The sequence below is a fragment of the Nostoc sp. TCL26-01 genome, from assembly GCF_013393945.1.
Classification (GTDB): Bacteria; Cyanobacteriota; Cyanobacteriia; order Cyanobacteriales; family Nostocaceae; genus Trichormus.
In genome coordinates this window covers 1-57671 of record NZ_CP040299.1, presented here as the reverse complement: position 1 = coordinate 57671, position 57671 = coordinate 1, and the positions used below count along the sequence as shown (strand labels likewise).

Sequence of the window (57671 nt, the reverse complement as noted above, 5' to 3'; positions counted from 1 at the left end):
CAGCGAAGCCTTCTTTATTACTACCAGAGATTGTGCGTTTACGCTGTTGTTCGTCGGTTGCAAAAGCAATATCAACAATGCCCACATTTGCACCTACAGCATTAATCGGATTAGGAAATTGAGAAAAAGGTACATCAGCTAATCCTGGTATCTCATTAATATACACACCTTGCCATTTCTCAAATGCACCAATCGGCGTTTCTACTAAGCCAGGGATAGAATCTAAGCTGTAAGATGTCAAGTTTAAAGATGCAAACTGTAATTTTCCTAAATGGGGAGATTGTTGGAGTAAGGTTTCTATTGTTTGATTGGAATCAAAGGATGTTCCTAATTTTTGAGCTAATAAATCCAAAATAGGTTTAACTTCAGAAATTGGTGTGTTTTTTAAATCAGGAATAGCATCACTCAAACTTTCCAAAGTTTGAAACTTCATTGCGCCAAATTTATCTAAATCAACTTCACTTAAATCCAAATTAACAGTTTGGGCAATATCATTGAGTGAGAAATTTTGGAGTTTGAAAGAATCCTGAAAGTCACCTAGCATCATGTAAGAATCAGGTGTCTGACCAGCATCCCAACTCCGCGAAGGATCATATCCTAACTTTTCTACTACACCAGCAGGTGCTTGAAAAGAACCAGATTCGGCAATTGCTGGCATATTTGCAAAGGTCATTTGATTCCAATTAGGCAGACGAGTATTTTGCCAATTAATTGTAGGAATTTCAGTTGATTTTAACTGAGAGTTTGATACTCCTGACTGCGGTGATGCAACTAAAACTGCACCAGAAATCAAGATAGTCAAACTTAATCCTGAGACGAAACTAAAAGTATTCAGTAATTTCATTGTCTTAATCTCAAATACTATTGGAAGAATTGGATTGATTTACTAAACCCTGCCTTGAACTATTCATTGGAGTAGTTTTTCCCAGTTCTATCAGTCGATTAACTAACTGCAAACTAATACCAGCTTTACGAGCAGCACTGGATACTGATTCTCCTGATTTCACACTTATTAAAAAATTCGCAATTCGCTGGTACAAGCGAGATTTAGGTAAAATTAAACGTTTTTGTTGGGCAATCTCTAGCCCTCGACTCATAACCTGTAAATTTTGATATTGCGGTACTAGTTCTCTAATTTCAGGTTCTTCTGGGGTGTTAGGCGTGACCTCGATTGTGTGATATTTAGGTCGTGTATTAGCTGTAGCAACCCGAAATAAATACACTCGTCGCCCAGAGTTACCTTTTGCTACTACTGTCAGCAGGCTACTATTCATTTTCGGCAACTGCGGCATATCTATTGGGTTGATTCGTCGCAGATGTAATACTGTTGCCCCTAGAGAGTTACACTCACGTCCTAAGCCTGACAAACAACCATCAACATCAAGAGAAGCGATCGCTGGGTTATCTAACCAAACTTTCTCTACTATCTCTCCACTGGAAATAAAGGAAATATTAACTCCATACCCTGGTGACAATTCAATTAGAGGTATTTCACTTCCACTATGACCAGTGGCGGTATCTACTGAAATACGTCGCAGTCCTTGAGGAGTTTGACTGAAATCGGGGGTTTCATTAGCAACTACTGGTAGAAAGGAAGTAGCAAAAGTTAACACGGTAGAGATGGAAGCGGTTACAGTCAAATTTTGCAGAAAAACTTTCATAGGAATCATACTGAATCAGTGTTCAAAGTTGAAAAGATTGGTTGACAAATACTTGAATGTCTGAGCCTGCTCGGACGTGCCAAACTTCTTTTCGTTGTTGGATTTCTGAGAGCGATCGCTTATTGCGTTCTAAAATTTGTTCGGTAAGGGGTTCAAATCCTCCTGACAAAACTGCACCCAAGATATTGGGGCTACCTCGTCTAGTGGAAGAATAAGTTGTTGTACCACCAAAACCAGTGGAAGTTGAATATTGTTCTTCTTGAGGTTGATTGAGTACCTTTCCCACTTTAGCCAGCGAACCAACTACAAATGTTTCTGCATCGTGTGAAGCAATTTCAGCACTTTTATCATTCCACTTTGATGCCATTAATGGTCGGCCAGAATTACCGCGAATAGTAATTGTCCCCGGCGGTAACACATACTCCTTACCATCAATTACAATCTGAGTTGCTTCCAGTTGCACCAGCCCTGATTCATCAATGTTTTGTACATGAACAACAACTTGAGTACCTGTTGGTAAACTAACAAAACCATCATCTTCAGTTAGCGGTTCAACAAGCTGGACAATAAACTTGTCTGCTTGAGTTGGAGTTCCTGATTTTGCATCAGTATTATTAGTTGAATTTTGACCCCAAATTAACGGAGTAATTAACTTTCCAGATGCAGTTGCACCTACTGTTAGCTGCCTCACAGGTACATTTGTAATAATTGCATTTTCTTCTGCGTAAAGTGGTTCTGGAGAATTGGCAGTTTCAACAATTGTGTTAGCAACAGCTAAAACTGGAGTGGCACGAGGGATTGTGATTGGTGAATTTACTTGTTCATTAGTTACAGTATTTACAACACTATTATTTGGTTGTTCAGGAGTTTGGGTTGCCAATACGGTATTAGTCGCAATTTCACTACTGCCATAACTTCCCAATTGGTTGATTCTTGCCCATTGTTGTATCGGGTCAATTTGCTCTGTGCGAGGAAGTGATTCTGCCCTATTTATAGGCGGTGCTACAGGAGGGGCTACAACTCTATTAACAGAAGGTGCTGATATAGTGTTTATAGCTGGTCGAGGCCGAGAAACTGTAGCAAAACGAGGTACATAAGATTCTCTTGGTATTCCTTGACGAGGGACATAAGCAACCTGAACGGGACGAGAAACTGCTGCTGGAGGTACATCAGGCGGAGTCTGGTTGAAAGTAGCTTGTTTATTCAACTCATCCCTAGTTTGGTGATTAGGTTTGACTACAGAAGTTTTGGGACTTTTAGAACTTTCTAAAGATTTAATTTTTTCTACTTGACTTCCTATCGCCAATTCAGCTTTTAGTTTTCCTGTTTCTGCTTCTGAGGGTTTTAGATTATCTGCAAGTTCTACTTTGGGTTGAGCAGCATTTTGATCAACAATTTTGGGTGTAGCTTTTGGTCTACCGGAGATAATACTATTTAAAAAAGTAGCTCCCACACCAAAAACCACCAACAATCCTAAGCCTACTGCACCAAATTTAGAAAATGGATTACTGGCAAAGTTTTGTTGTGTTTTACCCAGTTGAGGATCATCAAATAAATCATGAGGTGCTATGACATTTTGCGGAGATATTTGAGCTTTATTTTCGATATTTTCTACATCAGAAGTTGTTTCATTTCCCGTTTCATGTACTTCTGATTGATTGGTTGAATTCATCTCAGGATACACATAACCCAGTAATCGCGCTAGACTTTCTTCATTCCAAGCATCATCAATTTGTTCATCAGATTGTTGCTCTGATTTTGGGTAAGTCGTGTTACCGTTTTCTTCCCACTCAAGAATATTTGTAGATGTTTTCCCATTTTGATACTCAGGCATTACAGATTCTCCTGTGGCAAATCTCTTATTGCATAAATTTCTAAACCGCTTGCTCTTACCTGATAAATTGCTGCTGCTAATCCATCAATTGTTGTGGGGAGTTCAGGAGCTTCAACGGCTTGTACAAAGATTTCTTTATTAAAGGGAATTACTTCTCCCAAATTATTTCGTTGGTCAAATATAGTCAGGTTAGCAATCATTTTGACTTTCCACTTACCCTCAGCGATTTTGATGGGAGGTTGGATAGAAAGCGGAACTAAAACTACTTGTGTTGTTCCCTTAAAAACTCCAGGAGGCGTGATTTCAGCTACTATTTGCAAAAATTCTTTGCGGAAGTCTTCCGATAAAGCATGAGATGCCTGCCATGCTGAAAAAGTTACTTTACCGCGTCCGTTATTTAAAGAGCGAACATCTATTCCAGGGTCAGGTTTAGGTTTGGTAGCTTCTTCTACTGTAGTTGGTGGTAGTGTTCCTGACCAATTCATCATCAAAGTCATCGTATCAGAAACAAAATGTAAAATAACTTGAGGAGTACGTTCTAAACTACCTATTGGGGCTACTTTAATTGATTTTCCTGTCTCTAATTGCACTAATGATGGCGGTGCTTTTTTACTCAATTGTGAGTAGGAACTATAGAGGAGGAATAATACAAAAAAGGTAATAAGATGTAGCCCGAAAGTACCTACAGTAAATAAGGCTAAAGTGTCACCAGTCGAAAATCTTGTGGATGCAGAATTTAAAAATCGTAATCGTTTTCTTTCTACATTTCGTGAATTTAGATGTTTATCAGAAATAGTCATAAGCTATCCCTCTATTTAATAAGTACAAGAAATAGGCAATCATGATTCAAGTTTGGAAGAACGGATATATCATTTGATTTGCCGGGATTTTTACGTGCATAAACACACGTTGGAGTATTGGTGCTTGCACAATGCGACTGATGAAGAGGAAGATAGTGATAATCCTGAGTGGGTATTTGCAGTAACGCCTATCATGCGTAAAATTTGGAATTCATGCCAACAAAGTTAGTTGATTAAAACTTTTTAACCATCCTCGTAACTACAGAAGAAAGCCCCAAACTGGCAACACTGGAGAAACTTCTAAAAATCGCCACACCGCCACCCGCAGCTAAAACAACAGATAAAATTGGCGCGAGAATACCAATAGCAAAAGCAAAAATCATGGGGTCGTTATTATCAGCATTCAGCACCATTGTGGCGACTAACCCAGAAATAATATTGAAACAAAGTTTGATCATGCCCACGGAGAAGAAGCCAGTTAACCATGCAAAAATGGCTTTTTGACCAACGGGAAGTAATGAACCTCCTACGGCTAAAGGCCCTAACAGTGCAGTCAGCAGCATGGAAACTTCAACTATCCATTGAAAAGCGATGCCAAATGCCAGTAACCAACCGCGCAAGGTTAACTGAAAAATATTGGTGTTAAAAATTTCGCCAATACCTTTTAACCAACCAGGGCGATTATCAGTTTGAGCTTCAATTTCTTGGGCTTGCCGAGAAGCATTTTGCAAACACTCAGCTTGTTGAGTCGGATCGGCGATCGCATCACACTGAACCATTAATGCTTGTATTGCATCTGCGTTACCAGTCTTGAGCATGACTTTTTGATATGCTTCTTGTAGCTGGATGGAGGAAGAAGTGGTTGTTAGTAGAGTGTTGTTGGTGTCATTAATGATGGCTCTCAATCCTTTGGTGGCGATCGCCAGGGGTTGAGCATTGTTGGCCAGCAAGACTATCACTACTATGGGCCAAATCATTTCGGAGAAGGCTTTTGAGTCATCACCATCCACCATTTCCCGCGTCCATTGGACGATAAAAATCAGCAACGTGCCAACCGCAAAGAAAACTCCGAGATTGGCGATCGCACTGTACAACCCACCGCCCAGTACGTCATCCCAAAGTTTCTCCATTGCTTGCGCGACTGCTTCACTGGCGGCTGCACCATCTTGAGTAATGGTCGAAGCTGCTTGTCCTGGATTAGCAGTTTGGGTTTGAGCTAAAGTTAATCCCCATTTCCACAATTGGAATGACATAGCGGAGTTCTCCTTGTACTAAAACAGTCGTGCTTGCGCCGCTATCCGTAAGTTGTTAAAACCTTGATCTACCGTTTGTTTTTGATGCGCTTGTTTTTGACCGTCTAAAGAACGGGAAATATTAGTCAAGTTGAGGTTAGCCAAATTTTGAGACTGCTGTAACTTGAATCCATCAGTTCGCATTGCTCCTAAAATCCCTGCGGTTTGGGTATTTTGTTGGGCAATTCGCTTCATGACATTTTGAGTGACAACTTCATCTTGAGCAGCCGTAGCATCTGTGTAAACTTGTGCAACTGAATTGTGGGTTGTTTCTACTTGCTCTTTCGTGTGTTGTTGACCTAGTTTACTGAGAGTGGTGTCCGCTTCCACACGGGTAATTTGCCGATCAATTTCATTTGTGGTTCGTTCAGCTACATTGATGGCACTATCTGAAACAGCTGCGCTATCCTCAACTTCTTCTCTGGCTTCGTTAGCATCTGGTAAGCCCAATACACCAATTGCTGTAGTAATCGCAGTTTGTAAATCTCTCCCTAAGAACTTTGTCAAAGGTTTCAGTTTTTGAGCAAGGCTGGAAGTATCTTGAGTAAAAGGATTTGATTGCTGTTGCCATTGTTCAAAGAATTTTAACGAAGCATTATCTTTGAAAATTGAAAATGCTTGAGCGTTAGTAAATCCGATTGTAGAGATGGCGATCGCTCCAATAACGGTAACTGTAGTTCGCTTAATTTTGTTCATTATCACTCCTACTTGTTTTGAGTGCTGAGTGCTGAGTCCTGAGTTTTGAGTGCTGAGTGCTGAGTCCTGAGTTTTGAGTGCTGAGTTTTGAGTGCTGAGTGCTGAGTTTTGAGTGCTGAGTCTTGAGTTTTGAGTCCTGAATTCTGAGTCTTGAGTTCGGTACTCACGACTTTTCATTTAATTTCGACCAATTGCTTGGATAACTCTGTCAAAGCCACAAATTTATCGGGATACTGAGATAAAGCCGCAGTTCTTTGCTGTTGTTCTTCAGGATTATTGGCGACTGCTGCCAATAAATTAAAAGCAGGATAGTAACGGCAGAAAGTAAAAATTCCGTTATCATCCAACAGCCATTGAGAATAAACACCTTCCTTTTTAGGGAAAAAACTTTCTGTAGCGTTGCGAGAAATGATTTCTGGCGGGTATTTCAAAATGTTCGCAAAACTATCAACAGCCGTAGGTTGGATGCGTCCAATCAGGCGAGTGGTGAGGTTTTGGAAAATCTTCGCCCCAGAAGGAGATTGAGCTATAGTATCAGGGTCTTGAGCAGATAAAATTACTCGGATTCCGGCTTTTGCTCCGTTGGCACACAGTCTACCCACTAGTGCAGCGATTGAATCGTATTCAAACAGGATAGGACTTTCATCAATAAAAAACACGCTTGCCGGGGCTGCTAATGCTCGACGCAAAGCTGCACTATATGCACTTAAGCTTAAAATTGCAGCATCGTCGTCATTGGATAAGTTACGCAGGGCAAAGATTAATAGATGTGCATCACTGCGAAAGGTGGAAGGTTTAGCTAGAGCTTGTCCTACCCTACTAGAAAGCCAAAATCGCAACCTTAACTTTATGGTTTCCAGGGCTGTTTTGATATCGCCTGTTAAAGAATCTAACTGCAACCGTTCATGAGAACAAAAACTTAAGAAGTCTTGCAGGGTAGGCATCGCCAGCCATTCTTGTGAGCCAAAACCATGAATGTAAGCGGCAGCATAGCGATCGCGTATTAATTCATCGCTGAAAAAAGCCTTTAATGCTAAAGCAATGATGGAACGTATAGCGTCGGTGAGTGTTTGCGAGACATTGGTTACACCCCGGCGCGTACCTACGACCATTGCCAGTATTGCAGTCGCCAGAAAATCTTTGTAATCCTCAAATCGTTCTTGCTGCAACTTGGTTGGTAGAGAACGTAAATTAGGCAACTCAAATAAATTACTGGATTCTTTACCAATATCGAAGTAAGCTCCATCGTTACCCATAAATTGGGTGTAATCAGTAAAGGTGCTGCGCCCATCTGGTTTGGGATAGTCCATTGCTACTACGGGCATTCCGTGCGCTAAAGCTTGGGTGATGATGCCTGATGCTAAGACGCTTTTACCTGCACGGGTGGTAGCGAATAGCCCCAAGTTCTTGTGTTGGGTGTACAAATTGAGAAATACTGGCGTTCCTCCTTCTTCCGCAATTAATTCCAAACCCTGATCATCTTTAGCTTGAGTTCGTACTAATGGCATGAACCCAGGTACTTCACCACTCAGGTAAACTAGCCTTCGGTTAAAAGGAACAGTCATCAGGCGTTCCCAAGTGATGGGAATAGTCTGCAACCACATACGCCACGGATATTCAGTTTCGCGGACTACCCAGGCTGGACGCAAAAAACAAGACTGCAAATACCGACAAGCTTCATCTAATTGTTCACGGGATGACCGATGTACCAAAAACACGACCGCAGTGTGAATAGGAACAGCACCTTCATACAGTTCTTCTTGAGCAGCAATTGACTTTTTGATATTGACTAAAGACTTAACATCAACAGAATTTTTTTCATTTGCCAAAACCGCATTTGTATTCGCCTGTTTGGTTAGACGTTGCATATTGGTTTTGACTAAAGTTTCGTTAGCCCGCATCAATTGGCAGTAAATTTCGGTGTCATACACCCGTTCTCTGGATAAAATTTCCCAGAGATAGCGCATCTGGTGTTCCTTATCTGTCCAACCACCGGGTTTATCGACAAAGGTTAGCGCGCCGATGTATTTGCCCAGTAAGTGTACCCAACGCCGATCTGCAATGGGAATTGATGATTCAGATTCCATTAACATGGAAGTAGGCGCAACTTCTGAGTAAATTTCTTCGCGTAGTCCCTCCTCATCTAAAATCAAAAGTTGGGGAATTGGTCGCGGTGGAGTTGAGTTGAAACGCTGCCAGAGAATTGCCCAAAGTTCGTCTGCATCGTAAGGGCGGATATTTAACCCCATTTTGTTGGCAAGCAATTGTTCCCAAAGTTGAAAGCCATCAGTAAAAGATGCGTGCAACAGGCGTTCAATGCGAAGAAACTGCAATTCGTTGATTTCGCCGGTGAAAGATTTCCATGAACGTTCTAGTTTTGAGAGCAATTTTTCTATGACATCGCTAGTGCCAGTGGTATCTGATTCTACTGTATAGGTACAGTACAAGCGCAGGGTCTTGGGTTTACGGATACCTAGTTTCGTTAACTCTTGGGTACGACAACGCTCTCCCATCAGAAGATATTGTAGTTCTTTGTTGGGTGAGCGATCGCTCAAGTTCTTGAGTTGTTGCTGTCGTAAACTATCGTCAGTAAACGAACTTAAATGTATGGTCAGTCGTTCACCCTCTGGCAAATCTTTCAAACCTGACTCAATAGCATCAAAAACTGGGTCAACTTGTTCAGTACGCAACGTCGAGTGAATTCCGGCGCATTCAAACCCGAAGTGAATCATAAAGTTGTTAGTACCTTTACGCAGTACGTAAGCACCAACCGAGCGTCCTTGAAGGTTAATCTGCAACATTGTGCAGAGTGCCAAAGCATCTTCTAGAGGTGTTAACCGAACTTTGCGTTCTCCATTATCAACAATGCGTTTACCAACTTTTGACTTCACTGAAATATCACCTCCTTAACCAAGAGCAGAAGCTCAAATTTCTATCCTGACTATTTTCTAAATTTCAAAACCTGAAATGGTATTCCAATTTGCGGTAGTTTGAACCTGCTTTATGAAGTAAAAAATCGTCCGAGACAGAATTTATAAAAGATAAACTCAGCTTCTCTTTTCTATTTATCAGAAGATAAAAAGGTAAAACAAGCGTGGAATTGTCGGCGTACTCCTTTGAGGAAGCAAGCTACGCTGTCTTCGTCTCGTAGAGAAATAATCCTTGTTTGTGTTATTGGGAAGGTAAAACAAGCGTGGAATGGTGGGTTAACTTCCGACTTCCGATTTCATTTATTATGTTCTGCTTCTGTCTTTCTGCTTTCTACCTTTTTTTCTAGTATTGGGCTGCAAAATTGGTTGATACAGCGTACGTACTCGCGTCCAATTAGGAGTAGCTAAAAACTTCGATAAAATTCTCCAAGCTCCGTTAGCAGTCAGCACCCACCAAGTTGACATTCCCCAAATTGCCAGAGCTAGAGTCCAAACCCAGTTAAGTCTTAAAAATCCATGAAACAAGTAATAGGAAAGTCCAGAAATTACTACCCAAGGAATTAATTGGTCTGCTGGGAATGGCCCAATGTTGGGCTGCTTACCAATAGTCGCGTTAACAGTGCGTGCTTTGGATTTAGTATCATTCATTTTCGACCTCAAGTAGTCGTACCACCACTGCCAATAATTAAATTCGCCAATATATCACCCACAGTCACCGCGATGAGAATAATCATTGGTGTTCGGGCTAAATTCTGCCAATCTTCGTCTTGGCGAGCTGATTGTATGACTCTTACTAAAGAAATTCCCAAGTAAATCAAAAACAAGCCCCGCAGTACGTTAAATACTAGAGGAATAGCTTCACCAGCACCCGAAAAGTTGGATGTCATCCAAGTTTGTGCATTTTGAAAGAACTGTGCTTTTGCGGGAGTTGATAAAGCATCTAACAATGAAAAAGTTCCGAGCGTTATCAATGCAGGCGTAGTGAATTTATAGCGTCGATTTAACTTAGTAACAAAATTCAGCAGCCCATTTAATTCACGCCGCCAAATAATTACTGCTGTCCCTAATGTTGTCAAAGCGAATGTTAAACAACTTAAGGGACTGTGGTTGATGATGATATCCACAACCATTACTACATTTGTAGTAATTACTAAGGGATATAGATTAGAGGAATGCTTATGATTGTAGAGTTCTGGATACAGCTTGATTGAAGACATAGAAAATTACAACAACTAAGTTTCCTATATCTTTAATAACTTGTAGACATCTTAATGCTAATCGACCAAGTGTAAGAAACTAATCTCTTGTTACTTTACAGAAATTTCTTTATATTTCCAGAAAATTTTATTACTAGATTTAATTTTTAATTGTGTAAGCATACATAAAATATATGATTCTATGTATTCCTAAGATTAGGCTTAATCAGCAATAAATGTAATTATACTTAAATCTATATTTTTAAATAATACAGAGTTTTTGCGTAGTCTACACAAAAACGTAACTCTACCAATAGATAGAGAACATCCATAAGACTATCCAGTTGAGCTAACGGGACTTAAACATTTTTGAGGCATAAACAAGTCTCAAACCCATGCAGAGCAAAGAAAATACACCAAACATTCAAAAATGATTGAAGCCTAACTTTCTATAAATTGGCAAAATTACTACCTGCACATGAGCAAAAGCCAACTTTAGGAACACCAAAAGCTAGTGCAAGTTTCTTGCACGCCAAGATTTAACAGAGATGTGTATGAGGTAATACCTAACATCGACTTTACCTAATTCTTTATTGTCTGGTTATTGGCTATTGCAAAAAACATCTGTTGTCATCCTGTAAAAGAATGACCATTGGGATAAAATTTCACTCCTGAGCAAGAAGCTCTTCAATTTGAGCTAAGAGTGCTTCTAGATGATTCCACTTGTGGTGGTCTTCCCAAACTCGTGTTTGCTTAACTCGGCGGATTGTTCCCTCTAAACGCTCTTTTCGCTCGTTAGTATCAGAGGTTGGAAGTTGAGCTTTGAGCCGCGATTGAATTTGAGTTAGAGAAAGATTTTCACTAATGGCAGCTTTCAGTAGTTCCTGACGTAGAGTTTCATCTTTGAGGCGAGCAATTACTTTGGCTTTTGTATAAGCGATCTTTCCTTGACGCAACTCTGCCAACACATCATCAGGCAGGTTGAGTAACGGTAAACGATTTTTCACAAAGGATTCCCATGTCATTAGCCCCAAACTGGTGAAGGTTTCTTCAACTAATTGAGCTTCTGGGTTAGGCATAACGTTATGCCTAAATTCATCATTTTTATCTGCTGCGTTCTTCATTTTATAAAGCAAAGGAGTTATATCGTCAACATTACCCCCCAAACGCAGTGCTAAAAGTTGTAAGATTCCTTCTGTTTCTTCTACCGGGTTCAAATCTTCACGGCAGAGGTTTTCAATTAGAGAAAGCTGCATAGCTTCCTCATCGTTTAGTTCTCGGATAACAACTGGCACTTCAGTTAAATTAACCTCTTTCGCTGCTCGATAGCGTCTTTCGCCAGCTACTAGCTCGTATTTGTTATCTGGGAGCAGACGAACCAAAAGCGGTTGTAGAATTCCGTGCTGTCGCACTGATTCTACTAATTCTTGCATAGCTTGGGGATCAAAGTAACGCCTGGGCTGCTGTGGTGGTAAACAGATTGCTTCGATAGAAACTATTTCTGCTACTGGTTGAGATTCTCCAAACAGAATATCTAAAGTCTTCATTTGTTGATAAGGGCGATCGCGCCTGCTACTCATGACAGTTTCTCCAAGCTTTTAGCAATTTGTTTGAGTATAGGCACAGCAGGATTTTTTCGGTTATATACAGCCAAAGGTACATGGTCTTCCGATGCGTCGGCAAAGGCGGTAGAACGGGGTATTGCTGGATAAACAACACCTACTTTCGCTAATTGCTGCTGTATTGCTTCTAAAGTACGAGCATCTTGAACGTTCCGACCATCGTACATAGTAGGGATAAACCCAGCGATCGCCAGTTTCCGATTAGGACGCGATCTCACCCGTGCTACCGTACTCAACAATAATTCAGTACCACAAAATGCCTTGTATTGAGTTTGAATTGGGACAAGCACATGAGTTGCTGCCACTAAGCTGATATAACTTAAAAGCCCCAAACTAGGTGGACAGTCTATGAGGATGAAATCGTATTGGCTAATTACTGGCTCTAAAGCGTCCTTGAGCCGGATATCCCGCATATCCGCCATTACCAGTTCTAATTCAGCAGCACTCAAGTTGATATTGGCAGGAACTAAATCGACCCCATGAATTTTAGAGTGAATAGGTAGAGGTGAAGAATGCAAAATCGCATCATAAACAGTCTGCTTGAGTGAAGTAGGGTCTACACCCATGAAAGTAGTTAATGAACCTTGAGGGTCCATATCTATCAAAAGCACTTGGTTTTTAAGCTCTTGCAGATGGTAGGCGAGGTTCATGGCTAGACTCGATTTACCTACACCGCCAGATTGATTAAATAGTGTAATTATCCGATTCAATTGAATTTTCCCCGACAAAACAGTATTTACGTAAAAGATAAAGTGCTTAGTACAACAATAAAGCCCTTTGTTAACTAATGAATAACGGTTGTGTGAGAAAAGTCATTTAAGTACAGAAAATCAATCTTACATCAGACTTTTGTTGTAACCATAGCAACAACCTGGGCAATAAAAAGGAGTCAGAATACAGGAGTCAGAATACAGAATACTCTACCCGTAAAGGGATAGAGTTTTAATTAGGAAGAATATTTTGATTTTTTTTCGCCCACTAGGGACGTTAGCGTAGCGGGACGTAGTACGCTTTTAAACCAATATTCGCCACCTAGTTGGACTCCAATTCATGCTGATTTCTGACTCCTGATTTCTGAATTCTGTTCGATAAATTATATTTAGCTGCACCACTGTTAAACTACTGTTGGGTGCAGATATTCTCTGAGATTCAACACAAGGTCTGTTATCCTCATTTGCACTCAGCTAGTGACTGTTAATCAGTAGATGAGGCTTCTTACAAAATCAAACTAGACTAAAATTTTGCTTCTACACTTACTTTATAAGTGTTTCATCAATTAGGTTTTTATTCAACTGATTCAGCGATAAGCTCCCATCACCGTAGGCGATGGCGTTCCGCCCACCATCGGTGATCGCAACGCTCAATATTGTTTATTAACCTGATTCAGTATCCTTCTAATAAGCAATTCTCAAGCTGTGGAGCTAACTTATAAAACTTTAAGTAACTGCATTGTATCTGTAGCCTCACGACTGTTATTCAAAAAAATATCTGCAATTAGCTTTAAAACTTCAGCTTGTTCTTCAGGAGGTGCTTGAGCAATTAGCGATCGCAAGCTAGTTCCAGGCTTTTGACCAAACAACTCAGATAAGTACCACACCCTAGCTTCTACTGGAACAGCTAAAAGTAAAGCTATCAGTTTTGATGCTCCTAAATCCGCCTTCCCTCGGCGAAAGCGGGACAACATGACCTCAGAAACTTTAGCCTGTTCAGCAGTTGTTTTCGCTTCTAAATGGAAACGATTCATCATCTCATCGAATAACTGCTGATAGCGTTGAGTTTTTTCTGATACAAAACTTTGCATTGCTTTGTTAATTATACTTAAGTTTAACGGTTATACTATTTGATGTTTGATGAAATAACAACTCTCATGTATTTACTTATCTTACCAAACTCTTGCTAGGAGTGCGTTTTCTTAGAGATATCTTTAATCTTTAAACCACTAGCATAACCATCAAATGAACGCCTTGTCACGACTGAATATAAAAATTCGTTGACGAAAGGTTAATGATTGACATCTCCAAAATCAGCCTTTATCCAACAGATAAAGGTGAAATTTCTTCTTGCCATTTGAATTACTAGAACTGTGACACAACAAACTTCAAAAATTCAGGGACGTTTCTACCCACTTCAGCATGAAGAATGGCTGAAAGCCTGCCGTGAACTTACACCAGCACAAAGAGATGTCCTCTACTACATCCGAACCATTGACCCTTATAACCAAGGGATTGACATTAATGCTGCCGAGGTAGCCCGTCAGCTATCAGCACCAGAGAGAATAGTCCACAGGCAAACTGTAAGCCGCGCTCTCAAGGAATTAGACGCAAAGGGATTCATTGATCTAGAGCTATTACAAGTCAGAACCAAAGTGAGGCCAAAGGGATTATGGTGCAATGACATACCCGAATTTATGGGAGACACCGATGGTGTAGCGACACACCCAAGGTGTGATGACGCACCAATGGTGTGTGGAGACACCGATGGTGTAGCGACACACCCAAGGTGTGATGACACACCGAGCGCGATCGCTACGCACCATGCGCGATCGTCACGCACCACGGTGGATCATGACGCACCATGCGCGATCGCTACGCACCATGCGGAGTCTGAAAGCCTTATGGAGAAAGAACTTCAAAACCCTAAGATTAATAAGAAGTATTTAGAATTTATAAAGACTCTCTCAGAGGACGAGCGAGCGAATTTTTTGAACTTCTGTGAGCAATTAACTGCAAATCTCAGTCAACCAGTCAACGACATTGAAGCTTGGTTGGCTCATCAGAATAAGGCTGGACAAAATCGCTGGGAAGTTTATTACAAGAAATTCTTGGCTTGGCAAGAAACACAATCCAAAAAATCTCAAAGCAGCCGCAGTAGTCAAATGATGAAAAAGTTTCAGGAAGAAATTGAGCAACAGAGACAGCAAGCTATGGAAAATTACGGCAAACAAACATAAATCAGTGACTAACCCAGAAAATTCAAGATAGAAAAACAGCTTGAGTGGCCTAATATCAAATCCAGAAGTAAGAGGTAGAGTAAGTGATCGCCTCATGGCAAAAGTTTTATCCAATGAAATTGAAATCTCAAATTGCTTATGGCTGAAGAACTAAGTTTTCAAGGGTTAGGTAATAACCGCCTACCACCCCAAAACATTGAAGCGGAAGAGGCGATTTTGGGCGGAATCATGCTAGACCCAGAAGCAATCAGCAGGATTTGCGATCGTCTAATTCCAGAAGCCTTTTACATCACCGCCCACAAAGATATTTATCAAGCAGCACTGCGTCTTTTCAGCCAAAGTAAACCAACCGACTTGCTTACAGTCACTAACTGGCTTACTGACCACGACTTGTTAACTCGCATTGGTGGGAGAAATAAATTAGCAACTTTGGTAGACCGCACAGTGTCAGCAATTAACATTGACGCTTTAGCAGGACTAGTAATGGAAAAATACCTGCGGCGACAGTTAATTAAAGCTGGCAATGAAATTGTGCATCTAGGTTATGAGACTGAAAAAGATTTACCAATTGTCTTAGATCAGGCAGAGCAAAAGGTTTTTCAGCTATCTAATCAAACTATTACTTCCAACACAGAACACAACAGCACGATTAATATTGCTGCTTATGAGGAGTTAGATTCCGATAATCCCATCTACCCCACAGGACTTCATGAACTTGATAATTTAATGCTGGGATTTGAAGATGGCACACTTACCATAGTCGGAGGTAGGCCATCAATGGGAAAATCTTTTATCGCGCTGTTTCTGGCACTCCAAATGATACTGCTCCACAATTTACCTGTGGCTATCTTCTCCCTGGAGATGACAAAAAAGCAGTTGGAGTACAGATTATGGAGTTTAATGAGTGTCACAGATGCTTACAAGCATTTAGATTTAATACCACTGAGGAGCGATCGCATCCGCAGACATCGCTCAGGTAATCAACCTTTAGAAGACTGGGAATTCGCCAGCATTGCCAAAATTGTAGGGATTGCCTCAGAATTGCCACTATACATGAATGATTCAAGGGGCATTACTGTTTCGGGAATTGCTTCGGAATGCCGTCAAGTAAAAGCCAAGGAAGGAAAATTGGGGTTGGTGATAGTCGATTACTTGCAAATGATGGCAGAAGACTCTGGAGGCAACCGCAGTTATGAACTAGGAGATGTGGCCAGGGGACTTTACAAAATGGCCGGTGACTTAAACGTCCCCGTCTTAGCACTGTCTCAAATATCTAGAGGAGTAGAAAGTAGGCAGAATAAACGTCCGATGATGAGTGATCTTAGCCAGTCAGGAATTTTAGAAATGGTTGCAGACAATATTATTCTCGCTTACAGGGATGAGTACTATAACCCAGATACTACAGACCCAGGAATTCTAGAACTAATCATGGCGAAGTCACGGCATGGTGATACTGGCACAGCAGCCGTTTTCTTTGACAAGACCTATGGAGTTCTCAAAAACCTTGATTCATATTCAAGAGTGCTAAGTACTGAGTAACCCGATAGATAAATCTAGGAGATTGAACTAAAGACGTATTATTTCTTGCGGTACGCATCTCTAAATAAATATTTTTTTATTTTTCTATACCCAGAGTCTTAAGGCTATCACTGCTGCTGCAAATTGGCACGTATTTTTTCAAGAAATGTTGAGTGTTTTAAAATTAGAAATCATGCGATAACGTAACAAAGAAAAGAAGTAATTCATACAGTAAGAAAAAGTTTCTACATTGTAAGTGGAGACGCAGAGATTACGCCATTTTTTTATAAGTTTTAACGGTTTCCATTAATTCGCCTCCACATTGTAAGTGGAGACAAAACCCTTCATGATGGCTGATACCCGCCTTTCTGCTGTTTCCATTAATTCGCCTCCACATTGTAAGTGGAGACGCGGATCAAGTCTTGCGTGGGGATGTTTTGGCTGTTTCCATTAATTCGCCTCCACATTGTAAGTGGAGACATTCGCCGCCTTCTAGGTACTCGTCAAACTCCCCTTGATGTTTCCATTAATTCGCCTCCACATTGTAAGTGGAGACTTCAGTTTCCCGCACAGACACCACGGTAGTTTATTTGAGTGTTTCCATTAATTCGCCTCCACATTGTAAGTGGAGACCCAACGAAAAATTAAACTCACATAAATAGTTTCACTGTTTCCATTAATTCGCCTCCACATTGTAAGTGGAGACCTGAAGAAATCCAACAGTTAATCACTAGCACTCTTGAGTTTCCATTAATTCGCCTCCACATTGTAAGTGGAGACTTACCAAAATACGGGGATGCTGTTGGTACTCAGGGTTTCCATTAATTCGCCTCCACATTGTAAGTGGAGACCTAGCAGCAGCAACACCAACCGCGTCAGTTTCATCGTTTCCATTAATTCGCCTCCACATTGTAAGTGGAGACGTTGGCGCTTAGAGGGGAGCAATGATTTTTCTGTTTCCATTAATTCGCCTCCACATTGTAAGTGGAGACCAATTAAAGCAGCCGGGAAAATTCTCTGGGCTTTCTGTTTCCATTAATTCGCCTCCACATTGTAAGTGGAGACATTATTTGGGCTGGGATGAATTCAGGCAACGTGTTTCCATTAATTCGCCTCCACATTGTAAGTGGAGACCCAATATTGCATCGGGGTCTTCTGATAAAATACTTCTGTTTCCATTAATTCGCCTCCACATTGTAAGTGGAGACATTTTGCTGATGGCAGCAGTGGAGGAATTATTGGTTTCCATTAATTCGCCTCCACATTGTAAGTGGAGACAAGATATTCAAAATCACTTCAATAGAAATCCACTGTTTCCATTAATTCGCCTCCACATTGTAAGTGGAGACTTAGTCTTGTCGGCGCACAAGGTTCAGGTAAAACGTTTCCATTAATTCGCCTCCACATTGTAAGTGGAGACTGCCGGGGCTTGAAAGCCTTGTGATGAAGGACTTACAGCGCCTGTTTTCGTCAACCTCACTTAAAAGTACTGTTTCAACCATCGTCTGTCAAGTTTTTAATTGAATAAAAATACTGCAAAAGTATATGGGGCAATCATTTCCAGATTTTCGTCGATCTCATTTTTAAGGGAATCGCTCAAAGGCTTTTGTACCAGAGGTTTCACCCTAAAATTTAGATGACTCCAAAAAACACCTATAGATCCGCGAAAATTTCCTTTGACTTTTGACGTTTTACCAACGGATCTGTCTGTCCCTGACAAATCCAAGCTCCCCAATAAAAAGGATGTTTTAGGGGTGTGTCATCTTCTTGACAATTAATTTTACTATCTACAGTTAATTCTTGCACATCTAACAATGTCTTTAATACTTCCAAACCTAAAGCAGACTGCTGCAATTCTTTAACTGTGATTTTTCGGATATAATTTTGAGCATCTTGTAACGCTTGTACACGACCCATCGCAGACTGCAAGTTATCAAAAAAACGCTCCATGAGTAAAGCAGTCACTTTATCAGGAACTGGCCATAAGCTCATCACCAGAGTTTTTGTACCCGCCACTGCAAAAGCGCGACGTAATCCAAATACACCTTCGCCAATTTTAATATCTCCTCTAGCAGTATCGCAGGCAGAAAGAACCGTTAATTCATTTGCCCACAAATCCAAACTGGCAATATCTTGAGAAAACACAAAACCTTTACCAGCATTTTTGGGGAGATTTCCCCCAGATAACCAAGTGTTAGCACCTGCTAAGGCTAATCCAGAACGCATCATGGGATTTTCCACCTCATTTATTCGCAGGCGTTCCATGCTCAACAGATGACGCTGATTATTTACTGGTTTTGACTCAGAGTTAGGTAAAAATAAGCCGTGAGTAGCAATCAGCATAATATTAGGACATAGGCTGGTTGTCAAACGTGTTTCTAGCGCGTCTGCACCTAAATGTAATTGTGCATCTGGAAGTTTTTTCGCCACACTCTCGCCTAAAAACCGTGTACCAGGAGCGCGAAGCAATTTTGTTCCTGTCAGCAAATCGTTGAGCAAACTTTTTTCCCGCTCCCCAGTCCCCAGTCCCCAATTCCCAGTCCCGCTTAAATCAAAATCAGGATCAGCAATAATTAGTGGTGCAGAGATAGAGTTTGTGGGCGACTGAACTTGAGGACGGAGAATTTCTCTGGCAGTACTGAGATAACTGATAGTATACTCATCCATTAATAGACGTGATCCTGCAACATCAACAGGTAATATCTGAAATGGCACTAAGTTTAAGTTACTATCAGGTGCAATAATGAGATGTCTGCAACCTTGCACTAAATCACGAATGGGTGCAAACAGTGCTTGACTAAGTTGAATCGCTGCTATGGGGTGATAGGGTTTAATTTGTAGCTTTGGGGTTTGACTATTTTTACTCCAAGCTAACGTTGGCTGAGTGTAGTCGGATGCTTGTAAGCGAAACTCCTGAATCAGTTGATCAATGGTTGCAGCTGCTTCTAAGTCTACCATCTGTACTGTATCTGGTTGTCCAGCTCTGAAAACAAAGACTAAGTACCGGGATGGATACCATTGAGTTTCACCGTTTGCGGCAATTGCTGGAAAATCAAACACATCGAAGCGGACAAATTCTAGCAAAATTGAGTTAGGTGGTAATACTTTGGCGATCGCCTGACGATCAAAGTTTAGCTCAGATAATTGAATTTCTGGTACTTGCAGTGCTAGTTGTTTTTGCAAGTAATTATATTGAGCTTGTAATCGGGCTAAATTTTCCCGGTAATTTGGCAACTCCTGGACTCTCATAGCTCCAGTTTGAGGAACAGAAAAAGTTAATTGGATTAGTTGGGTATTTAAATCACGTAACTGACTCAGCTGGGCTTGTAGTTGGGGATAGCGTCCACTATAGAGTGCAGCGTTTTGAGCTGCTAGGGCTGATGCAGTCAGGGCTTTACGTTGGAGAATAAAATCAAATGCTGCAAGTTTAGAACTGTCTGAGTGAGATAAGTGACCATATACTAGAGAAAGGAATAAGTCGAAATCTTTGCGGATTTTTTGGGGAGCATCCACTTTTGGAAGATATACAGGTTCTGGGAGAATATAACAACAGATAAAACAGTGTGGATGACTTACCATGAACCAGGATAAACAAGAAAGAATCAAAGCCTGTTTACAAGAATTGTCAACACTACTGTATGAAGAAGCAGATAAAAGTAAGCTGACAGACCTCGAAAGTATAGAAAAAACAGTTCGGAGTCAAATATTAGAACTAGTCAGTCCAGAAATAGCCCTTTTTTTATCGAACAAAAAACTGGAACAAAAGTAGGTAAAACCAGGAAAATTAAAAGCTTAGTGGGGGAACTGACTCTTAAAGCCAAACAGTTACAGAAACTGGGTTTGAAGCCAAGAACCCGGTTAAGTCCATTACTTCAAAAGTGTTGTTTAAGGCTGTCAGCTAACGAATCATACCAAAAAGCAGAAATTGAAGTTGAGGCATTGACAGGAGTCAAAGTGGGTCACTCAACGCAACAAAAATTAGTGCTGTCACAAGATTTTCAACTACCATTTGCAAAACAAGCAGTTTCAGAAGTCAGTGTAGATGGAGGAAAAGTCCGACTCAGAGGTAAACCGAAAGCAGGCTGTTACTGGCGAGACTATAAAACCGTTCGTCTGCAAGGGATTTACTATGGTGCGTTTTTTGATGACAACCAATCATTAGTTGATTATGTCAATAGCCAACGTCTGGTTAACCCGTTAGTGTGCTTGGGGGATGGTCATGATGGCGTGTGGAATCTAGTCAAAGAGTTTGGTAAAACAGAAAATTTTGAGCGTTGGGAAATCTTGGATTGGTATCACCTCAAAGAAAATCTCTATAAAGTTGGTGGTTCTTTAAAACGGCTTAAAGCTGCTGAAACGCTGTTATGGCAAGGTCAGATAGAAGAAACTCAAGCTTTATTTCTTCATTGCCGAGGTAAACAAGCGAAGAACTTCATTGCTTATCTTGAAAAACATCGCTCTCGTCTTGTCAATTATGCCTATTACCAGGCTGAACAACTTTGTTCTATTGGTTCTGGCGCAGTTGAATCTGCTATTAAACAAATTGGTGCGAGGATTAAAATTTCTGGCGCACAGTGGAATGTTGATAGTGTTAATCACATCCTCTCTATTCGTTGTGCTTATCTCAATGGTTTATTAGCTATTTGAGTCTTTCTGCCAAAAGTGGATGCTCCCGTTGTATTTCCCTCTAGAAGAAGCCTTTCTGGATTGTAGCTATGCTTATCGTCCAGGGCGGAATATTCAACAAGCAGTACAACAGCTTTTCTCTTATTATCAGTATCGTCCGACTTGGATTATCAAGGCTGATATTGCCCAGTTTTTTGATAATTTGTCCTTGGCATTACTGTTAACTAATCTAGAAGCTTTGCATCTAGAAAGCGGAATCTTGCAGTTGCTAGAACAGCAAATTAAAGCGGGAATGATTATTTCCGGCAAGTACATTAATTTCGGTAAAGGTGTATTGCAAGGTGGCATACTTTCTGGAGCATTAGCTAATCTATACCTCACAAGTTTTGACAGAAAATGCCTGAGCAATAATATTCATTTAGTCAGGTATGGTGATGATTTTGCTGTCGCTTGTAGCAGTTGGCAGGAAGCTAACCGTATCCTTGATAAAATTATCGCTTGGTTGGGAGAACTTTATCTCACATTGCAACCGGAAAAAACACAGATTTTTCTACCCCAACAAGAGTTTATATTTTTAGGCTATCGCTTTGCAAATGGCAAAGTTTATGCACCACCACCTCCACAACCCAAGCCGGAGGGAGAACACCCGTGACAGGTTAAGAAAAAGTGTATTTTGTCAATCAGCTAAAATACTCAAAAAGCTGTTGATGAAAATGATAATCGTAGTGGGGGTGGGGTCAGGAGGCGAGCGTCGCTCGCCTCCTGACCCCATATTTGATTATCATTATCAAATAAGTTTTTGATAGGGCTAATTTTCTGCAAAAACAAAAGTGTTACAACAAAATAATTTTGTCAGCAGTGGGCAACATTGTTATGTAAATTCAAGGATTAATCTTGGTAATGAAAACTTTGGTCTACCGCTATGCCCAAGCGACAAAAACAAAACTCCGACCACACACACAAACATAATACCCCTACTATAGATAATGAAATAATTTCTCAGCAATTAAAATCTTTACTAACTCCAGCTATCTTTGCTCAAGAAAAATACTACAAGCAGTTAGGACTCCGAGATAGAATTATCAATCTATCTTTCATGCTCAGTGCAGTATTAACTTTATTATGGCGGCAAGTTCCCGGAGTACAAGAATTAACAAAGCTTTTAGCGAGAGAAGATGTCCTATGGTGTCGTGCCACGCAGGTTGCTCAACAATCTCTATCACAAAGATTTTTAGTATTTCCCGCCGAATTATTTGAGCGAGTCTTTAAAGATTTATTACCTCAATTACAATTCAATTGGCAGCAAAGGGTGAAAAGACCACTACCAGATAGTGTTAAGTATGCTCTGCATAACTTTGACAGAATTTGGATAGCTGATGGCTCTACATTAGAAGCTTTGTTCCGTAAGCTCAAAAGCCTGGAAGATGCTAAAATAGGTCAATTAGCGGGTAAGATTTGTACAGTTATTGATTTGGTAACTCGTTTACCTATAGAAATTTGGTTTCATCCTAACCCCGCCGCATCCGAGACTAATTTTGAAGTCCCATTGCTGAATTTATTAACTGAATCGACTCTCATTTTACTTGATAGAGGTTTCTATCACTTCCTCTTCTTTCAACAACTTATTGACCGAAATATTCATTTTATTACCCGTTTAAAAGCTAAAGCATCTATTAAATACTTAAAAATATTTAGTTACGACTATAATGTTAAAGACCGATTGATTCAACTTGGTACTGGGCGTGGTGGCGCACCTATTCTTACTTTACGTTTAATTGAAATTAAGTTTGGGCAAACTGTTTATTCTTATATTACTTCTGTTCTTGATCCAGAAGTTTTACCTCCCTATGTCGTCGCTGATTTATACCGCCGTAGATGGAGAATTGAAGAGGCTTTTCACACCGTAAAACGATTACTTGGTTTATCTTATTTATGGACGGGTTCTATTAATGGTATCAAGTTACAAGTCTGGGCAACTTGGTTATTTTATGCTGTGTTAGTCGATTTGGGTGATGCTGTTGCTGATGAATTATCTTTACCTTTTGACCGCATTTCTTTGGAAATGATTTATCGCGGACTTTATCATTTTAGCGTTGCCCATGACAAAGGCAACGCTGATGATCCGATTAAATATTTTGCTGCTCCTGAAAATCAAGATTTAGGTGTAGTCAAATCTCTACGAAAGCCTGTCCCCAATCTGGATCTAGCCCCTTTTTTTGCACCCCCTTGACAAATGTGCAATTCTCTTAACCTGTCACGGATGGAGGGAGAATGGTTAACTAATGCTTCGGGTACGCCTTATTTTCGTCCCAAAGAACGTCCATTTAAATTTGTCTCTCGTCCACCAAAGGCTTGTGATATCAGCAAGCCAGTAAGTTTTCCTCGCGCACCCATATCTCATTTTTGGCAGGAATCTATGACTACGCTATATATAACGGATCAAGGGGCTTATTTGAGTGCAAAAAACCAACAGTTCCAGGTTTTTTATCAACATGAATTAAGGATTAAAATCCCTATTGTGCGAGTGACGAATATTGTCTTGTTTGGTTGTTGCAATGTTTCTCATGGTGCTGTGAGTGTAGCATTACAGCGCCGGATTCCGATTATGTATTTGTCGCAGAAGGGGAGATATTTTGGGAGGTTGCAAGCGGAAGGAATGGCGAAGGTGGAATATTTAGCACGTCAAGTTGAATGTTCGCAAAATTCTGAGTTTACTAGGAAGCAAGCTGAGGCTATTGTCCGAGCTAAATTGCATAATTCAAGAATTATGTTGATGCGATTAAATCGTCGGGTGAAGTCTGATAAGGCGACTAAAGCCATTAGTCAACTGGAATTGTTTATGGAGAAACTACCATTTGCTGAAGATGTCAATATGTTGCGTGGCTATGAAGGGATAGCCGCAACAACGTATTTTCAAGCTTTAGGTTCATTGGTGACAGGGGAATTTGTGTTTGAGAAGCGTACTAAACGACCACCTACTGATCCCATTAATAGTATGTTAAGTTTGGGGTATACATTATTAAGTCAAAATGTTCACTCGTTAATCCAGGTATTAGGCTTACATACTCATTTTGGTAACTTGCACGTACCTCGTGACAATCATCCAGCTTTGGTATCTGACTTAATGGAGGAGTTTCGAGCTTTGGTTGTTGATTCTCTGGTAATATATTTGACTAACAAAAACATTTTTACCATAGAGGATTTTACCTCTCCTGATGAACGTGGTGGTGTTTATTTTCAACCTCATGCACTCAAAAAATTTCTCAAACACTGGGAGGAAAGATTACAAACAGAAATTACACATCCACACACAGACTGTAAAGTACCTTACCGTCGTTGTATTGAGTTACAGGTACGGGAGTATATTGCTTGTTTGATGGGTGAAGTTGAAGTGTATCGCCCAATGATTTGGAAATTATAATACTTTAGTAATTGCCTGATAGTGGTTTTTGGGGCAAAAGTAAAATCGCTGAAACCCTGATTGTTTCGTAGAATGCCCCAAATTACCTTCCTATTATGGGTTAGAGCTTGGTCAATATCCATCTTATTAAGAAAGTATCTCATTTATTAGGCATAAATTTGACAACCCCCAAAAAACTGCTGTAGAATCGCCTCTAGGTAAAGCTTTCACGAGCTAGCCCTTTAAACTTCTTCGGAAGTTGAATTAATGGAAACGCTCTCAGAGGAGAGCCTTTAATTGGAAATGAACCTAAACTTTAAACTTCTTCGGAAGTTGAATTAATGGAAACACAGGTGTTACCCTCTAGGGTGGGTTTATCTCCTAAAAGCTTTAAACTTCTTCGGAAGTTGAATTAATGGAAACTTTTGCAACTTGGTCTAAGGGAACCCCAAAAAACAGGGACTTTAAACTTCTTCGGAAGTTGAATTAATGGAAACTCAGAAGAACCTTTTCTACCATTTGGCTGAGGGAGCACTTTAAACTTCTTCGGAAGTTGAATTAATGGAAACATGTGATCTCCTTGTGAATATGTCATAAAAGCACCTCGCTTTAAACTTCTTCGGAAGTTGAATTAATGGAAACAGACCGCCTCTTCGATAATCAACATTAGGCTGTAGACCTTTAAACTTCTTCGGAAGTTGAATTAATGGAAACGGCAATTGCTGCCGCAATTATTAATCCAAACATTTCTTTAAACTTCTTCGGAAGTTGAATTAATGGAAACTTTAGATCTTCAGCAATTCCAATCATGTTTTGTACAACTTTAAACTTCTTCGGAAGTTGAATTAATGGAAACAACCCAGCAGGAACAGACAAGGTAGCAGTGCCTGTGCTTTAAACTTCTTCGGAAGTTGAATTAATGGAAACTTTTTACAAGGATCCTCGGTGAACTCGCCGCAGAAGCTTTAAACTTCTTCGGAAGTTGAATTAATGGAAACCATCACGGCGGTCGTTAATGCCAAGAGTAGCATTGCACTTTAAACTTCTTCGGAAGTTGAATTAATGGAAACTGCGCTGCATCGTAATCGCGGTATAATCCGCAATTTTTCTTTAAACTTCTTCGGAAGTTGAATTAATGGAAACGCCCAGTTCATTGCTACGTGCAGTGTTGGTATATCAAACCCTTTAAACTTCTTCGGAAGTTGAATTAATGGAAACTCCTCCACGCGAGATAATTTTAAATCTCGACTACCATCTTTAAACTTCTTCGGAAGTTGAATTAATGGAAACCCGCCGGCTATCCCGGCAGTAGCGGAAAAAAGTAAACTTTAAACTTCTTCGGAAGTTGAATTAATGGAAACCCCCAAGAACCCTCCAAACGATTTTTTAGAGAAATCTTTAAACTTCTTCGGAAGTTGAATTAATGGAAACGCAGCTGCAACTGGGGCTGCGCCCGTAACCAGCAAAACTTTAAACTTCTTCGGAAGTTGAATTAATGGAAACCTCCCACCAAAAGGGTCACCCCGGTAACCATTGTGGCAGCTTTAAACTTCTTCGGAAGTTGAATTAATGGAAACAGCTTGATCTTCTTTTCGTTGCACCGCAGCGGCAACGACTTTAAACTTCTTCGGAAGTTGAATTAATGGAAACTTGTTTTTAGTGCGCTATTTGCAACTTTAAGTAAAAAATCTTTAAACTTCTTCGGAAGTTGAATTAATGGAAACTACACTGCATTCTGGAAAAAAATAGACGCTAATCCAACAACTTTAAACTTCTTCGGAAGTTGAATTAATGGAAACCTCCCACCACAAGGATCGCTCCGGCGACCATTGTGAGAGCTTTAAACTTCTTCGGAAGTTGAATTAATGGAAACTATAGCGCCATCGATACCGACCGCAGCGGCCCCGACTTTAAACTTCTTCGGAAGTTGAATTAATGGAAACAGGGTTGTTGGCAAAGTACCCTTCCAACTGAGCGGTTAATCTTTAAACTTCTTCGGAAGTTGAATTAATGGAAACCTAGTTGCTTCAAAGCTGTGAGAATTTCATTCGAGTTGAGTTTATCAACAACTTGAGAAAAATAAAAAATATCCCCGATTTCTTCAAGAAATCGGGGATATCAAGCTGAATAATTCTGAAAAATCAAATTGATGGCTGATTTAACCAAGCGATTAAATCAGGTAGTGATGAAAATCTGAGAATAGCTCTACCTAATGCTTCTAACTGTTCCTTATTTAACACTTGTACTTGCTCAATAATTGATGAATCAATTTCACCAAAGCGTTCATCAAGTAAAAGCCGACAAAATTTCAGTGCTTCTTCTTGTTCACCCCGTTGTTCACCGCGTTGTTCACCAAGTCTTTCACCCTTCTCCAAAATATATTGATAAATCACCGATTCTTGCATAGTCTCCTCCCGTAATAATTGCAGAATCAAATCTCGCTCAAACTTTAACCCCGCCAATATTTCTGTGTATGCAGTCGTATTTTGTCTAGTCTCAATATCTGGAATTTTAGCAAGACTTTGAGCAACTTGCGATAATAGCGCTGGGGCTGAATCCGTTTTTGTTAATGGTGCTAACGGTAATAACCCCACATTATTCAGAAATAATGCTGAATCTTGCTCCCACATCCGGATAACTTGATAACGATGGGTTGTGACTTCAGTGACATATTCTGTGGTGAAGGCGATTTTATCACTAGTTGGTTGCAAGAAAATCACTACCTGTGTAACAGGAACTTGATATTGACGTGTCAAGCGGACGTAGTAATCTAGCATCCGCAATCCTAGTGGTGTTTTGGATTTAATTGTTGTCTGAAATTCAATATGCAAAATCTGATTTTCTGTTTGCAGGAATGTCACAGAATCAGCGCGAATTGGTTCAATACTCAATTCGGTTTTTAAGATATTAATTGTGCGCGGTTCTTGCTTCAATAACCAGCGAATAAAATCATGGGGATATTTTTCAGCCAGGATTTTACACAGGTTGTCATATTCTGCCATCTAGAGATTGATCAAGGTATTTACTGAGGATAAATATAATTATACTTGAATTATTGCCGTGCGTTGCGCTGCGCGACAACACACCCTACACATAAAATTGGATTTTTATATACAAACTTATATACAAACTAAATTTGGATATATATCAGGTTATATATTCATCTGAGAGGATGTAATTAAGTAAAAAACAAAGCCAATAAGAACATATTCTTAACTTCGCTTTTTTACTTTTACCATCTACTTATTTCAACTATGCCGACAATTTACATCACAGAACCAGATGCTATTCTCCAATTGCAACACGGTTATTTAAAGGTATTTCATCAGCAAAAGCAGTGCCTGATACCAATTCACGAAAAATTTGATTCAAATAAAGCATCAAGAATAAAATCCCACCCTGTTATAGAAGCAACGGTTAATGTGTTTAATTTCTCCAAACGTTTCCAGATAAAGTGTCTTAATTCATCTAACGTGGCAAAACTTTCCCAAGCCAAATGTCTTTTAACTTCTTCCCATAACCGCTCAATTGGATTAACTTGCGGTGTGTGTGGGGGTTGAAATAACAAAATTATATTTTCTGGTATCTGAAGATGTTGGCTAAAATGAAAAGCACCGTTGTCTAATTGAATAATATGTATATCTTGGGAATAAGTAGCAGAGAATTTTTCTAAAAAAATCTGAAAACAAGCCGCATTTAAATGAGAAAACTCCCAAATAAAATATTCGCCCGTTAACGGTTCTACTAATCCGTATAAATAAAAATTCTCCCGTTTCCATTGCATGATACCGATAGGTTTAGTCCCAAAGTTGGTAATTAATCTACCCGCTTCAGTCTTCAACCCCACACGGCTTTCATCCTCGCACCAGTATCTAATTCTTCTTTGCTTATCTATTGGTGGTATGACATATTTCTGAATTACTTCTATGTATTGTGGAAGTTTTTTTTAAACTCCTCTTCCGCTTCTGGTTGGTGTTTTATACCTACTGCACGCGGTACTTTTAGCTTCGCTTTCATTCGATAACGCACTGTATCGTGTACTACTTTGTATGAAGCTTCTACTCCCTCTACCGCTTTTAACCATGTTCGGATTTCTTCATAACTTTTAAATCCCTGGGGGTCTTCTAGTTCCTTTGAAAGTTGCTCTTGAACATCTGTGTTAATAATTGGTGGTCGCCCTGAACCTTTTTTTCTTGATACCAGAGTGTCAATTCCCGATTCTGCATAAGCTTTTAACCACCTTTGCACTGTGGCACTTCCTTATCCCTTCACTACTGCCAAATCTTGGATTGTCTTTACCTGCTGTATTTTCAGTAAATACAATGCTTGAATACGTTCTTTCCCTAATACAGTTTTTTGTTTTTTCAGCAGTTCACGTAATTCTTCTGCTGACTCTTGTATTTTTACTTTTGTGACTCCAGCCATGAACTTCTACTCATATTTCTGATTTAACTATTTTTATCATTTTTTTAGTGAAATGGTATGAGCCTGCGGATTACCAATGTTAGCCAAATCATTATCTTTGGTAACATCAAATTACCAAAAGAAGTCATTAAAGTTGTAGTTGCCCATCAAATCCCAGTACTTTATTTAACTACAAATGGCGAACTTATGGGCAGATTGGAAAATCCAGCACAACGTCAATATAAATATCAAACTTCCCAACGCCAACACACACTTAATGAGGAATTGAATCGGGCGACTGCGGAAAGTATCATCTGGGCAAAATTGCATAATCAACATACCTTTGTGCAGAACTGGACTCGCCATTACGCTGACTATACAACCCAGCGCGCATTAAATTACCTGACGCTGTTGATGGACAATTTACCACTAGCAACATCAGCTAATGAACTGCGCGAATATAGTGAAGAAGCGGATAATGTTTACTACAGTGCTGTTACTTCTCTCCTCAATTTCCATAACTCATGTTCGCCATTCAACCAAAAACGCATTAGTGGCTTTTTGAACTTGGGAAATCAACTCTTGCATCAATATATATACACCTTGCTTGATACTACAGGACTTGATCCCAATTGTGCGATTTTACACCGCGATATAAATCACGACTTACCATTAGCATGGGATTTCACAGCTGAATTTCGTACCGCAATTGTTGATGACTTAGTATTAAATTTCGCTCGAAATTTGGCTCACACTAACGGAAATGGTAATGGTAAAAGTCAGCCGCGCAGCATCCTCCAACGTTTCCTCCAGTATTGGGAAGCCAAGTTACGCACTTTCGTATTGCATCCCTATGCTGGAGAAGTCAGCTATCGCCAGTGCATGGACTTACAAGTACAGGAATACCTCGCGTGTCTGCTGGGTAACGTGGAATATTACCGTCCCTTGGCTTTAAAATTTCATCCTGTAAGTGAAGTAAAAAGTCAAAAGTTAAAAGGCAAAAGAGAAGAGAGTGACGTAAAAATTTACAAGCCAAAAGTGAAAATTTAAAAGATAAGTATCATGAAGAAACTTTACTATGAATCTACATACTTCTTCTTCTTTTACTTTTCACTTGTTTTGCTGCTGACAATGATAGCGCCCAAAATTCTCTTCAACTCCTCAGACTCTTGGATTAATTTATCGAGCTTATCTGGTGAAACAATTTTTGTGGCAACAAGTAGACGTAACCAATATTGAGTTTCACGAGCTTCTTTGAGAGCAATAGCATTTTTATTAATAAAATCTGCTTTACTTTGTCCTGCTCTTGCTTCTTCTACATTAGCCCCAATTGATGTACCTGAACGTAGCAATTGTTTAGCTAATGTTCGTGGAACTCCGGCGTTTTCTTCCAAAGACTGACATAACTTAACTATCCTAACCGCAAAATCAAATGTTCTTTGAGTTATATCTTGATTCATCAATTGTCAAAGTGATAAATGCTAAGACCAAAGTAACACAACTTACCTCTTTCATCTTTCTTTTGCCTTTTTACTTTTTACTTTTTACTTCCTGTGATGTTTTATTTAGTATGTTACGACATAGTTAGCGATACTCGCCGCAACAAAGTGGCGAAACTTTTAGAAGCCTATGGTTTACGGGTACAAAAGTCAGTTTTTGAGTGTGTATTAGATGAAAATCAGTACACAACTCTATCTAAATATCTTGTGAGATTGGTAAATAAACGCGAAGACCAAGTACGATTTTATCCCATGTCTGCACACACCCGTTGCAAAATTGCAGTGTTGGGAACAGAGCCTGAGTTTGTTATCGACGATGCAGCTTTTATTGTTTAGCTGTCAAGACTTTTACACAATATTTACCACAATAGGTATATCAAAATGACTGTCTGGGGGAAAGCACGCGCTCCACCGCTTGGGGAATGGTAAACATCTCTATGCTTTCGGTCAAGTTTGGATATTCGGAAACTATTGAATGCAGATTCAAGTTGTCAAATTCCGTTTATTTTTCACTTCCAAAGTTCAGAAAAAACTTGCTACCTTACCTTCTTTAGACCGTAAGCAATACAACAAAGCTTTTGAATGTTTATCGCAATATGGCCCGGCTTATCGGAGTTTAAGAACGCATCGATATCGTTGCAAAGATGGGGATATTTGGAGTTCTTCAGCGTCTATGGCGAAACGATTTTACTGGCATTATACCGACGAGCAAAGTATTGAGGTCACAAACGTAGATTCACATTAATCAAGCTAAAAGTAAAAAGCCTAATTATTTTTAAATAAAAATCTTTGCTTTTTACTTTCTTTCTTTTGCCTTTTTACTTTTCACTTTTTACTTATTCCTATGCCCAAACCTCGTCCATTACAAACACGAGAATTACGGCTAATTTCGGCATACAGCAATTGGGAATTTGGTATGACACCTCAACAATTCTATTCTAAATGGGAAGTCAGCTATGAGCAAATAGCTTTAATTTGCTCTCGTTCTGATTCTACTGTGCGGGGTTGGTTTAGAAATGGGCGCAATCGACGTTACCCCACTCGCAATGATTTATTACATCTGGGATTGATGGATTTTTGGCTGGAACACTTTGAGGAGATTCCTAAGCATATACAAGTTTTATTAGGTATCGCTTCTTGATGGTATTTTACACCCATAAAAGTATTAGATTGTCAATATCATCTAGGACTATTTTGCTGTAGACACCTGAATTAATGTGAATTGAGGCAATTTAAAAACACATTATTCATGCAGTTGTCAGCAATTGTAGGAGGGTATTATGACCTATTTTGAGCAGCTACATCCGTGGTGCATAATTCGTAATTCACCTAGCAAGGATGGCATAGTTGTAGCGAGATTTCGTCGCCATAATGATGCAACTGCTTACCTACAAGTGCTGCAAAGACAAGTGGATAGTGGCAAGTTTGTCTTGAGGTTTAATTCTCAAGCTTAAATTGCTTGACTTCATGGGAAGTCGAATTAATGGAAACATTGGCTTTCTTTCACCTAAAGGTACTAAATCTCCAGTTATGATTTTTAACTGGGGATTTTTTACTTACATCTTGCACCAAGTCCGAACGACTGGAAGCATTAGATGTAGCTTGGGTGAAGCGCAGCGCAAACCAATTTATAGAACTCCTATTTGATTTTTGTTGGCGTAGCCTCCGCTCCCGTATACAAACTTAGAAAAATTATTACTTTTTAAGTATACGTAAATATTTAGACACAATTAAATGTACTTATATAAAGATAAATTTATTTAGACGTAGTTTCACGTTAGTAGCTTTTTAGCTAGAGTAATATTTTTATACATTAAAAGTTAACACCAAACAAAATTACCTAAGACTGGAAATGCTTACTAATTAATCATTTCAGACCTTGTAACTATATATATTCCCCAAATGAACTTCTATCAACGTAAGTTATATGCACTACTGCGATCGCCAGAATATGAATGTTGGGGAGATGCTGTATTATCTCAGTTAAGATGTCTCGATGATCACCGTGAAGATTTAAGCGTGTGGTGGAATGGGAATAATAGCAATGCAGAAATAGGTAGACACGCTCAAGATATTGCTGCTTCCTCCGACCGAGTTAATTTATACCATCGCATAGAATCCCAGGAAAACCCACCACAAGTTATGGTGCGTCATCCTATAAGCGGACAAAAACAGCAAGTTACAGCCTTACAACCTCCAATTAACGCTCCAAATATTAGCCAAATCAAAGAAAAAACCAACGCCCAAGAAGTTTTTTGGTGGTTTTGGCGATTTTACCCAGAACTATTAGCAGGTGAGCAACAAGATAAACTATTATTCCCTGCACATTCAGTCATCCCCGACTGTCCACTACACAGCCACCAAAGTACCGTTTCGGCGCTGACAGGCGCAATGTTTCCAGAAGCATGGGAAAAAGGAGACTCAAAAACACCATATTTATTGATATTCTCCTTCTCACCCGTACAAGAATTTATCAAATCTTCTCGCAAATTCTTAGATTTTTGGGCAGGTTCATATCTATTACACTATCTCAGTAGTCGGTTGTGCTGGTATATTGCCCAAGAGCTAGGCCCCGATGCTGTGATTGTACCTTCCCTGTGGAGTCAGGAAATAATTGATGCGTTAATGATCCAAAAGTATCCAGACTTTGCGACTGATTTTAAACGCCTTCAAGAAGATAAAAAAGACCCAGTGCAAAGGTTTACAGATAAAACTTCCACCAGTTTAAGTACTGCTGGATTTCCCAATATGATTACAGGGGAGCATCCACTTTTGGCAGAAAGACTCAAATAGCTAATAAACCATTGAGATAAGCACAACGAATAGAGAGGATGTGATTAACACTATCAACATTCCACTGTGCGCCAGAAATTTTAATCCTCGCACCAATTTGTTTAATAGCAGATTCAACTGCGCCAGAACCAATAGAACAAAGTTGTTCAGCCTGGTAATAGGCATAATTGACAATACGAGAGCGATGTTTTTCAAGATAAGCAATGAAGTTCTTCGCTTGTTTACCTCGGCAATGAAGAAATAAAGCTTGAGTTTCTTCTATCTGACCTTGCCATAACAGCGTTTCAGCAGCTTTAAGCCGTTTTAAAGAACCACCAACTTTATAGAGATTTTCTTTGAGGTGATACCAATCCAAGATTTCCCAACGCTCAAAATTTTCTGTTTTACCAAACTCTTTGACTAGATTCCACACGCCATCATGACCATCCCCCAAGCACACTAACGGGTTAACCAGACGTTGGCTATTGACATAATCAACTAATGATTGGTTGTCATCAAAAAACGCACCATAGTAAATCCCTTGCAGACGAACGGTTTTATAGTCTCGCCAGTAACAGCCTGCTTTCGGTTTACCTCTGAGTCGGACTTTTCCTCCATCTACACTGACTTCTGAAACTGCTTGTTTTGCAAATGGTAGTTGAAAATCTTGTGACAGCACTAATTTTTGTTGCGTTGAGTGACCCACTTTGACTCCTGTCAATGCCTCAACTTCAATTTCTGCTTTTTGGTATGATTCGTTAGCTGACAGCCTTAAACAACACTTTTGAAGTAATGGACTTAACCGGGTTCTTGGCTTCAAACCCAGTTTCTGTAACTGTTTGGCTTTAAGAGTCAGTTCCCCCACTAAGCTTTTAATTTTCCTGGTTTTACCTACTTTTGTTCCAGTTTTTTGTTCGATAAAAAAAGGGCTATTTCTGGACTGACTAGTTCTAATATTTGACTCCGAACTGTTTTTTCTATACTTTCGAGGTCTGTCAGCTTACTTTTATCTGCTTCTTCATACAGTAGTGTTGACAATTCTTGTAAACAGGCTTTGATTCTTTCTTGTTTATCCTGGTTCATGGTAAGTCATCCACACTGTTTTATCTGTTGTTATATTCTCCCAGAACCTGTATATCTTCCAAAAGTGGATGCTCCCGATTACAGTGGTAGTTCCAGGGAAAGAAGGCGCACAGAAATTAGGAAAAGAACTGAAAGAAAAACTCACCCAAGAATGGGTGAAAATAGGTGAACAAGTTCGACTTTGTATTAGAGAAAGAGTAGTTGAATATTTAAAAAAGCCAACTACAAAATTAGATGAATTGCTAACAGAAGCTTTTGGTGATTTAACTAAATTACCAGATGAATTTCTCAAACCCTATAGACACGAACTCAGGCTTTTGCAACACGAAAGCTGTTGGGAATGGAATAAACTCTGGGATGAACAACTAAAGCATACTTGGGAACCTTATTGGGCTGCTGTTCCTTTAGGAAGTCCAGATTTACCATTAATCAAAAATAAAGAAAATAATATTTTTGAACAAGAATGGATTAAAGTTCAACAAGAAATCTCCCAATCTCTCATAGATTTACCTTCCGAGGCTGAAGTAAATGTTTATGACACACTGAATGTAGGGACTTGGTGGGGAAGTTTACAACAAAGATTACGCTTATGTCTAGTTGCAGTCAAAAATACTCGGAATTGGCAAATTCCCACTGCACCAGGGGAACGTTCCAGCATATCAGGACAATTTAGCGCTGTCCATCCTCGGTTTAACTATACCAAATTCGCAGAAGGAGCCGGGACACCTGCTGGTTCAATGCGTTTATTTGGACTTGTGATATCTAAGGCATTTCCTGGATTGTTTAATGGTTCTGAAAGGTTGAATGCCCTAGAACTTACCAAACGGATGGCGTGGGTTTATGGTGGAGTTGCAGAAAAATTGGGAGTAAAAATTGTTGAAGAATCTTTACTCAATGAAGAAGATGCTCAAGAATTTGAAACTGATATAGATGTACCAGAAATTGATTATGAACAGTTAATTAGGTTTCCTAATGTAAGTTCAATTGCAGCCGCTCGTTTTGCTCATAAGCATCCCGAATTACTAGAAATTTATTGGCATAATTTAAATACACTACTTAAGCAATATTGGAATAAACAACTTATCAAAAAGACTAATTTGCAAATATATAAACAACAAAAACGAGATTTTTATAGTAAAACTCGACGACCTTTTCATATTAGCAAAACAGACACAAAAATAAAAACAAAATTATCCCATCTCCGCAAGGATTATAACGGTGTCATGTTCTCTGGGAAATGGTTGGCAGACGACATGGGGTTAAAAGGTGACGATGTTGGTGAACTCAAAAATTTAGTCGCCCAAGCACACCGCGATACAGGTTTTGGTGAAAGTAGTCCCGCCGATTGGTGGGTGATTATTCTCGCCGATGGCGATGGTATGGGGAATTATATTTCGGGAAATACACTCAAAACATACAAGTTTTATCTTGAAGAAGATGCTGTTAATAAAAACAGTGAAAATTTTAACGCTCATCTATTTAATGAACTTTTAGAGAAAGCTAATAAACGCATGGGGCCAGCAACCCATGTAGGACTCAACCGCGCTCTTTTAGACTTTTCTAATCGTCTTGTCCCCTATTTAACAGAAAAACGCTTCTGTGGCCGTGTCATTTACAGTGGTGGTGATGATGTGAAAGTAGTCTTACCTCTAGAAGACTTACCAGAATATATCTTATCTCTGCGTGCAGCTTGGTGTGGTAGTAAAGATCCACATGAAGAATTTATTCATTCTCCCAATGGTGATGAAAACAAAGCCACTGGCTATTGGCATCCTACTGATAAAGTAAAAGGATTACCCAAACGCCCGCATTTTACAATGGGGAAGGGTGCAACCATGAGCATGGGCATAATCATTGCTCATAAAAGTGTTCCTCTTCCTACTGTTCTAGAAAGTTTATGGGAAGCAGAAGGAGAGAGGGCGAAAAAAATCCCTGGTAAAGATGGTATTTGCTTTCGCGTGATTTACGGTGGTGGAAACCAGTTAGAAGCACTGATGAAGGGTGAGTTACTGGAAGCGTGGTGGGGCTGGGTAAATGAATACGAAAAATACCAAGACAAACTTAGTCCCCTACTATATCGGTTAGCCGAAGAACTTCCCCACCGTGCTTCCATCACTCAAGATTACAAACTGTTTTCCAAAGCGGCGAGAGTAATTATGGACAGCCGCGATAACAGCAAAGAACTTAAGCAAACATTTGCAAAAATCGAACAATGGTTAGATAAATGGGAAGATTGGGCAAAATCAACTCTCAAAATATGGGCGGAAAAAACCTTAAAAGAATGGGCTAAAGAAACTATACAAAAAAGCGATAAGCCTGAGAAGCGCAAAAAAGCTCAAGAAATTCTAGAACAACTAGAAGAATGGGATAAACAAACTTTGGAATACTGGATTAAAGAAGCCAAAGAAATTCAGTCTGAACCCATAGGTACTGAATCCGAAGATTTAGCTAAACTTTTGAGATTTACCGCTTTTTGGGTCGATAAGCGAGTAGAACGGTGGAAATGGGGTGAAAAATAATATATGCACTGGTATAAAATCACTCCCCTAGATTTACTCTTATTTCGAGATTGCAAACCTTTTAGCCCTGGTGACGGTTCCTGGGCAAAGGGACTATTTCCACCGATGCCAATTACAGTATTTCAGGCTTTGCGATCGCTTTTACCACAAACCAATGATGAAAACCGTACTCAACGCCATCTCAGTTTTCTCGGCCCCTTTTTATTAGACAGTAAAGATACCCTATGGCTACCCACACCCAAAGATTTATTCTGTCTATATCCTACAGGACAAGACCGCAAAACAAAGAGCGATAATTGGAGTGCGATTGAACGCTTGCAACCCATCCCTCAAGATAACGCATGGATGCACTTAGCATTTGATGAAGAGCAAATCCCACCTCTAATTCTCAATGGGAATATCAGTCCTCCTCAACCTTGGATAAAAGCCGCAGCACTGTTTGCTTATCTTAAAGGTGAAAAACCTAGTAAAGATTGGCATAAAGAAGATTTTCACGAAAATCCTTGGAAAACACAGGTTTTACCTCATATCCAAATGCAAACTGATAAACGACAAGTTAAAGATGCTGATGGGTACTTTACCGAGGTTGCCGTCCGTTTGCAAGATGGATGGTGTTTTATCGCGGCGTTGAGTGGGGAGATTTTAGCAACTGAAAGTGTTGTCCGCTTGGGAGGTGAAGGACATCGGGCTTTGGTATCGCTTCTGGAAGCAGATACAACTTTGAAAAAACAACTTGATCTGATTGTAGGCGATAAAGAACAATTTAAGTCAATTGAAAGCGATCGCTCTCCAACACTACCAAACTTTGCCTATCTCCTCACTCCTGGACTAGCACTATTTGCAGAAACAAGATACAGCGCCTATCCCCAAGATTGGAAGAAGCAGAAGGAACAGCCAAAAGATTGGGAGCTAAAAGGTTGTGCTACTGACAAAGCTTTACTCTGGGGTGGTGTCTCAACACTGCGTAAGAAGATGGACGACAAAACAAGGGAGGAATCTGCACTCTTACCTCAACGAGCTTTTGTTCCACCAGGAACAGTGTATATATTTGATGGCAAATTACCTGAAAAATTGCAGGTATTACCAAAAGAAGGTGGGCAATGGTTGGAGACTTTTCAAAAGCTTAATTATGGAAAACTTTTATGGGGAATAAGATAAATGAATAACTATCTCACATATCTATATTTACTCACGCCACTGCATACAGGTGGGAGTGCCAACGAAGGTAATTTAATGGGCATTGCGCGTGAAGTTCATACCGAATTTCCCTATTTACCCGCTTCATCATTGCGCGGTAAAATTCGCGCTGAACTAGAAGCAGAATATGCCGACGCAGCAGCCAAATTTTTTGGTCAGAAAATCAAAGACGGACAGCAACCAACAGAAGGTGAGGTATGGTTTGCAGATGCCACATTATTATTTTTTCCCATTGCTTCCTTGAGTCATCATCTTGTTTGGATAACTTGTCCTTTGTGGCTAGAGCGTTGGAATCGCTGGATAGGGGATGGGGAAATTGCAAAACTGATTGCTCAATGCAATGATATTCTCAAAGATGATGAACCCGCAGATAGTGAACCACTAGAAAAAACAACAACAGATAATAAACCAGTACTTAATAAGCCAGTACCTAATAAGCCAAATCCTCCTCAGCCAGTAGATAATAAAGCATCTGATAATAAATCCAAATCGGCAATAGTAAGTTTTGAGACAGAAGAACTTTATTTGCAAACAGCAATTTTGACCAAACCGAATTTAGAAAAAATAAATTTTCAATATTTTCTCAATCAACTACAAGAACTGCTCAAGGATAACTCTTTGATTAGTAATTTAGGTAAAAAACTCATCGTTTTAACAGATGAAGATTGTGCCGCTTTAGTAGAGATTGGATTGCAACGTGAGGTAAGAGTTGCATTAGAAGAAGAGAGTAAAACAGTTAAAGGGGGTTCTTTTCGTTCTGAAGAAGCAATTCCACCCGAAGCTGTATTATTTTTCCCGTGGGGTATAAAGCCACCTAAAAAGTTTGAAATAGATACCGAAAAAACTGATCAACAAAATCAAGAAGAAAAAATCAAAAAAGACAAAACTGATACCGAGATTCGTCAAGAAATTCAAAATAAATTAAATAAACAAAAACTTCAATTTGGAGGCTTAGAGAGTTTGGGAAGGGGATGGGCAGAGTTAAGAACTGTAGTTAATACAATAAATCAGGATAGATAGCAATGAAACTAGATTCACGTGACTTCAGTAAAAAAGCTTATACAGCATTGGAGAGTTTTAAAGATAAAAAAGACCAGAAAAGTAACAAAGATAACAAAACTTATTTAGAGAAAAAGTATCACAAAAAAGCTAGCGGATTAATCCAAGGACTCCCCGCTTACATATCTACTTGGGGATTACATCGCCTCAGTGGAGATGCCAAAAAGTTTCTCAATGGCACAGCAGAAGATACAACTTACAAAGGTAAGGTTTATCAGAAATTCTTACACAGCCTAAAAGAGTTTAGTGAGAAACACAATTTTAATCCAGATGATGAAAAAACTTTGATACGTATGCCTTTGAGAGAGTATACAGGGCTTAACCACTTGGCCATTCAATTTGCTAAAGAATGGTCTTTTTGGGCAGCTGCGGTTTTAGGAGAAGCGGAGGATTCATAATGAGTTATAGTGGACGCGATCGCAACCCTAACCGAACTCCTCAGCAGCAATGGGAAGAATTTATCATAGAACTAAGCAAGCGAAAACCTCAACCACCAAAATTTTATGAAGTCATAAAAGATAGCCGCTTAAAAAGTATTGATACAACAAGTATTATATTAGTATTTTCTACACAAGAAGAAGTCGAACAGGCTAATCGTCAATGGCAAAAAATTCAAAATGAATTACCGTCTAATCTAAAACGCAAGCAAATTATTTGTAGGCTTGATATACCAGAAGAAGCTATTATAGAAAGCCCACTTCAAGTTCTAAAATTTGAAGAATTGGATAAGGATGCTAAAGATATCAAACTAGTGTTAAAAGATGTAAAACAAGCTGAGGAAACCTGCGAGCCTATTTATAAGTGTTTACTTGAAAGAATAAAGACTCTAGCCCATGAAACTTTAGAGGTTGAATTTCCTTGGCGGCTGCGAGTAGGTGGAATGCGAGGCTTTCAAGACTTGCTATTACCCGCATTGCACCCAGTATATGGAGTTCCTTATATACCTGCTAGCAGTCTCAAAGGAGCTATTAAAGCATGGGCTAAAAAAAATCCAGATAAAGTCAAAGTAGCCGACATCGATAGAACTTTAGGTTATTTAGAAGGTGATGAAGCATCAATAGGAACTGTTCAAATATTGGATGCTTTTCCAACTCAACCTTGTTTAAGTTTAGATATAGCTAATCCACAATGGAAATGGGAAGGGGAAAAAGTTAAATATGGAGCGGTTCCCCATCATTTACTTTCGATGGAAAAACCTAAGTTAGTAATTGGAATAGCTTTAACTAGCCGAAATTTAAAACATCAAGATGACGTGCAAATAGTTAAACAATGGCTTCAACAAGCTTTATTAGAAGGAATTGGTTCAAGAGTAAGCACAGGTTATGGTCGTCTGAATTTTGATACCAGCCTGCGATACCAAAGTCAGCATGAATTTCAACTGTGGACGCAGGGAATGTATGGTTTTGAGCCACCTACAAAAGCTAATAATTATAAAGGAATACCAGAATTTAGACCTACTGCGATCCGGGGAATGCTGCGTTATTGGTTTCGAGCGATCGCATTGGGAATTTATTCTCCTCAAGAGTGCAAGACTTTAGAAGGCAAGTTATTTGGTACTTTAGAAGGCAAGTTATCTGGTGATGTCAAACCTAGAGCAATAGAAGGTAGTTACCGTATGGGGGTAAACTGGCAAGAAATAAAAGGAAATGGGTCTACTATACCGGACTTTTACAAAGGAAATATAATTTTAGAAGCAAAAGAACAACAACATTTAGAGTTAATAGAAAAAATTTTGCAACTATCTTCTCATCTTGCAGGTATTGGTAGGGGTGCAAGACGACCACTTCATAGAAATAATGGTAGACTGCGGGGATGCTATTGGCAGTTAAGTAACTTTCAATTAATTGCTAATACAGAAGTTTGGCAACAGCACTTAAGTAAAATAAATAATTTATTTCAAGAAGTACAAGCTCCTCAGCAATCTCCAAGAGATGGTGAACCGGGTACTCCAAAAGCACGATATCAAGATGTTTTAAATGAAAATGCACATATTTATTTAGTACCTTGTTCAGGTATGACACATCCAAGAAGCATTAGAGATTGGTCTCTAAACGGAAGTACACTAGCAGTTCTTGGTCAAGCATTAGAACTACTCTACAGCAGTAATAGATATAAAGGAGAGCGTGAAACCAGCAAAGGTGTATTAGAGGGTAATCCTTGGGTAGGTGGTAAATTAGAAATTCCTTCATTTGTGGTTATTAAATCTAATTTTCCCTCAGACAAACGAGCTTACCAGGTTGTAACTATTTTCGGTGTAAATAATAGCGATCGCCAATTATTTGCTAATGAATTAAAAAAACTAAATGGAGCAATTCTTGTATATCCCTAACTGACAATAATCAAGCATAAGCAGCTTTATCAACCTATGAACACTAATCCCAAAAAACGCATCCTCATTCTTGCAGCTAATCCTCAACAAACCAGCCGTCTATGCCTTGATGAAGAAGTGCGAGAAATAGAAAATGCTTTGCGCCGCGCTCGCCATCGTGATCAATTGGAATTAATACCACGTTGGGCAGTCACAGCTAGAGAAATGCGTCGAGCCGTGTTAGAAGAAAGTCCTCAAATAGTTCACTTTTCTGGACATGGTGCAGGTGAGCAAGGTTTGGTGCTTGACGATGAAACTGGTCAAGTTAAACTTGTCAAGGCTACAGCACTAGCTGAACTATTCAAACTATTTGCAGACCAAGTAGAATGTGTATTGCTCAATGCTTGTTACTCAGAAGTCCAAGCAGAAGCTATTCGCCAGCATATTAATTATGTCATTGGGATGAATCAACCGATAGGCGATCGCGCTGCCATTGAATTTGCTGTGGGCTTTTATGATGCACTGGGTACAGGTAAAGACTATGACTTTGCCTATAACTATGCGCTTACTGGTATCTCAATGGTAGGAATTGACGAAGCTAACGTCCCTGTACTATTCAAAAAAAGGTTTTTTGATGTTAATAATGATACTTATCCCAGCTTATGGGTGCATGGGTGGTCGAAACCGATTGACAATTATTCTCCCGCTGTAGAACTTGACTGGACAGAGTATTTTGATAGAGATGCTCAACCTCGACAAATTGCCGACCAAGCAACTTGGGATAACATTCTCTTACCGAGTTTAAAGAAAGCAAGGGAAGAATTAGCTCAGGAACGTGCAGGATCAATCATTGATATACGTGGGAGACATACTTTAACAGCAGCAGTAGCAATTGGTATTTTATTCCCCGATACCAGGGGTTATACTTTGCGAGTAGAACAACAACCAACCGCAGGAAAACCAAATTTGTGGCGTTCAGATGCGAGTCCATCAGATGCAAAGTTTCAAGTAGTAGAAGAAAGTGGTGTCATTGGAGAACATTTAGTTATCGCATTGGGTATCACTGGCAATCCATTATTAGATGTGTCACAACTTCTACAAAATTCTTCAGTTCCATTCAGTGCTACGGTTTACGCAGAACCAGTTTCCGGCACTGGATCACAAGCTATAAATTCAGATGCAGATGCGGTTGCATTAGCGTTAGATGCTAAGGATTTGATCCGTCGTTATCGTCATAAATACCGTGCTAATTGTATTCACTTAATTTTATTTGCTCCTGTAGGTTTTTGTTTATTTTTAGGTCAGCGATTACGCTTAATTGGTGATGTTGTTTGTTATGAACTTGTAGCCCCTAGAAATTATCAGCCTGCGCTAAAAGTGAGTACAGGTTAAAAATAAACGATTTGAAGTCAAGCAGATGACTTAACATTTTTTCCAAGCATCTGCAACATAAGCCGAATCAACTACAGTACCTATTAAATTGACAGGCGTATTTGCTGACGCATAATATTTAACTTTTTGAGATAGTCCATCGATAGCATTTATTCTTTGCTTGCCAGGACGAATATAAACTACTAAAACAACCTTATTGGGTAGCGCATTAAGAATTTTTTGAAGTTGTTCTGCTACTCTTTCTTCTACTACTTTATTAATTTCTGCTTCCTGTAAATTACTTTTTTCTGTATCTGTAACTAACTGGTAATTCACCAAGTCTAGAATAACTACATCTCCCGAAACCTTAATGCGTTTAGCAGCATCGACGATTCGTGTTGCTTGAAAACCTCGTTGTGTCAATAATTGATATTCTTCTGGATAATCATCTGGTGCAATTGATTGTTTTTGTGGAATTATATAATCAATAGATATTGCCCCTAATACTTTTTCTCGCTCTAAAATTTGTTGTAAATTATTAACTTGTTGCCCAACAACTTCACCAACTGATACTTGTAATCGCTTTTCAACCTCTTCACGTATTAGCTGTCGTGCTTCTTTGAGACTTTGGCTAAATAGATAAACACTAATAGCTCCAGTTACTCCCAAAATTAAAGCTAACACGACAAACGAAAGATTAATTGCACCGACGAAACTACCGAAACTATTATTTAAACGTGTATTGGCATCTTGGAGAAACTGGATTTGGTTTTTCAGCAGTTCCACATCAGCTACTGGTGAGACTGATGGCTTAGGATCTGATGGAGTTTGCGTAGGTGTTTGTGCCATGAATAATCCCGAAATCTGAATTAGCCAGACTCCAGCTAAGTTATACAAATTTTCCAGGTGCATAAAAAATAATTCCATATCAAAGTTATTTTTTAGCAGCATAAAGCGATCGCCTGCAACTAAGCAATGCGATCGCCATTGGCAAAATTACGCCGCTACTTTACCTCTGAAGCATCGCCCAGACAAAATTAGCTCCCCGACCTTGAACTCTGGCCATTTGAATCCACAGCAGAGTCATGTGTTCTAAATGCAAACTCATAGAAAGATTGCCCACATCAACAGCTTCCCAACCCAGTTGTTGGCAGAGAGTAGAGACAACTTGCTTTGCACTTGTATCATTCCCAGCAATTAACATCACAGGCTTGAGATCCCCATAACCAGGATAGGTATTATTTTCAAAGTTTTCAAACCCATAAATCGTAAATGCTTTAACTACTTTGGCATCAGGTACAAAACTTTGAACCAGTTCACTACCGGATTGTTCACTTTTGAGTTCGTGAGTCAGATTTGCTCCCACAGGATTAGTGCAATCAACCAGAATTTTGCCAGATAAATCACCAACTTCCGCTAAAGCCGCTTGATTAGCATTAAATGGAGTAGCTAAAAAAATTATCTCCGCTTGAGCGATCGCCTCTTGAGGAGAAGCAACTTGTAATGCCGGATATTTAGCTAAAGCCGTTTTGACACTATCTGAATTAGGGTTGCGTGCAGCAATAGTTACGGTGTGGTCTAACGTCACTAATTGACCCGCTAATGCAGAACCTACCTGTCCAATACCGATAAATGCAATCTTCATCATGAGATTCCTGTAACACCCAACGCCTCTAAAACCAGTTTGGCTGTCGCTGTCCCAGAGTTCTGTTGTTGTCCAGTGATCAGATATCCGTCTCTGACAGCATGAGGTGCAAAAGCTTCTTGAGAGACAAAGTTAGCACCTAATTTTTTGGCTTCATCTTCAATGCGGAATGGCATAACCTTTTGACCAACAACGTGATCAGCATAATCTTCCTCACTATTAGCAAACCCCGTGATTGTTTTACCTTGAATCAGAGGAGAGCCATCAGCCAGCGTAGCTTCCAATAGTAAACAGGTACCGTGACATAAAGCCGCACTTGGTTTAGCATCTGCGTAAAATTTGCAGAACAGACCCACCAAAGCAGTATTTTGACGAAAAGTAAACATGGGGGATTGCCCACCGCACACCACAATTGCATCAAAATCATCTGGATTGAGATTAGTGAGCGCCGGTGTGTTTTCCAGCAATTTCATAAATTCGAGCTGCTGAATATACTCCAGTGACAGCGTGTCATCTTGGGAATAACCAGAAGCATCACGAGGATCACTGAAATTATCAAATTCAACTTTGCCCCCTTGGGGACTAGCAATGACTACTTGCAAGCCAGCTTTTGTCAATACATCGTAAGGGTGTATCAATTCTGATGCCCAAAACCCCACAGGCACACCCAAAGTAGTCGATATAGAAGGGTTAGCCACAATCATTAAAATCTGCTTGCTCATGGAAAACGATGTCCTAATTACGACCACAGTGATAAATTCATCCTGGATCGGGCATCATATATTTGTCCAATGGATAATTTATATGAGTGATATTCACCACATCAATATGGCGGGACTAGATTTAAATTTGCTAGTAGTTTTTGATGCACTGATGACTGAGCAGAACGTCACTCGTGCTGCCCTCAGATTAGGGTTAAGCCAACCAGCAACCAGTAATGCTCTAGCTCGGTTACGCAATTTAATGGAGGATGAATTATTTGTCAGAAAAACCACAGGATTGTCCCCCACGCCCAAAGCCATAGCTCTGGCGCAACAATTACGTCCCGCCCTGCAACAAATTCAATCAGCCCTATTAGAACAACCAGACTTTGACCCAGCAACCAGCGATCGCGTCTTTGTGATGGGAATGTCAGACTATGTAGAATTTATATTGTTGCCCAGATTAGTACAAACTGTACAAGTAATAGCACCTAATATCAGCCTGCAAATCAGAGCAGGCGATCGTCAAAAATTGCTCTCATTATTAGACAAGGGAGAAATTGACATAGTATGTGGACTTTTTCCGGAAAAAAGTTCATCACACAAAGAACAGTTTTTGTTTCATGAGGTTTATAGTTGTGTCTGCCGTCAGGCTCATCCCAACATTGGCAGTGAATTTTCTCTAGAGGAATATCTCAGAGAGTCCCATTTGCTGGTTTCTATTCAAGAAGATCGAGTCGGACGTATTGATACGTTACTGACACAAAAAAATCTTCAACGACATATTGCTATTTCGATACCGCATTTTCTCATAGCACCATTTATTCTCGCTCAAAGTAATTTAGTAGCAACTCTACCTCAACGAGTTGCCAAGACATTTTCCCAGAGTCAATCGTTAAAACTGTTGCCAGTCCCGTTACCACTGGAAGGTTTTTCGGTGTTTATGCGTTGGCATCAAAGCACAGATAATCTACCTGCTGATGAGTGGCTGCGAGCATTAATGACACAAGTGAGCAGTGTAATTTAATTGTGGTGGCTACTTGAACTTAATATTTGCTTTCGTCTCAGTAATAATTGCGCTCTTAAGAGTCTTAAATGGGATGAATAAAAACTAACTATTCATTTTACTTAGACTAAATACGTATAAATTTATACATATACAACAATGGACAAGAGAAAAAGGTATTAATCGTAGATTATATCGGATAAAAGATAAGGGTTCCTTATTTTTTGTTCCCCTGTCACAAAAAGCATAAGATGAGCAAGTTGCTGACCTTATGCTTTCACAGAAAGTCATCAAACAGAAAAGTAATTGTTTGTAGTTAACGAACCAGTAGTTAACGTGCCAGTCATACCTGTGATGTTAATGAATAGGTCACTGCTAGCATTAAATGCAGCAGTACCATCATTGACGGATAGGTAAGTACCTCCATTCCAGCCAAAGAAGACAGCTTGGTTAGCGGCTAAAGGTTGTGTTCCTGCAATATTGGGATTGGCATCTGCATAAGCAGCGATCGCCGCCGCATTCAATGTAGAATAGCTAGCTGTGGGGAAAATACCAGCATTGAAGAGTGCGGTAGGCAGTGAAGTTGGGGTATTGACGACAATGCGATCGCCCCCAGATGGATTAAAATCGGTAATGCGATCGGGTGCAGCTAAGAGCGAATCTTTAAAGTCAGGGTAGACAAAGCGATCTGCATCTAACCCTCCAGTGAGAATATCAGCTCCAGCTCCTCCAGAGATTGTATTTTTAGCCGCATTACCTGTAATTGTGTTATTCAAACTATTTCCTGTGCCGTTGATAGCAGCACTACCTGTGAGAGTCAGGTTTTCCACTTGAGTTGGTAAAGTGGTGGTGATACTGGCAGTTAACGTATCGCTAATAGTGGCTACTACCTGACTATTACTCAGATTTGCATTTGTCGGATTGCTCAATGTCAGCGTAAAGGTCTTCTCAGCTTCATTGAGGTTGTCATTGAGAATGGGAACAGTGATAGTTTTGCTGGTTTCGTTGGCTGCAAAGCTGAGAGTACCACTGGTTGCTGTGTAATCACTACCAGCGATCGCAGTTTGGTTAGCGGTAGTATATTTAACAGTTACAGGATAGGGACTAGCTGCCGAGAGATTTACCGTAAAGATGGCATTAGCATCAAGTCCTTCAATAACAGTGGTGGGATTAGTAATGTTAATTTTGGGAGCATTGGCTAAGTCATTGTCTACTACTGTCAAGACTGCGGTTTTTTGTGTTCCTAATGTTGCACTGTTGGTGGGGTTAGAGAGGGAAAGATTAACGGTTTCGCTAAGTTCATATACAGTGTCATTGACAATAGGAATGGTAACAATTTTGCTGGTTTCTCCGTTAGCGAAGTTAACCACAATTGGAGTGTTATTAAAGTCGGCTGGTGCAGTTGCAGTGACGTTAGATGGGGTTAAAGTCACACTCACTGCTCCATCGCTGCCGTTAGTTCGTGTCAAGGTAATGGCAGTGATAGCTTTTCCATCTTCATTGACGCTATAGTTAGCAGCATTAAAAGTGATTACACCGGGTTTAATAATATTTAGACTAAATACCTTACTAGAAGATGCTCCCTTACTGTCCTTTGCTTCAAGTTTGATATCTAGAATGGAACTTTTGGTATCTGTAGAAGTGCCATTAAAGTTAAAAGTTCTTGTCTTCGCATCAAAAGTCAACCATTTAGGAAGTGCATTACCATTCACATCAGTTGCCGAATAGGTTAGAATATCTGCTTTGTCTATGTCAATGAAAGTATTTTCAGGAATGGTAAATGTGAATAATTTATTGTCTGTTACCGCCTGATTAGGAATAGTCTTGATGAAAATAGGTGCAACATTTGATTGAATGAGAGAATCACTAGCCTCCAAAATTGTTATCAGGTTCTTATTAGTTGTGACCCAAATCTCTTGCTGCTGTTGAACTAAACCTTCTTGTATTTTCTGATTTTTTTGGCTGATTGCTTCTAATTTTTTCCATTCTACTTCTACAAGACTATCTATTTTCTCCTTTAGTTTAGTATCTTGATTGCCAAAGAACACGATTTGCTGAATGGCTGCGGTCAAATTCTCTAATGTTTGTGCTTGATATACTGTTGCGATCGCTTGACCAGATTTAACAATATATTCGACATCTTTCCATTCTATTCCTGCTTTTTCTTTAAGCTTCTGAGTCAATACTGTATCTTTCGACCAAATGTTTAGAATTTCATCAGTTGATTTTTTCCATGTCTCTAAAGTATCTTCCTCTCGCGCTTGAGCAATTAGTCTGTTTGTACGTGCAAGATTTTCTAATTGTTGCCAAGTTAGTCCAGTAGCTTTTTCGGCTTGAGCTTTGAGAGTTTTATCATCAACCCAGATATTGACAGCACTCTTAATAGCATTTCCCCACTGAGCTATTGTTTTTTGGTCAATGGCTTTAGCTGTTTCTTGTCCAGCTTTGACAATATTTTGAATGTCTAGCCAATCTAAATCGGTATAGGTTTTTAGTTTCTCGGCTAAGGTAGTATCGTTTTTCCAAATTGTCAGAATCTCATCACTGGTTGTTACCCAATCTTGAGTTGTATTTTTATCTAGAGCAGTATTTACTTTTTGTACAGTCTGATCAAGTTTCTGAAGTTGCTCCCAAGATAAACCAGTCAGGTCTACTGCTGTAGATTTTAGTGTTGTATCATCAACCCAAATATTCACAACTCGCCGGATGGCTTGTCCCCATTTTGCTAATTCATTACTATTAATAGCAATAGCGGATACTTGACCTGCTTTGACAATTCGCTCTAAGTCTCCAAAGTCTAAATTAGTAACTTCCTTGAGTTTTGTGGCAAAAGCATTATCATCTTTCCAGATTTTCAGAATGTTATCACTTGCAGTATTCCAGGCTTGAGGATTGTTGTCTTTTGTAGCTTTATTGAGTTCTTGAATACTTTCTTCTATTTTGTTTAGTTGTGTCCAAGTCAGTCCTGTTGCCTTTTCTATTTTGCTTTTCAGAGTTGCATCATCAACCCAGATATTTGCAACATATCTTACAGCTTGTCCCCAGCTTTTTAAATCCTCATCATTAACTGCGATCGCAGTAGCCTGACCAGCCTTGACTATTTTTTCAAAATCTTGCCAATCTAAACCTGTATTGGCTTTAATTTTATTCGCCAAGGTTTTGTCAGTTGACCAAATACTCAGAAACTTATTACTGGCTTCTACCCAAGCTAAGGTATTACCTTGTGAATTCGCTTTATTCAGGATTGAAATAGTTTCTTCCGCTTTTTGAATCTGCTCCCAAGATAGTCCTGATACTTTAGATAGTTTCTCTTTTAAGGTGGCATCATCGTACCAAATATTTAAAATTTGTTTGATTGATTGCCCCCAATTTTCAGCATTTTGATCATTCAAAGTACTGGCAACAGATTGACCTGCTTTGACAACTTGCTCAAAATCTTTCCATTCTAAATTTATCTTAGACTTCAAGAAGTTCTGAAGAGTTTGATTACCTTGCCAGAGTCCAAGAAGTTCGTTACTAGATTTAATCCAAGCTGCGGTATTACCTTGTTCAATAGCTTTATTGATAGCTTCTCCAGTATTAGTAATCCGTTGGATTTCTGCCCATGATAGTCCTGTGATTTTTTGAGCTTCAGCTTTGAGATTGTCGTCATTCACCCAAACGTTAACAATGCTTTTAACGGATTTAGTAATTGTTTCTAAATTGTGTTCCTTGACAGCAACTCCTATCTGACCACCTGCTTGAATTATAGTTTCGATTTCTGCCCACTCAAAGCCTGTTAATTCTTTAATTGCTTCATGGGATTCGGTTTCTAGATCAATACCTAATAAGCTATCATCAACAAGATTAATTGCTTTACCTGCTGCTTGAATGACTTTAATCCAATCTTCATTATTAATGGATTGATATAAAGCTGAACTTAGTTTTCTTAAATCTTGGATTTCTTCCCATTTTAATCCAGTTATATCTGTAAGTTCTTTCTTGCCTGCTTCCCCTAGTCCAAGAGCAAAGTTTTTATCAATTGTTCTGGCAATACTGCTTATAGCCTTGGCTGCTTCTAACCAGTTTCCATCTTCAATTGCCTTTACACCTTCAGCAGTTACAAGGGAAACTTGTCCAGCAGTAATAAAGAATTTTTGAGCATCTGAAACCTTACTTAAATCTTTGAGGTCAGCAATTCCTAACGATGCTGCATTCGCAAGTCCTTGAATGCCAGATAATAGTGCAAGCTTGGTATCTCCAGTTTCGGCATACTTGTAAGCATTATAAGAGCCTTGAGCGACAGATTGAAATCTTTTTAAGTCCAGTAAATTTGGAGATAAAGTATATTTTAAATTTTCTAGCTTTTGAGTCAATTCAGTCACTAATTTGGCATTATCAGCTTTTTTAGCAACATCAATTGCTTTTGTGGCATTCACAACATCAGCATTCTGAGCCAGTTCGGTATTTATAGCATTAATTTCAAAGGTGGCATAAGCCATAGCTGCATTAAAAATCGCACCAGCCCAATCTCCGTTATATGCTGATTGAACAGCACTAAGGGAACTGCTAATCAGACTGAATGTACTGGCAAGAGAAGAAATCGTTGTAGTTGATACACCTAAAACAGTTGCTCCTCCTACTACTGTTGTTCCTATTAATCCTGCACCAGCTGCGGCTGCACCAGCTGTCAAAACAGTGGCAACAACTGCGACTACTAAAGTTGCTGCTCCTAAAAGCTCATTGACAAATGCTTTTTCCCGTATTTTTCGTTCCTGAATTCTGCCATCAATTATTTGATTGAGAATATCTAGTGATTGTTTGGCTAAACCAGTAGAAATTTCGCCCGCATTTTTAGCATTGGCAACTTTATACAATGCCTCTAAATTCTGTTGAGTTAATAACTGCTTTTCGCTATCTAATTTACCTGTCTTCTCAATCTCAGCGAGTAATAGTTTAGTTGCTCCTTGTAAGTCAGTTGTCGCTTTTTGTTGGAGTGTAAGATAGGTTTGTTCTTCTTGTTGTAGAATTGTGATCGCACTACTATAACTATTTGTCTGTTTAATCAGTGCATCAGTTGTTTTCAGTAGATTATCTTGAATGGTTTTCGCTTCTTTACCTTGTAATGCTGTGTGAATGTCTTGAGAGGTGGCATTTAAGAGGTTTTTCAGATCAGTGCTGAATTCTTTTTTCTGTTTTAATGCCTCAATATCAACTAAGATGCCGGCTAAATCTGCCTTCCATTCGGCTTTTTGAATAAAGTCTTCAATGGGGGTAAGTCCTAAGTCAGAACGCAGATCATTTAATGCTTGTTGTAAGGTGTCCTCGGCTGTGATTTGGGTAAGTTGTTCTAGTTTGACAGTGGCGATCGCTTTTTGGCGGTCAATGGATAGGCGATCGCGTTCTAACTGTTGTGCTATGGCATCGTCAATCCCGTTTTGGCGCTGTTGGGCAATGGTTTGTTCGATTTTTGCCTGTGCTAAATTCAGCTTTTCAACTTGCAGGACTTGGTTAAGGGTTTGTTCTGTCCAGTTTCGCAGTTCCGAAAGAGCCTCAACTCGCAATTGAGCAACATTTAAAGCTTGCTTTTGAGCATCAATGATATTTTGAGTATTACCAATGCTAGCTTTTAAATCAGCTAATTCTTTACTGGCTAGGTTTTGCTGTTGTTTGAGAAATTCTAGCTGGGTTTCTGCGGTAGTGCGAATTTGAGCAAATTGATTCGCTTGTTGTTGAGACAACTTTTCTAAGTCTTTGTATTTGACCATTTCGGCATAGTAATGATCTGCCAAAATGCGGTCTTCTGGACGAGCAAGACCTGCCGCACATGCGCCACCCTTATCGCTGGCTAAGTCGCTGTAATCTTTGTAATAGAGTTCAGCAGCAGTAGCAATATTTTTATTCCGAGCAACATCCAGAAGGGTTTTAGCTTCTTTGCTGCCTGCGTCGCTAGCTTCTTTCAAGCGTTGCAGGGCTTGTGTTGAGAGGGTGTTAAGTTCTTCTTGTTTTTGCGCTGCTTTGAGGGTGTAATTTTCTTTGAGTTCGGTTGCATCAAGTATCGCTTTTAAGGCGTTTTGTTTATCTTTGACTGCGGTGAGATATTTATCATTTTGCAATTGTAAGAAGGTTTGCAAGTTTTCCATCGAGGCTGTTAAAACCTGACTACTAGCCTCCGCTTGTTGGGCTAGGCGTTGTGCTTCTGCGAGGGCTGCACGACTGTCTTGGAGTAACTTTTCTAGGTTACTGGTGTCGTTGTCGGGACTGACTAGATAGGCAAGGAGGAGTTTTTGTTCATTTTGGATAACGTCTTTTTGGGTTGTGAGAAGGGTTTGTTTTTGGGTAAGGGTGGCTTTTTGGGCTGTGAGAATAGTTTCTTTATGGGTTAGTAACTGGATGGCTTCTTGGAGTTGGGTTTTTTGACTGAGTAGGTCATTGTTGGTAGAATTGGTTACTAGTTTTTTAGCAATTTCATCCAGTTGGGTTTTTAATTGTTGTTTGAGGGTAGTAGTTGTTTGAATTTCGGTGTCAATGGCGGTGGTTTGTGAGCTTACCCATTGTTCAACTTCCTTGATTTCCTGTAGTAGTTGTTGAGATTGGGTTTCTAGGGTAGCTTTGCGTTTCAGGATGTCATTGAGAGCAGTTTGATAAGTATCAGCACTGGTTTGGTATTCTCCCCATTCTTGGGTAACTTTGGCTTTAGCAGTAGTGACTTCCTTTTGTGCTTGTGCGAGTTGAGTTTTGAGGGTGGGGAGCAGTTTTTCTAGAGTGGCAAGTTGTGCCTGTTTTTCGGGAGTGAGTTGTCTTTCGGCTTCGAGGAGTTGAAGTTGACTGAGGAGTTGGTCGTAGGTTAGTTGTGCATCATCGGCAATGCTTTTAGCAGCGTTCCACTGGGTAAGAATTGTGGTGACGGTGTTTTGTTGGGTTGTGTTAGTTTCTACACCTTTGAGGAGATCGGCGGCGTATTGTTTGAGGTTAGCAGCTTGTTTGGTGTAGGTATCCCAGATGATCCAATCATGATCAACGTGACGAATTTCTTGTACTCTTGTCTTGCTACGTCCGTACCATTTTTTTTCTTTATAAGTGCGATATTCTATCCAAAATGCACCTTGTTTATGGCTGCGTTCCCAGAAAGTAGGGGCTTCTTGTTCGTACCAGTTAGCTTGAGAAAGAGCAGCATTTGCGGCGGCTTGTTGTTGGGTGATGGTGTTTTTAACGGTTTCAAGTTGTTGTTGAGATTGAGTAAGTTGGCTGGTGATTTGTTGTTGTAGGGTGGCGAGAGTGGTGAGATTGCTGAGTTCAGGGAAGTATGTGTCGCGGATGAATTCGATATTTTTTGTAGCTAAATAAACAGCTAACACCCTTGTTCCACCATTATTCCAAGGGACAATATAATCTTGTTTACCATCGCCATTAACATCAGCAAAATCTCCCAAATCTCTCCATTTCGTATCAGGAGTAAATACACCTGATGAAAAAGTATTGATAAATTCGTTAAATGTCCCGTCACCTTTAGATAAATAAACAGCTAAAGCCCTTGTTCCAGAATTATTCCAAGGGACAATATAATCTTGTTTACCATCACCATTAACATCAGCAAAATCTCCCAAATCTTTCCATGTCGTATCAGGAGTAAATACACCTGATGAAAAAGTATTGATAAATTCGTTAAATGTCCCATCACCTTTAGCTAAATAAACAGCTAACGCCCGCTTTCCAGAGTTATTCCAAGGGACAATATAATCTTGTTTACCATCACCATTAACATCAGCAAAATCTCCCACATCTCTCCATGTCGTATCATTAGTAAATCCACCTCCAGAAAAAGTATTGATCAATTCGTTAAATGTCCCATCACCTTTAGATAAATAAACAGCTAACGCCCTTGTTCCAGAATTATTCCAAGGGACAATATAATCTTGTTTACCATCACCATTAACATCAGCAAAATCTCCCAAATCTTTCCATGTCGTATCAGGAGTAAATACACCTGATGAAAAAGTATTGATAAATTCGTTAAATGTCCCATCACCTTTAGCTAAATAAACAGCTAACGCCCGCTTTCCAGAGTTATTCCAAGGGACAATATAATCTTGTTTACCATCACCATTAACATCAGCAAAATCTCCCAAATCTCTCCATGTCGTATCATTAGTAAATCCACCTCCAGAAAAAGTATTGATCAATTCGTTAAATGTCCCATCACCTTTAGATAAATAAACAGCTAACGCCCTTGTTCCAGAATTATTCCAAGGGACAATATAATCTTGTTTACCATCACCATTAACATCAGCAAAATCTCCCAAATCTTTCCATGTCGTATCAGGAGTAAATACACCTGATGAAAAAGTATTGATAAATTCATTAAATGTCCCATCACCTTTAGCTAAATAAACAGCTAACGCTCGTTTTCCAGAGTTATTCCAAGGGACAATATAATCTTGTTTACCATCACCATTAACATCAGCAAAATCTCCCACATCTCTCCATGTCGTATCATTAGTAAATCCACCTCCAGAAAAAGTATTGATAAGTTCGTTAAATGTCCCGGTTCCAAATGGACTAAAGTATTCCTGCAAATAGGCTTGTACTTTGTTAGGTTCTTTATTAGCTTCTAATATTAGATAAGCAGTTTCTAAACGAAGGGATTGGAGATCGGCAATAGCTTTATCATTTATGCCAGATTGAACAATAACAGCCTGTTTCTGCTTAACATAAGTCTGCAATGAAGTCTCTAAAGATTTCTCTTGCTGTTTCTGATTAGGTAAGTCAATCTGAATTACTAAGTCAGATACTTGTTGGTTAATCTCGTCAGACAGATTGCTAATCAACAAAGGACTTAGTGCTTGAGTCGTTGCACTGGTTAAAACTCTAATTCCCTGGTCATGTAAACTTTGCAGAGTATTGTTTACAGTATTTTTTGCGGCTACTGCTTTATCTCTAGCAGCTTTCTCCTGTTGGTCATACTGTTGAAAATTGAACTCCACAATTCCTTGTAATGGGTATTGAAAATTACGAGTTCTAATTATTGAATAGTCAGGCGAATCATTCCAAAGACCATTTACATTCCCATCTGTATAGACAAAATCTTCATTTCCCGAAAAATTGTTAGGCTCATTTGGCATCCAATTTGTATAATTAACAGGTTCACCATTGATCCATCTCATTTCTCCTTCTTTTAGATGGTCGCTGAGTCCAATCCAATACTTTTGTCTTAAAAAGTTTTGATATATCCAGTTTTGTTCTTGTTGGTTATTAATTGTTACTAAATTCCCTCCAGCCGCTACTGCTTCTGCCTGTGCTTTAAACCAAGAATTAGCTGATGTCAAAAAATAATAATTTCCTGTAACATCACTCCGAATAGCTTTATATTTTTGAATAAGCTCATTTTCTTTTGCTTTTCTTCGATTACTAATATCCGCTAAATCTATATTTAATTGATCTCCAGCACTGATGTAGCTTTGATAAAGATTAGTGTAGGTTTGATTTTGAGATTTAAAAAACGTTGTATAGTTACTTAATACTTTTTGTAAATTATCAGCAACTTGTTGCTTGCCAAGATTTTTATTAATTAAAAATAAAGACTCGACATTTTTGACTATATTTGTATTTACCCAATCATAATCAGCATTATTAATTGATTGTAAACGAATTTTAGCCTCATCTAAATTAGCATAAAATGATTCTAGTTGTGTCAAATCTTGAATATGCTTAATCTTCTGATTTAACTCGTCAACCTGTTTAACCTGTGCAGACAATAAAGAAACTACATTTTCCGTATCACCCACACTTCTTGCTAAAGCATCTCGACGCTGACCGAGAATATCATAAGCAACGATCGCCTCATTTAATTGAACCTCATTAATAGCATAATTTCCATCAGGATCAGCTAGTTTAGTCTCAATATATTTCGTTAAATCATCAAAAGACTTCGAGTAATTTTGTTGCTGATTGTAAACCTTGACTGTCAAATCATGATTATCCTGTAAAGTCTTTAACCAAATATCAGATAATCCCTGAATCTGCTTACCCAATTGGGGAATTAATGTTACATAACTTTGGACAGTATTACCTTGTAAAGCGACGTTTACAGACTCTTCAGATACCACTTGTGACTGTAAAGCGGTTAACCGTTGCTGATTAACTTCTAACTCCTGAAGCGTTAAAAATTGCTGTTGTAACTTTACAGTGTCGGGAATAGTATCAGATGCCCAACTTGCTCCTTGAATTGTCAAATTGCGTTGAAAAAGAGATTTATCTTTAGCAATATTGCCAGTCCCCTCATTTAATTTCCAGTAGCCTACCAAACCAGATTCACCACCAGAGAGAAAACCTTTAGGCATTGTTTGAACTTGGGTGGAACTGAGAGCAGTGTTCCATACACTGATATCAGCAATGGTTGCTTTAGGAAATTCTCCTCCCAGATATTGTCTTCCCACCCAAAATTTCGTGTTAGCCGGATTAGCAATGGCTGAACCTTTTGATGCTTTTAACTCTCCATCTATATAAAGATGAGTGTTGTTGGTGTCACGAACTACTGTGTAAAGATGCCAAAGACCATCACTAGGGACATTCACACCTGTATTAGACCAAGTATCTCCAACTCTGATTTTCCCTCCCAGTCCACCTAGATAAAAGGCATTACCAGAAGTTCCTTGAGATACTAATTCAAATAACCCTGCTTGAACAATAAGATCAATCTTTGCCCAAACTGAAACTGTGAATGGATGATTAGTTCCCTGAGTCGGAATAATTGAAGAAGGCGATTCTAGATAATCATCAACTCCATCAAATTTCAGAGCGTAATTAGGGCTAAAACTTTGATTTTTTGGGGCAATACCAAAAAATGTTGCATAGACGTTCTCAAAATTCTGTAAAGCACTATTTGCATTAGTCTTAACTAGTTGCTGCTGATTATAAACAGATTTAGCATCAGTCAGACGTTTTTCCACTGTGGCTAATTCCTTTTGTTGAGTAGGAATAGCGTTCTGTTCTAAGGATTTTAAATCAGCAGAATTTTTAGTAATTTGAGAAGTTAATAAATTTACCTGCTTCTGATAATCAGAGTTTTTAACAGCAAGTAATTCTTGTGTATTCTCTAATTCAATCAAATACCCATTAATTTCCTTTTGAATACCTGCCTTAACAACAGCATTAGTTTCATTAATTAACTTATTTTTTGCCGTCTCAATTCTTTGAGAAATCAAGTCAAAACTTGTTTTAATTTCCGCCTGATTTTTAGTGAATCCAGACTCCAAAGCTTGTTTTTTAGTAGTTAAAATCTTTCCTAAATTAGTTAATTCTAGCCGACGAGACGTAAGGGAGTCATATTTTTCCTTTTCAATCTGATAATTATCAGTGAGTAACTCTAATTTATTCTCAATTTGTTGAAAGCTAACCGTAGCAATATCTGCATTACTTTTTAAGATTTGATGATCAGTTAGTACCTTATTAAATGCTTGAGTAAACTTAGCTTCTAACTGCTGTAAGGTTTGCTGATTGCCCAATAAGCCCAAAGCAGTGAGATAAGATGTCAGACTTTTTTGCTTTTCTGTAAGTAAGTTGATAGCTAGTTTTAAGCTTGCAGTTGGTTGAAAATTAGACAT

38 protein-coding genes, 3 pseudogenes and 2 CRISPR repeat arrays (1 of these 43 running past the window's edge) are annotated in these 57671 nt (G+C 39.3%); of the genes and pseudogenes, 18 read left to right on the top strand and 23 right to left on the bottom strand.

Annotated elements, in window-relative coordinates:
• From FD725_RS30470 to FD725_RS30415, 12 genes are all read right to left on the bottom strand, one after another.
• Positions 1-844, bottom strand: the 5' portion of a protein-coding gene (locus FD725_RS30470) for a hypothetical protein (RefSeq protein ID WP_179051932.1). The gene continues 989 nt to the left of window position 1, outside the view; 844 of the gene's 1833 nt are visible here — the first part of the coding sequence; it begins with the start codon at positions 842-844; the stop codon falls past the left edge of the window.
• A 10-nt stretch (positions 845-854) separates the two neighbouring features.
• Positions 855-1661, bottom strand: coding sequence for a hypothetical protein (locus FD725_RS30465; protein WP_179051931.1), 807 nt, complete (start codon positions 1659-1661; stop codon positions 855-857).
• A 22-nt stretch (positions 1662-1683) separates the two neighbouring features.
• The gene (locus tag FD725_RS30460) at positions 1684-3495 is read right to left on the bottom strand and encodes a TrbI/VirB10 family protein (protein WP_179051930.1); all 1812 of its coding nucleotides are present in this window, start codon (positions 3493-3495) and stop codon (positions 1684-1686) included.
• Positions 3495-4295, bottom strand: a complete 801-nt coding sequence (locus FD725_RS30455) for a hypothetical protein (RefSeq protein ID WP_179051929.1) — start codon at positions 4293-4295, stop codon at positions 3495-3497. Before FD725_RS30455 ends, FD725_RS30460 begins: the two co-directional genes overlap by 1 nt.
• A 233-nt stretch (positions 4296-4528) precedes the next feature.
• Positions 4529-5548 carry a hypothetical protein gene (locus tag FD725_RS30450; RefSeq protein ID WP_179051928.1) on the bottom strand — a complete coding sequence of 340 codons (1020 nt, stop codon included), beginning with the start codon at positions 5546-5548 and terminating at the stop codon, positions 4529-4531.
• Positions 5549-5566: 18 nt separating this feature from the next.
• Positions 5567-6283, bottom strand: coding sequence for a hypothetical protein (locus FD725_RS30445; protein WP_179051927.1), 717 nt, complete (start codon positions 6281-6283; stop codon positions 5567-5569).
• Positions 6284-6456: 173 nt separating this feature from the next.
• Positions 6457-9180 (bottom strand): hypothetical protein, encoded by a 2724-nt coding sequence (locus FD725_RS30440; RefSeq protein WP_179051997.1) that lies wholly within the window; start codon positions 9178-9180, stop codon positions 6457-6459.
• A gap of 336 nt (positions 9181-9516) precedes the next feature.
• Entirely contained in the window at positions 9517-9861 is a 345-nt protein-coding gene (locus FD725_RS30435) for a hypothetical protein (protein WP_179051926.1), read from the bottom strand.
• An 8-nt stretch (positions 9862-9869) separates the two neighbouring features.
• Positions 9870-10430: a hypothetical protein gene (locus tag FD725_RS30430; protein WP_179051925.1), complete on the bottom strand. Its 561-nt coding sequence runs from the start codon at positions 10428-10430 to the stop codon at positions 9870-9872.
• A gap of 644 nt (positions 10431-11074) precedes the next feature.
• Entirely contained in the window at positions 11075-11989 is a 915-nt protein-coding gene (locus tag FD725_RS30425; protein ID WP_179051924.1) for a ParB/RepB/Spo0J family partition protein, read from the bottom strand.
• Positions 11986-12741 (bottom strand): ParA family protein, encoded by a 756-nt coding sequence (locus FD725_RS30420; protein WP_179051923.1) that lies wholly within the window; start codon positions 12739-12741, stop codon positions 11986-11988. Before FD725_RS30420 ends, FD725_RS30425 begins: the two co-directional genes overlap by 4 nt.
• Positions 12742-13457: 716 nt before the next feature.
• Positions 13458-13832, bottom strand: coding sequence for an XRE family transcriptional regulator (locus tag FD725_RS30415; RefSeq protein ID WP_179051922.1), 375 nt, complete (start codon positions 13830-13832; stop codon positions 13458-13460).
• A 282-nt stretch (positions 13833-14114) separates the two neighbouring features.
• Here FD725_RS30415 and FD725_RS30410 point away from each other — a divergent pair, with 282 nt between their 5' ends.
• The gene (locus tag FD725_RS30410; protein ID WP_179051921.1) at positions 14115-14981 is read left to right on the top strand and encodes a helix-turn-helix domain-containing protein; all 867 of its coding nucleotides are present in this window, start codon (positions 14115-14117) and stop codon (positions 14979-14981) included.
• Positions 14982-15119: 138 nt separating this feature from the next.
• Positions 15120-16520, top strand: coding sequence for a replicative DNA helicase (gene dnaB, locus FD725_RS30405; RefSeq protein WP_179051920.1), 1401 nt, complete (start codon positions 15120-15122; stop codon positions 16518-16520).
• A gap of 206 nt (positions 16521-16726) precedes the next feature.
• A CRISPR array of direct repeats spans positions 16727-17919; the repeat unit is 37 nt; unit sequence GTTTCCATTAATTCGCCTCCACATTGTAAGTGGAGAC.
• A gap of 233 nt (positions 17920-18152) precedes the next feature.
• Here the strand turns inward: dnaB and FD725_RS30400 are convergent.
• Positions 18153-20000 (bottom strand): annotated as a pseudogene (locus tag FD725_RS30400) (CHAT domain-containing protein); the annotation flags it as partial.
• Between the two features lie 76 nt (positions 20001-20076).
• Between FD725_RS30400 and FD725_RS30395 the strand changes: the two are divergent.
• From FD725_RS30395 to cas1 (FD725_RS30380), 4 genes and pseudogenes are all read left to right on the top strand, one after another.
• A protein-coding gene (locus FD725_RS30395; RefSeq protein ID WP_179047673.1) for an ISKra4 family transposase occupies positions 20077-21146 on the top strand; the annotation gives its coding sequence in 2 pieces (ribosomal slippage) (positions 20077-20233 and positions 20233-21146; 1071 coding nt in all).
• A gap of 28 nt (positions 21147-21174) precedes the next feature.
• A pseudogene (locus tag FD725_RS30390) lies at positions 21175-21768 on the top strand (reverse transcriptase domain-containing protein); the annotation flags it as partial.
• A 279-nt stretch (positions 21769-22047) separates the two neighbouring features.
• Complete coding sequence (locus FD725_RS30385) at positions 22048-23355, top strand: IS4 family transposase (RefSeq protein ID WP_179051919.1); 1308 nt, start codon at positions 22048-22050, stop codon at positions 23353-23355.
• A 33-nt stretch (positions 23356-23388) separates the two neighbouring features.
• Positions 23389-24546: pseudogene (gene cas1 / locus FD725_RS30380) on the top strand (CRISPR-associated endonuclease Cas1); the annotation flags it as partial.
• A 219-nt stretch (positions 24547-24765) separates the two neighbouring features.
• Positions 24766-26543: a CRISPR direct-repeat array (repeat unit 35 nt; unit sequence CTTTAAACTTCTTCGGAAGTTGAATTAATGGAAAC).
• Between the two features lie 123 nt (positions 26544-26666).
• Here cas1 (FD725_RS30380) and FD725_RS30375 read toward each other — a convergent pair.
• From FD725_RS30375 to FD725_RS30360, 4 genes are all read right to left on the bottom strand, one after another.
• Positions 26667-27527, bottom strand: coding sequence for a DUF4351 domain-containing protein (locus tag FD725_RS30375; RefSeq protein WP_179051918.1), 861 nt, complete (start codon positions 27525-27527; stop codon positions 26667-26669).
• 350 nt (positions 27528-27877) lie between these two features.
• The gene (locus tag FD725_RS30370; protein WP_256871940.1) at positions 27878-28402 is read right to left on the bottom strand and encodes an IS630 family transposase; all 525 of its coding nucleotides are present in this window, start codon (positions 28400-28402) and stop codon (positions 27878-27880) included.
• A gap of 47 nt (positions 28403-28449) precedes the next feature.
• Entirely contained in the window at positions 28450-28773 is a 324-nt protein-coding gene (locus tag FD725_RS30365) for a helix-turn-helix domain-containing protein (RefSeq protein WP_179047366.1), read from the bottom strand.
• Positions 28774-28785: 12 nt separating this feature from the next.
• Positions 28786-28950 carry a hypothetical protein gene (locus FD725_RS30360; protein WP_179047365.1) on the bottom strand — a complete coding sequence of 55 codons (165 nt, stop codon included), beginning with the start codon at positions 28948-28950 and terminating at the stop codon, positions 28786-28788.
• Between the two features lie 57 nt (positions 28951-29007).
• Here FD725_RS30360 and cas1 (FD725_RS30355) point away from each other — a divergent pair, with 57 nt between their 5' ends.
• Complete coding sequence (gene cas1, locus FD725_RS30355) at positions 29008-29979, top strand: CRISPR-associated endonuclease Cas1 (RefSeq protein ID WP_179051917.1); 972 nt, start codon at positions 29008-29010, stop codon at positions 29977-29979.
• Positions 29980-30032: 53 nt separating this feature from the next.
• Here cas1 (FD725_RS30355) and FD725_RS30350 read toward each other — a convergent pair whose 3' ends face one another.
• A complete protein-coding gene (locus tag FD725_RS30350) occupies positions 30033-30389 on the bottom strand; it encodes a four helix bundle protein (RefSeq protein WP_179051995.1) in 357 nt (118 codons plus the stop codon).
• A 96-nt stretch (positions 30390-30485) separates the two neighbouring features.
• On the opposite strand from FD725_RS30350, the gene cas2 reads away from it, so the two are divergent.
• The 4 genes from cas2 (at position 30486) to FD725_RS30330 (ending at position 33221) form a co-directional block, all read left to right on the top strand.
• Positions 30486-30764, top strand: a complete 279-nt coding sequence (cas2, locus tag FD725_RS30345) for a CRISPR-associated endonuclease Cas2 (RefSeq protein ID WP_179051916.1) — start codon at positions 30486-30488, stop codon at positions 30762-30764.
• Positions 30765-31272: 508 nt separating this feature from the next.
• Positions 31273-31569 (top strand): hypothetical protein, encoded by a 297-nt coding sequence (locus FD725_RS30340; protein WP_179051915.1) that lies wholly within the window; start codon positions 31273-31275, stop codon positions 31567-31569.
• A 139-nt stretch (positions 31570-31708) separates the two neighbouring features.
• Entirely contained in the window at positions 31709-31882 is a 174-nt protein-coding gene (locus tag FD725_RS30335; RefSeq protein ID WP_179051914.1) for a hypothetical protein, read from the top strand.
• Between the two features lie 448 nt (positions 31883-32330).
• Positions 32331-33221, top strand: coding sequence for a type III-B CRISPR-associated protein Cas10/Cmr2 (locus tag FD725_RS30330; protein ID WP_256872032.1), 891 nt, complete (start codon positions 32331-32333; stop codon positions 33219-33221).
• Here FD725_RS30330 and FD725_RS30325 read toward each other — a convergent pair.
• A protein-coding gene (locus tag FD725_RS30325; RefSeq protein ID WP_179051842.1) for an ISKra4 family transposase occupies positions 33214-34283 on the bottom strand; the annotation gives its coding sequence in 2 pieces (ribosomal slippage) (positions 33214-34127 and positions 34127-34283; 1071 coding nt in all). The genes FD725_RS30330 and FD725_RS30325 overlap by 8 nt on opposite strands.
• A gap of 68 nt (positions 34284-34351) precedes the next feature.
• Here FD725_RS30325 and cas10 point away from each other — a divergent pair.
• The 6 genes from cas10 to FD725_RS33020 are packed head-to-tail and all read left to right on the top strand — an operon-like array spanning position 34352 to position 42758.
• Positions 34352-36802 (top strand): type III-B CRISPR-associated protein Cas10/Cmr2, encoded by a 2451-nt coding sequence (gene cas10 / locus FD725_RS30320; protein WP_256872031.1) that lies wholly within the window; start codon positions 34352-34354, stop codon positions 36800-36802.
• A 3-nt stretch (positions 36803-36805) separates the two neighbouring features.
• On the top strand, positions 36806-37960 hold the full coding sequence (locus tag FD725_RS30315) for a type III-B CRISPR module-associated Cmr3 family protein (RefSeq protein WP_179051913.1): 1155 nt from the start codon (positions 36806-36808) through the stop codon (positions 37958-37960).
• Positions 37961-39019: a type III-B CRISPR module RAMP protein Cmr4 gene (gene cmr4 / locus FD725_RS30310; protein ID WP_179051912.1), complete on the top strand. Its 1059-nt coding sequence runs from the start codon at positions 37961-37963 to the stop codon at positions 39017-39019.
• A 2-nt stretch (positions 39020-39021) separates the two neighbouring features.
• Positions 39022-39456, top strand: a complete 435-nt coding sequence (locus FD725_RS30305; RefSeq protein ID WP_179051911.1) for a hypothetical protein — start codon at positions 39022-39024, stop codon at positions 39454-39456.
• A complete protein-coding gene (locus tag FD725_RS30300) occupies positions 39456-41387 on the top strand; it encodes an RAMP superfamily CRISPR-associated protein (protein WP_179051910.1) in 1932 nt (643 codons plus the stop codon). Before FD725_RS30305 ends, FD725_RS30300 begins: the two co-directional genes overlap by 1 nt.
• A 36-nt stretch (positions 41388-41423) precedes the next feature.
• Positions 41424-42758 carry an SAVED domain-containing protein gene (locus FD725_RS33020; RefSeq protein ID WP_179051909.1) on the top strand — a complete coding sequence of 445 codons (1335 nt, stop codon included), beginning with the start codon at positions 41424-41426 and terminating at the stop codon, positions 42756-42758.
• Between the two features lie 30 nt (positions 42759-42788).
• On the opposite strand, the gene FD725_RS30290 is transcribed toward FD725_RS33020, so the two are convergent.
• From FD725_RS30290 to FD725_RS30280, 3 genes are read right to left on the bottom strand one after another with little or no spacing between them, the layout of a single operon-like run.
• A complete protein-coding gene (locus tag FD725_RS30290) occupies positions 42789-43688 on the bottom strand; it encodes a hypothetical protein (RefSeq protein WP_256872030.1) in 900 nt (299 codons plus the stop codon).
• 58 nt (positions 43689-43746) lie between these two features.
• Positions 43747-44382, bottom strand: coding sequence for an NADPH-dependent F420 reductase (locus FD725_RS30285; RefSeq protein ID WP_179051993.1), 636 nt, complete (start codon positions 44380-44382; stop codon positions 43747-43749).
• Positions 44382-45104 (bottom strand): type 1 glutamine amidotransferase domain-containing protein, encoded by a 723-nt coding sequence (locus tag FD725_RS30280; RefSeq protein WP_179051908.1) that lies wholly within the window; start codon positions 45102-45104, stop codon positions 44382-44384. Before FD725_RS30280 ends, FD725_RS30285 begins: the two co-directional genes overlap by 1 nt.
• Before the next feature lie 82 nt (positions 45105-45186).
• On the opposite strand from FD725_RS30280, the gene FD725_RS30275 reads away from it, so the two are divergent.
• Entirely contained in the window at positions 45187-46110 is a 924-nt protein-coding gene (locus tag FD725_RS30275) for a LysR family transcriptional regulator (protein WP_179051907.1), read from the top strand.
• Positions 46111-46379: 269 nt separating this feature from the next.
• Here FD725_RS30275 and FD725_RS32200 read toward each other — a convergent pair whose 3' ends face one another.
• On the bottom strand, positions 46380-57671 hold the full coding sequence (locus tag FD725_RS32200; protein WP_218653201.1) for a Calx-beta domain-containing protein: 11292 nt from the start codon (positions 57669-57671) through the stop codon (positions 46380-46382).

Excerpts from the sequence above, each read along its gene's own strand:
- FD725_RS30465 (WP_179051931.1), bottom strand. The coding sequence starts at position 1,661 with ATGAAAGTTTTTCTGCAAAATTTGACTGTAACCGCTTCCATCTCTACC.
- FD725_RS30460 (WP_179051930.1), bottom strand. The coding sequence starts at position 3,495 with ATGCCTGAGTATCAAAATGGGAAAACATCTACAAATATTCTTGAGTGG.
- FD725_RS30455 (WP_179051929.1), bottom strand. The coding sequence starts at position 4,295 with ATGACTATTTCTGATAAACATCTAAATTCACGAAATGTAGAAAGAAAA.
- FD725_RS30450 (WP_179051928.1), bottom strand. The coding sequence starts at position 5,548 with ATGTCATTCCAATTGTGGAAATGGGGATTAACTTTAGCTCAAACCCAA.
- FD725_RS30445 (WP_179051927.1), bottom strand. The coding sequence starts at position 6,283 with ATGAACAAAATTAAGCGAACTACAGTTACCGTTATTGGAGCGATCGCC.
- FD725_RS30435 (WP_179051926.1), bottom strand. The coding sequence starts at position 9,861 with ATGAATGATACTAAATCCAAAGCACGCACTGTTAACGCGACTATTGGT.
- FD725_RS30430 (WP_179051925.1), bottom strand. The coding sequence starts at position 10,430 with ATGTCTTCAATCAAGCTGTATCCAGAACTCTACAATCATAAGCATTCC.
- FD725_RS30425 (WP_179051924.1), bottom strand. The coding sequence starts at position 11,989 with ATGAGTAGCAGGCGCGATCGCCCTTATCAACAAATGAAGACTTTAGAT.
- FD725_RS30415 (WP_179051922.1), bottom strand. The coding sequence starts at position 13,832 with ATGCAAAGTTTTGTATCAGAAAAAACTCAACGCTATCAGCAGTTATTC.
- dnaB (WP_179051920.1), top strand. The coding sequence starts at position 15,120 with ATGGCTGAAGAACTAAGTTTTCAAGGGTTAGGTAATAACCGCCTACCA.
- FD725_RS30385 (WP_179051919.1), top strand. The coding sequence starts at position 22,048 with ATGCCCAAGCGACAAAAACAAAACTCCGACCACACACACAAACATAAT.
- FD725_RS30375 (WP_179051918.1), bottom strand. The coding sequence starts at position 27,527 with ATGGCAGAATATGACAACCTGTGTAAAATCCTGGCTGAAAAATATCCC.
- FD725_RS30360 (WP_179047365.1), bottom strand. The coding sequence starts at position 28,950 with ATGGCTGGAGTCACAAAAGTAAAAATACAAGAGTCAGCAGAAGAATTA.
- cas1 (WP_179051917.1), top strand. The coding sequence starts at position 29,008 with ATGAGCCTGCGGATTACCAATGTTAGCCAAATCATTATCTTTGGTAAC.
- FD725_RS30350 (WP_179051995.1), bottom strand. The coding sequence starts at position 30,389 with ATGAATCAAGATATAACTCAAAGAACATTTGATTTTGCGGTTAGGATA.
- cas2 (WP_179051916.1), top strand. The coding sequence starts at position 30,486 with ATGTTTTATTTAGTATGTTACGACATAGTTAGCGATACTCGCCGCAAC.
- FD725_RS30340 (WP_179051915.1), top strand. The coding sequence starts at position 31,273 with ATGCCCAAACCTCGTCCATTACAAACACGAGAATTACGGCTAATTTCG.
- FD725_RS30335 (WP_179051914.1), top strand. The coding sequence starts at position 31,709 with ATGACCTATTTTGAGCAGCTACATCCGTGGTGCATAATTCGTAATTCA.
- FD725_RS30330 (WP_256872032.1), top strand. The coding sequence starts at position 32,331 with ATGAACTTCTATCAACGTAAGTTATATGCACTACTGCGATCGCCAGAA.
- cas10 (WP_256872031.1), top strand. The coding sequence starts at position 34,352 with ATGCTCCCGATTACAGTGGTAGTTCCAGGGAAAGAAGGCGCACAGAAA.
- FD725_RS30315 (WP_179051913.1), top strand. The coding sequence starts at position 36,806 with ATGCACTGGTATAAAATCACTCCCCTAGATTTACTCTTATTTCGAGAT.
- cmr4 (WP_179051912.1), top strand. The coding sequence starts at position 37,961 with ATGAATAACTATCTCACATATCTATATTTACTCACGCCACTGCATACA.
- FD725_RS30305 (WP_179051911.1), top strand. The coding sequence starts at position 39,022 with ATGAAACTAGATTCACGTGACTTCAGTAAAAAAGCTTATACAGCATTG.
- FD725_RS30300 (WP_179051910.1), top strand. The coding sequence starts at position 39,456 with ATGAGTTATAGTGGACGCGATCGCAACCCTAACCGAACTCCTCAGCAG.
- FD725_RS33020 (WP_179051909.1), top strand. The coding sequence starts at position 41,424 with ATGAACACTAATCCCAAAAAACGCATCCTCATTCTTGCAGCTAATCCT.
- FD725_RS30290 (WP_256872030.1), bottom strand. The coding sequence starts at position 43,688 with ATGCTGCTAAAAAATAACTTTGATATGGAATTATTTTTTATGCACCTG.
- FD725_RS30285 (WP_179051993.1), bottom strand. The coding sequence starts at position 44,382 with ATGAAGATTGCATTTATCGGTATTGGACAGGTAGGTTCTGCATTAGCG.
- FD725_RS30280 (WP_179051908.1), bottom strand. The coding sequence starts at position 45,104 with ATGAGCAAGCAGATTTTAATGATTGTGGCTAACCCTTCTATATCGACT.
- FD725_RS30275 (WP_179051907.1), top strand. The coding sequence starts at position 45,187 with ATGAGTGATATTCACCACATCAATATGGCGGGACTAGATTTAAATTTG.
- FD725_RS32200 (WP_218653201.1), bottom strand. The coding sequence starts at position 57,671 with ATGTCTAATTTTCAACCAACTGCAAGCTTAAAACTAGCTATCAACTTA.